The sequence below is a fragment of the Streptomyces albospinus genome (assembly GCF_014648695.1).
Taxonomy (GTDB): domain Bacteria; phylum Actinomycetota; class Actinomycetes; order Streptomycetales; family Streptomycetaceae; genus Streptomyces; species Streptomyces albospinus.
This window is the reverse complement of sequence record NZ_BMRP01000003.1, coordinates 74621-130419: the sequence shown is the minus strand read 5'-3', so window position 1 is coordinate 130419 and position 55799 is coordinate 74621. Positions and strand designations below refer to the sequence as shown.

Annotated in this window: 53 protein-coding genes and 3 pseudogenes (1 of these 56 cut by a window edge); 27 read left to right on the top strand and 29 right to left on the bottom strand. The window is 71.8% G+C overall.

What is annotated here, in order from left to right; all coding sequences use genetic code 11:
* Positions 1–334: the beginning of an ABC transporter ATP-binding protein gene (locus tag IEZ17_RS06150; protein WP_189297222.1), read on the bottom strand. Its footprint begins 1451 nt before the window's first position; 334 of the gene's 1785 nt are visible here — the first part of the coding sequence; its start codon is at positions 332–334; its stop codon lies beyond the left edge, outside the window.
* On the bottom strand, positions 331–2163 hold the full coding sequence (locus IEZ17_RS06145; protein WP_189297221.1) for an ABC transporter transmembrane domain-containing protein: 1833 nt from the start codon (positions 2161–2163) through the stop codon (positions 331–333). Before IEZ17_RS06145 ends, IEZ17_RS06150 begins: the two co-directional genes overlap by 4 nt.
* Before the next feature lie 302 nt (positions 2164–2465).
* Between IEZ17_RS06145 and IEZ17_RS06140 the strand changes: the two genes are divergently transcribed.
* Entirely contained in the window at positions 2466–3236 is a 771-nt protein-coding gene (locus IEZ17_RS06140; RefSeq protein ID WP_229851943.1) for a hypothetical protein, read from the top strand.
* Between the two features lie 184 nt (positions 3237–3420).
* Positions 3421–4782 carry a cation:dicarboxylate symporter family transporter gene (locus IEZ17_RS06135; protein ID WP_189297220.1) on the top strand — a complete coding sequence of 454 codons (1362 nt, stop codon included), beginning with the start codon at positions 3421–3423 and terminating at the stop codon, positions 4780–4782.
* Positions 4783–4869: 87 nt separating this feature from the next.
* Here the strand turns inward: IEZ17_RS06135 and IEZ17_RS06130 are convergent, their stop codons facing one another.
* Complete coding sequence (locus tag IEZ17_RS06130; RefSeq protein WP_189297219.1) at positions 4870–6297, bottom strand: Gfo/Idh/MocA family protein; 1428 nt, start codon at positions 6295–6297, stop codon at positions 4870–4872.
* Between the two features lie 348 nt (positions 6298–6645).
* Here IEZ17_RS06130 and IEZ17_RS06125 point away from each other — a divergent pair, with 348 nt between their 5' ends.
* Positions 6646–8019, top strand: a complete 1374-nt coding sequence (locus IEZ17_RS06125; RefSeq protein WP_189297218.1) for an alpha-amylase — start codon at positions 6646–6648, stop codon at positions 8017–8019.
* A gap of 24 nt (positions 8020–8043) precedes the next feature.
* Here the strand turns inward: IEZ17_RS06125 and IEZ17_RS06120 are convergent, their stop codons facing one another.
* Positions 8044–10980: an FAD-binding and (Fe-S)-binding domain-containing protein gene (locus tag IEZ17_RS06120; RefSeq protein WP_189297217.1), complete on the bottom strand. Its 2937-nt coding sequence runs from the start codon at positions 10978–10980 to the stop codon at positions 8044–8046.
* A 41-nt stretch (positions 10981–11021) separates the two neighbouring features.
* Positions 11022–11486, bottom strand: coding sequence for a MarR family winged helix-turn-helix transcriptional regulator (locus tag IEZ17_RS06115; RefSeq protein ID WP_189297215.1), 465 nt, complete (start codon positions 11484–11486; stop codon positions 11022–11024).
* Positions 11487–11585: 99 nt separating this feature from the next.
* Here IEZ17_RS06115 and IEZ17_RS06110 point away from each other — a divergent pair, with 99 nt between their 5' ends.
* Positions 11586–13430: an ABC transporter ATP-binding protein gene (locus IEZ17_RS06110; RefSeq protein WP_189297214.1), complete on the top strand. Its 1845-nt coding sequence runs from the start codon at positions 11586–11588 to the stop codon at positions 13428–13430.
* Positions 13431–13485: 55 nt separating this feature from the next.
* Here the strand turns inward: IEZ17_RS06110 and IEZ17_RS06105 are convergent, their stop codons facing one another.
* The 4 genes from IEZ17_RS06105 to IEZ17_RS06090 all read right to left on the bottom strand — a co-directional run bounded on the left by IEZ17_RS06105 (position 13486) and on the right by IEZ17_RS06090 (position 17751).
* Positions 13486–14661: a GDSL-type esterase/lipase family protein gene (locus IEZ17_RS06105; protein ID WP_189297212.1), complete on the bottom strand. Its 1176-nt coding sequence runs from the start codon at positions 14659–14661 to the stop codon at positions 13486–13488.
* A gap of 140 nt (positions 14662–14801) precedes the next feature.
* Positions 14802–15449 carry a LutC/YkgG family protein gene (locus tag IEZ17_RS06100; RefSeq protein ID WP_189297210.1) on the bottom strand — a complete coding sequence of 216 codons (648 nt, stop codon included), beginning with the start codon at positions 15447–15449 and terminating at the stop codon, positions 14802–14804.
* Entirely contained in the window at positions 15446–16954 is a 1509-nt protein-coding gene (locus tag IEZ17_RS06095; RefSeq protein ID WP_189297208.1) for a lactate utilization protein B, read from the bottom strand. The genes IEZ17_RS06100 and IEZ17_RS06095 overlap by 4 nt, the downstream gene beginning before the upstream one ends.
* Positions 16951–17751 (bottom strand): (Fe-S)-binding protein, encoded by an 801-nt coding sequence (locus IEZ17_RS06090; RefSeq protein WP_189297207.1) that lies wholly within the window; start codon positions 17749–17751, stop codon positions 16951–16953. Before IEZ17_RS06090 ends, IEZ17_RS06095 begins: the two co-directional genes overlap by 4 nt.
* 166 nt (positions 17752–17917) lie before the next feature.
* Between IEZ17_RS06090 and IEZ17_RS06085 the strand changes: the two genes are divergently transcribed.
* The 3 genes from IEZ17_RS06085 (at position 17918) to IEZ17_RS06075 (ending at position 21626) form a co-directional block, all read left to right on the top strand.
* Positions 17918–19255 (top strand): MFS transporter, encoded by a 1338-nt coding sequence (locus IEZ17_RS06085; RefSeq protein ID WP_229851993.1) that lies wholly within the window; start codon positions 17918–17920, stop codon positions 19253–19255.
* Between the two features lie 386 nt (positions 19256–19641).
* Positions 19642–20388, top strand: coding sequence for a GntR family transcriptional regulator (locus IEZ17_RS06080; RefSeq protein ID WP_268249808.1), 747 nt, complete (start codon positions 19642–19644; stop codon positions 20386–20388).
* A gap of 68 nt (positions 20389–20456) precedes the next feature.
* Positions 20457–21626 (top strand): adenosine deaminase, encoded by a 1170-nt coding sequence (locus IEZ17_RS06075; protein WP_189297203.1) that lies wholly within the window; start codon positions 20457–20459, stop codon positions 21624–21626.
* A gap of 178 nt (positions 21627–21804) precedes the next feature.
* Here the strand turns inward: IEZ17_RS06075 and IEZ17_RS06070 are convergent, their stop codons facing one another.
* Positions 21805–22956, bottom strand: coding sequence for an NAD(P)-binding domain-containing protein (locus IEZ17_RS06070; protein ID WP_189297201.1), 1152 nt, complete (start codon positions 22954–22956; stop codon positions 21805–21807).
* A gap of 126 nt (positions 22957–23082) precedes the next feature.
* Positions 23083–23283: pseudogene (locus IEZ17_RS06065) on the bottom strand (alkanesulfonate monooxygenase); the annotation flags it as partial.
* Between the two features lie 8 nt (positions 23284–23291).
* On the opposite strand from IEZ17_RS06065, the pseudogene IEZ17_RS45215 reads away from it, so the two are divergent.
* From IEZ17_RS45215 to IEZ17_RS06055, 4 genes and pseudogenes are all read left to right on the top strand, one after another.
* Positions 23292–23475 (top strand): annotated as a pseudogene (locus IEZ17_RS45215) (hypothetical protein).
* Between the two features lie 7 nt (positions 23476–23482).
* Positions 23483–23653 (top strand): annotated as a pseudogene (locus tag IEZ17_RS45210) (phage tail tube protein); the annotation flags it as partial.
* Positions 23654–23671: 18 nt separating this feature from the next.
* Positions 23672–23833, top strand: coding sequence for a hypothetical protein (locus tag IEZ17_RS06060; RefSeq protein WP_229851941.1), 162 nt, complete (start codon positions 23672–23674; stop codon positions 23831–23833).
* 80 nt (positions 23834–23913) lie between these two features.
* Positions 23914–24225 (top strand): hypothetical protein, encoded by a 312-nt coding sequence (locus tag IEZ17_RS06055; RefSeq protein ID WP_189297199.1) that lies wholly within the window; start codon positions 23914–23916, stop codon positions 24223–24225.
* A gap of 273 nt (positions 24226–24498) precedes the next feature.
* Here the strand turns inward: IEZ17_RS06055 and IEZ17_RS06050 are convergent, their stop codons facing one another.
* Positions 24499–24774 carry a hypothetical protein gene (locus IEZ17_RS06050; RefSeq protein WP_189297197.1) on the bottom strand — a complete coding sequence of 92 codons (276 nt, stop codon included), beginning with the start codon at positions 24772–24774 and terminating at the stop codon, positions 24499–24501.
* A 102-nt stretch (positions 24775–24876) separates the two neighbouring features.
* Here IEZ17_RS06050 and IEZ17_RS06045 point away from each other — a divergent pair, with 102 nt between their 5' ends.
* The 3 genes from IEZ17_RS06045 to IEZ17_RS06035 all read left to right on the top strand — a co-directional run bounded on the left by IEZ17_RS06045 (position 24877) and on the right by IEZ17_RS06035 (position 26561).
* Positions 24877–25299 carry a secondary thiamine-phosphate synthase enzyme YjbQ gene (locus IEZ17_RS06045; protein WP_189297195.1) on the top strand — a complete coding sequence of 141 codons (423 nt, stop codon included), beginning with the start codon at positions 24877–24879 and terminating at the stop codon, positions 25297–25299.
* 360 nt (positions 25300–25659) lie between these two features.
* The gene (locus IEZ17_RS06040; protein ID WP_189297193.1) at positions 25660–26274 is read left to right on the top strand and encodes a nucleotide-binding protein; all 615 of its coding nucleotides are present in this window, start codon (positions 25660–25662) and stop codon (positions 26272–26274) included.
* Positions 26271–26561 (top strand): hypothetical protein, encoded by a 291-nt coding sequence (locus IEZ17_RS06035; protein WP_189297191.1) that lies wholly within the window; start codon positions 26271–26273, stop codon positions 26559–26561. The genes IEZ17_RS06040 and IEZ17_RS06035 overlap by 4 nt, the downstream gene beginning before the upstream one ends.
* A gap of 702 nt (positions 26562–27263) precedes the next feature.
* Here IEZ17_RS06035 and IEZ17_RS06030 read toward each other — a convergent pair.
* A complete protein-coding gene (locus IEZ17_RS06030) occupies positions 27264–28322 on the bottom strand; it encodes a chitinase (protein WP_189297641.1) in 1059 nt (352 codons plus the stop codon).
* Positions 28323–28627: 305 nt separating this feature from the next.
* Positions 28628–29011, bottom strand: coding sequence for a DUF5997 family protein (locus IEZ17_RS06025; RefSeq protein WP_189297189.1), 384 nt, complete (start codon positions 29009–29011; stop codon positions 28628–28630).
* Between the two features lie 58 nt (positions 29012–29069).
* On the opposite strand from IEZ17_RS06025, the gene IEZ17_RS06020 reads away from it, so the two are divergent.
* Complete coding sequence (locus IEZ17_RS06020; protein WP_189297187.1) at positions 29070–29864, top strand: LysR family substrate-binding domain-containing protein; 795 nt, start codon at positions 29070–29072, stop codon at positions 29862–29864.
* Positions 29865–29999: 135 nt separating this feature from the next.
* On the opposite strand, the gene IEZ17_RS06015 is transcribed toward IEZ17_RS06020, so the two are convergent.
* The 3 genes from IEZ17_RS06015 to IEZ17_RS06005 all read right to left on the bottom strand — a co-directional run bounded on the left by IEZ17_RS06015 (position 30000) and on the right by IEZ17_RS06005 (position 32510).
* Positions 30000–30440, bottom strand: a complete 441-nt coding sequence (locus IEZ17_RS06015) for a thiol-disulfide oxidoreductase DCC family protein (RefSeq protein WP_229851939.1) — start codon at positions 30438–30440, stop codon at positions 30000–30002.
* Between the two features lie 113 nt (positions 30441–30553).
* Positions 30554–31117: a GNAT family N-acetyltransferase gene (locus tag IEZ17_RS06010; RefSeq protein ID WP_189297185.1), complete on the bottom strand. Its 564-nt coding sequence runs from the start codon at positions 31115–31117 to the stop codon at positions 30554–30556.
* A gap of 154 nt (positions 31118–31271) precedes the next feature.
* Positions 31272–32510 (bottom strand): M20 metallopeptidase family protein, encoded by a 1239-nt coding sequence (locus IEZ17_RS06005; RefSeq protein WP_189297183.1) that lies wholly within the window; start codon positions 32508–32510, stop codon positions 31272–31274.
* Between the two features lie 145 nt (positions 32511–32655).
* Here IEZ17_RS06005 and IEZ17_RS06000 point away from each other — a divergent pair, with 145 nt between their 5' ends.
* Positions 32656–33711, top strand: coding sequence for an Lrp/AsnC family transcriptional regulator (locus IEZ17_RS06000; RefSeq protein ID WP_229851937.1), 1056 nt, complete (start codon positions 32656–32658; stop codon positions 33709–33711).
* 26 nt (positions 33712–33737) lie between these two features.
* Here the strand turns inward: IEZ17_RS06000 and IEZ17_RS05995 are convergent, their stop codons facing one another.
* Both IEZ17_RS05995 and IEZ17_RS05990 read right to left on the bottom strand, forming a co-directional pair.
* Entirely contained in the window at positions 33738–35027 is a 1290-nt protein-coding gene (locus tag IEZ17_RS05995) for a cytochrome P450 family protein (RefSeq protein ID WP_189297181.1), read from the bottom strand.
* A gap of 32 nt (positions 35028–35059) precedes the next feature.
* Positions 35060–35755 carry a TetR/AcrR family transcriptional regulator gene (locus tag IEZ17_RS05990; RefSeq protein WP_189297179.1) on the bottom strand — a complete coding sequence of 232 codons (696 nt, stop codon included), beginning with the start codon at positions 35753–35755 and terminating at the stop codon, positions 35060–35062.
* A gap of 259 nt (positions 35756–36014) precedes the next feature.
* Here IEZ17_RS05990 and IEZ17_RS05985 point away from each other — a divergent pair, with 259 nt between their 5' ends.
* The 3 genes from IEZ17_RS05985 to IEZ17_RS05975 all read left to right on the top strand — a co-directional run bounded on the left by IEZ17_RS05985 (position 36015) and on the right by IEZ17_RS05975 (position 38658).
* Positions 36015–36707: an RraA family protein gene (locus IEZ17_RS05985; protein WP_189297177.1), complete on the top strand. Its 693-nt coding sequence runs from the start codon at positions 36015–36017 to the stop codon at positions 36705–36707.
* Positions 36708–36932: 225 nt separating this feature from the next.
* Entirely contained in the window at positions 36933–38084 is a 1152-nt protein-coding gene (locus IEZ17_RS05980; protein WP_229851936.1) for a PP2C family protein-serine/threonine phosphatase, read from the top strand.
* 136 nt (positions 38085–38220) lie between these two features.
* Positions 38221–38658: an SRPBCC family protein gene (locus IEZ17_RS05975; RefSeq protein WP_189297175.1), complete on the top strand. Its 438-nt coding sequence runs from the start codon at positions 38221–38223 to the stop codon at positions 38656–38658.
* Positions 38659–38770: 112 nt separating this feature from the next.
* On the opposite strand, the gene IEZ17_RS05970 is transcribed toward IEZ17_RS05975, so the two are convergent.
* Complete coding sequence (locus tag IEZ17_RS05970) at positions 38771–39058, bottom strand: hypothetical protein (RefSeq protein WP_189297173.1); 288 nt, start codon at positions 39056–39058, stop codon at positions 38771–38773.
* A 251-nt stretch (positions 39059–39309) separates the two neighbouring features.
* Between IEZ17_RS05970 and IEZ17_RS05965 the strand changes: the two genes are divergently transcribed.
* Positions 39310–40446 (top strand): site-2 protease family protein, encoded by a 1137-nt coding sequence (locus tag IEZ17_RS05965; RefSeq protein ID WP_189297171.1) that lies wholly within the window; start codon positions 39310–39312, stop codon positions 40444–40446.
* Between the two features lie 46 nt (positions 40447–40492).
* Positions 40493–41233: a PP2C family protein-serine/threonine phosphatase gene (locus tag IEZ17_RS05960; protein ID WP_189297169.1), complete on the top strand. Its 741-nt coding sequence runs from the start codon at positions 40493–40495 to the stop codon at positions 41231–41233.
* 21 nt (positions 41234–41254) lie between these two features.
* On the opposite strand, the gene IEZ17_RS05955 is transcribed toward IEZ17_RS05960, so the two are convergent.
* Positions 41255–41407 carry a hypothetical protein gene (locus IEZ17_RS05955; protein ID WP_189297168.1) on the bottom strand — a complete coding sequence of 51 codons (153 nt, stop codon included), beginning with the start codon at positions 41405–41407 and terminating at the stop codon, positions 41255–41257.
* Positions 41408–41484: 77 nt separating this feature from the next.
* On the opposite strand from IEZ17_RS05955, the gene IEZ17_RS05950 reads away from it, so the two are divergent.
* Complete coding sequence (locus IEZ17_RS05950; RefSeq protein WP_189297166.1) at positions 41485–41622, top strand: hypothetical protein; 138 nt, start codon at positions 41485–41487, stop codon at positions 41620–41622.
* Positions 41623–41666: 44 nt separating this feature from the next.
* On the opposite strand, the gene IEZ17_RS05945 is transcribed toward IEZ17_RS05950, so the two are convergent.
* On the bottom strand, positions 41667–42554 hold the full coding sequence (locus tag IEZ17_RS05945) for a phenylalanine 4-monooxygenase (protein WP_189297164.1): 888 nt from the start codon (positions 42552–42554) through the stop codon (positions 41667–41669).
* 260 nt (positions 42555–42814) lie between these two features.
* On the opposite strand from IEZ17_RS05945, the gene IEZ17_RS05940 reads away from it, so the two are divergent.
* Entirely contained in the window at positions 42815–43888 is a 1074-nt protein-coding gene (locus IEZ17_RS05940; RefSeq protein WP_189297633.1) for a sugar ABC transporter substrate-binding protein, read from the top strand.
* Positions 43889–43899: 11 nt separating this feature from the next.
* On the opposite strand, the gene IEZ17_RS05935 is transcribed toward IEZ17_RS05940, so the two are convergent.
* Together IEZ17_RS05935 and IEZ17_RS05930 are read right to left on the bottom strand one after the other, a co-directional pair.
* Positions 43900–44583: an HAD family hydrolase gene (locus IEZ17_RS05935; RefSeq protein ID WP_189297631.1), complete on the bottom strand. Its 684-nt coding sequence runs from the start codon at positions 44581–44583 to the stop codon at positions 43900–43902.
* A gap of 120 nt (positions 44584–44703) precedes the next feature.
* Complete coding sequence (locus IEZ17_RS05930; RefSeq protein WP_189297162.1) at positions 44704–45192, bottom strand: Lrp/AsnC family transcriptional regulator; 489 nt, start codon at positions 45190–45192, stop codon at positions 44704–44706.
* Positions 45193–45397: 205 nt separating this feature from the next.
* Here IEZ17_RS05930 and IEZ17_RS05925 point away from each other — a divergent pair, with 205 nt between their 5' ends.
* Positions 45398–45928 carry a DUF6624 domain-containing protein gene (locus tag IEZ17_RS05925; protein ID WP_189297160.1) on the top strand — a complete coding sequence of 177 codons (531 nt, stop codon included), beginning with the start codon at positions 45398–45400 and terminating at the stop codon, positions 45926–45928.
* Positions 45929–45935: 7 nt separating this feature from the next.
* On the opposite strand, the gene IEZ17_RS05920 is transcribed toward IEZ17_RS05925, so the two are convergent.
* Positions 45936–48245 (bottom strand): glycoside hydrolase family 3 N-terminal domain-containing protein, encoded by a 2310-nt coding sequence (locus IEZ17_RS05920; RefSeq protein WP_189297158.1) that lies wholly within the window; start codon positions 48243–48245, stop codon positions 45936–45938.
* Positions 48246–48457: 212 nt separating this feature from the next.
* Here IEZ17_RS05920 and IEZ17_RS05915 point away from each other — a divergent pair, with 212 nt between their 5' ends.
* The 3 genes from IEZ17_RS05915 to IEZ17_RS05905 all read left to right on the top strand — a co-directional run bounded on the left by IEZ17_RS05915 (position 48458) and on the right by IEZ17_RS05905 (position 52064).
* Positions 48458–48991, top strand: coding sequence for a GNAT family N-acetyltransferase (locus tag IEZ17_RS05915; RefSeq protein ID WP_189297156.1), 534 nt, complete (start codon positions 48458–48460; stop codon positions 48989–48991).
* A gap of 280 nt (positions 48992–49271) precedes the next feature.
* Positions 49272–50774, top strand: a complete 1503-nt coding sequence (locus IEZ17_RS05910; RefSeq protein ID WP_189297154.1) for an FUSC family protein — start codon at positions 49272–49274, stop codon at positions 50772–50774.
* A gap of 240 nt (positions 50775–51014) precedes the next feature.
* Positions 51015–52064 (top strand): lactonase family protein, encoded by a 1050-nt coding sequence (locus tag IEZ17_RS05905; protein ID WP_229851991.1) that lies wholly within the window; start codon positions 51015–51017, stop codon positions 52062–52064.
* Between the two features lie 45 nt (positions 52065–52109).
* On the opposite strand, the gene IEZ17_RS05900 is transcribed toward IEZ17_RS05905, so the two are convergent.
* The 4 genes from IEZ17_RS05900 to IEZ17_RS05885 form a co-directional block, all read right to left on the bottom strand.
* The gene (locus IEZ17_RS05900) at positions 52110–52460 is read right to left on the bottom strand and encodes a nuclear transport factor 2 family protein (protein ID WP_189297150.1); all 351 of its coding nucleotides are present in this window, start codon (positions 52458–52460) and stop codon (positions 52110–52112) included.
* Positions 52461–52783: 323 nt separating this feature from the next.
* Positions 52784–53740: a sirohydrochlorin chelatase gene (locus IEZ17_RS05895; RefSeq protein ID WP_373299736.1), complete on the bottom strand. Its 957-nt coding sequence runs from the start codon at positions 53738–53740 to the stop codon at positions 52784–52786.
* Positions 53741–53833: 93 nt separating this feature from the next.
* Positions 53834–54880, bottom strand: a complete 1047-nt coding sequence (locus tag IEZ17_RS05890; protein WP_189297629.1) for an N-acetylglucosamine kinase — start codon at positions 54878–54880, stop codon at positions 53834–53836.
* Between the two features lie 13 nt (positions 54881–54893).
* A partial coding sequence (locus tag IEZ17_RS05885; protein ID WP_189297146.1) for an LURP-one-related family protein occupies positions 54894–55799 on the bottom strand: 906 nt, incomplete at its 5' end.

The following is a 55799-nucleotide window of genomic DNA, read 5'->3' as shown; positions in this document are numbered from 1 at the left end:
GCTCGCCGAGCATCGCGCCGCGCAGCCGCACCATGCGGACGAAGACCGTCTGGGCGATCAGGGCGAGGGTGAACAGGGCGAGGGTGCGGCCCAGTCGGATGTCTGCTCCGTGGCCCGCGGACAGGTCCTCGACCAGTCCGCCGAGGAGGTAGGGGCCGGCCATCGAGGCGATGACCGCCGCGGCGTTGACGGTGACGAGGACCGCGAAGGCGCCGCGGTGGCGGCGGATCAGGATGGCGACGTAGGAGCGTACGGTAGCCGGTGAGCCGACGGGCAGCGTGGCGACGGTCTGCGGGGCGTCGGGATCGTGCTCCGGCGGTGCCAGGCCGATCATGGGGTCTCCTCGGGGTGGTGCGGCCGGTCCGGTTCGCGGGTGACGACCGCGCGGTAGTCGGGGTGGGTGCGCAGGAGTTCGCGGTGGGTGGCCTCGCCGGTGACCTTGCCGTCCTGGAGGAACACCACCTGATCGGCGCGGTCCAGGAGGAGCGGGCTGGAGGTGAGGACGAGGGTGGTCCGGCCCGTCCTGATCTTCCGCAGACCGTCGGCGATGCGCGCCTCGGTGTGCGAGTCGACGGCGCTGGTCGGCTCGTCGAGGACCAGTACCTCGGGATCGGTGACCAGTGACCGGGCCAGGGCCAGGCGCTGACGCTGTCCGCCGGAGAGGGACCGGCCGCGTTCGGTGATGTGGGTGTGCATCGGGTCGCCGGAGTCGTCGGCGGATGCCTGGGCCAGGGAGGCCAGCACATCGCGGCATTGGGCCGCGGCCAGCGCCTCGGCCGCGGTCACCCGGCCGGATGCCGGGACGTCGAGGAGGTCGCCGAGCGTGCCGGAGAGCAGCACCGGGTCCTTGTCCTGGACGAGTACGGCCGTGCGGGCGGTATCGCGCGGGACGTCGTCCAGCGGGGTGCCGCCGAGGACGACGGAGAGCGGGCGGTCGGCGGATTTCCGTTCACCCCCGGCCCCGGCCCCGGCGCCGCCGTCCCTGTCCCTGTCCTTCTCGTCGTCCCGGTGCGGGGGGTGGCCGCCCAGGCGCTCGGCGAGCCGGCCCGCCGCGTCGGGGTCGCCGCAGACCACGGCGGTCAGTCGGCCGGCCGTGGCGGTCAGTCCGCTGACCGGGTCGTGCAGATCGCCGGAGGGCGGTTCCGCTGCGGTGAGCCGGCCGTCGACCGGGCGGCTCAGGGCCAGTACGCGCGCCGTCCGCTCCGCCGACGGCCGGGAGAAGGAGTAGGACATGGCGATCTCTTCGAAGTGTCGGAGGGGGTAGAGCAGGAAGGCCACCGCGCTGTAGATCGTGACCAGTTCGCCGACGGCGATCCGGCCGTCCAGGGCGAGCCCGATGCCGTACCGGACCACCGCGATCAGCAGCAGGCCCGGGAGCAGGACCTGGACGGCCGAGATCAGCGACCACATCCGGGCGCTGCGGACGGCTGCCCTGCGGACCTCCTGGGAGGCGCTGCGGTAGCGGCCGAGGAACAGCTCCTCGCCGCCGATGCCGCGCAGGACGCGCAGTCCGGCGACCGTGTCGGAGGCGAGTTCGGTGGCCCGTCCGGCCTTTTCCCGCTGCTCGTCGGCGCGGCGGGTGGCGGCCGGCAGCAGCGGCAGCGCGGCCAGCGCCAGGGCGGGCATGCCCAGGGCCACCACGATGCCCAGTTCCGGTTGGTAGACGACCAGGGCGACGCAGACGCCGACGGTGGTCACGGCCGCCGCGCAGAAACGGGAGAGGGTCTCGATGAACCAGCCGATCCGCTCCAGGTCGCCGGTGCTGACGGCGGCGACCTCACCGGCCGCCACCCGTCTGGTCATCGCGCCGCCCAATTCCGTGGTCTTACGGGCGAGCAGCTGCTGCATCCGGGCGACCGCGACGATCCAGTTGGTCACCGCGGCCCGGTGCAGCATGATGTCGCCGAGCGCGACCAGTACGCCCAGCAGCGTCAGCAGGCCGCCCGCCAGGGCCAGTCGGGAACCGTCACGGTCCACCGCGGCCTGTACGGCGAGTCCCACCGGGAGCGGGAACGCGGCCACCGCGCTCATGTGCACCAGCCCCCAGAAGAGCCCGTTGGCCTGCCCGCCGAGCTGCCGGCCGCACAGCCACAGCAGGAATCTGCCACCCGTACGGACGTCCGGGACGCCGGGGTCGGGATGCGGAAGATCGCGAATGCGCATGATGTCCAAAGGAGTTGTCGCGGTAGGCGGGGGTGGGCCGAGCGTGCTCGGCGGGCCGGGGCGCAGGGGCGGTGGTCGTGAGCAAGAGGGCGGCGGTGGCCGTCCCGGGCAGGGCGGAATGCCCCTCTCGCGCCTCTCGGCCGTCTCGACGTGGACGGAGGTATGGGAAGGTTCGCCTGTCGCACGGGCCGCTTTCAAACGGTTTTTCCACAGCGGGGCGGTAAAGCCGATGAATCGGCGGTGATGTGCACAACGCGCCCGGTACTGAAGGGCCGTCAGAGCAGCGGTGGCACCATGGGGCCATGCGGACAGCCGAGGGTGTGATGCGGGCGGTGGCGGTGGCGGTGGCGGTCGCGGGAGTGGTCCTTCTGGCGGGCTGCGGGGGCAGCGCCGGCGCGCACGGCAGCGGCGCCAAGGGCGCGGAGGGCGCCAAGGGAGGCGGTGGAGCCCGGGCGGGGGAGCGGCCCGGCGGGACGCCGGCCACCACCCACCTCACGGGCATCGCGGAGGTCGGCCCCGCGCTGCGGTCGCGGATCCCGGCCCGTTCCCGTCAGGTCGTAGCGGTCTACGGCAAGGGGGCCGACTCCCCGGACGCCACCGTCGTGCTGTACGACAAGGGCGCCAAGGGGTGGGATCGCAAAGGGAGTTGGCCTGCGCACAACGGGCGCCGCGGATGGACGGTGGATCACCACGAGGACGACCAGCGCAGTCCCGTCGGGGTGTTCTCGCTGACCGATGCCGGGGGAGTGCTCGCCGATCCCGGCGCCCGGCTGCCCTATACGCGCTCGGCGGCGTTCACCCCGCCGTCGTACTGGTCCGAGAACACCCGCCATGACTTCGACTACGTGGTGGCGATCGACTACAACCGGGTTCCGGGGACGTCCCCGCTGGACCCGACCCGCCCCCTGGGGCAGTCCAAGGGCGGCGGGGTGTGGCTGCACCTGGATCACGGGACCGGGACCTCGGCCTGTGTGAGCGTGGCGAAGTCCGCGATGGCGGCGCTGCTGCGGGCTCTCGACCCGGCCCGGCACCCCGTCGTGGTGATGGGGGACCGGAGTCACCTTTCGTCCTGAAAGGGAGGTGGCCGGGCGCCGGTGGGCGGTCTGCGGGTGGTGTGCGGAGCCAGCTCTTGGATCAAGCTCCAAGATTTTCCCGGAAGTTACATCGGCCTCTTTCGTGGTGAACAACAAGCGGCAATAGTGGCGGACCGCGGAAGTCCGATTCCGCATCACAGAATCCGCCCATGGAGGAGTGCCCGTGCCGCACACCACCGGAACCCTCGTCCGCCGCGCAGGGCGTCTGCTGCGCACCAGCCTGTTCGTGCAGGTCCTGCTCGCCTTGCTGTTCGGTGTCCTGGTCGGACGCCTCTGGCCGCAGGCGGGAGCCTCGCTCCAGCCGCTCGGTGACGGCTTCGTCCGTCTGATCAAGGCGGTCATCGCCCCGCTGGTCTTCTGTGTGGTCGTCGCCGGTATCACCAAGGCGGGCGACATGAAGTCCTTCGGCCGGATCGGCGTCAAGGCGCTGATCTGGTTCGAGGTCGCGACCGGCGTCGCCCTGGTCGTCGGCCTGCTGGCGGGCAATGTCTTCGCTCCCGGCGCCGGGATGCACGTCGACCCGGCGTCCCTGGACAAGAGCGCGGTCGATGCCCGGACGGGTGGCGGGAAACTGCCCTCCGCCGCCCAGTTCATCCTGGAGGCGCTGCCGAACAGCGCGGTCGGTGCGTTCGCCACGAACTCGCTGCTGCAAGTCCTGGTGCTGGCCTGCCTGGTGGGCGCGGCGCTGCTGCACCTCGGTCAGCGGAAGGTGCCGCAGCTGCTGCCGCTGATCGAACAGGCCCAGGACGTCGTGTTCACCATCGTCGGCTACATCATGAAGCTCGCCCCGCTCGCGGTCTTCGGTGCCACCGCGCATCTCGTCGGCCAGTACGGACTGGGCGCGATGTCGACGTACGGCAAGCTGATTGCGGTCTGCTACGGCGTCGCGCTGGCCTTCCTCGTGCTGCTCGGGTGCGCCCTCAAGGCGGTGACCGGGCTCAGCCTGTGGAAGTTCGTCCGCTACACCCGCGAGGAGCTGCTGCTGGCGCTCGGTACGGGTTCCAGCGAGACCGTGATGCCGCGGATGATGCAGAAGCTGCGGGCCGCGGGCTGTCGGGACGACGCGGTGGGGCTGGTCCTGCCGACCGGCTACTCCTTCAACCTGGACGGCGCCTCGATCTATCTCTCTGTCGGGACGCTCTTCATCGCGCAGGCCATCGGCGTGCAGCTGTCGCTCGGCCGGCAGATCACCGTCGTCCTGGTGCTGATGCTGACCAGCAAGGGCATGGCGGGCGTGCCGGGTTCGGCGTTCCTGGCGCTGTCCGCGACCGCCTCCGCGTTGGGGGTCGTCCCGGCCGCCGCGGTGGCCCTGCTGCTCGGCGTCGACCGGATCATGGACTCGATGCGGGTGGCCACCAACCTGCTCGGCAACTGCGTCGCGGTCTTCGCGGTGTCCCGTTGGGAGGGCGCGCTGGACCGGGTGACGGCCAGGAAGGTGCTGAACGGGGAGCCGCCGGCAGTCCGGCCCGGGGAGGAGAAGGCGCCGGAGGCGGACAGTGCGTCCGTCGCCCCTGGCGAGAAGTGACGCCCCGGGCCCGGAGGCGGACGGCCGCCGTCCACCGCCGGGCCCGGACCGGCGACCGGAATCCGGGCCCGGGAGGGGGAACTCCCGCTACTCCGCCGGCTTCTGCGAATCCATTCCCGGCCGGGCCTGCTTCCAGAGTCCCCGGGTGAAGTCCGGAATCTCCTGCGGGGCGCCCTTCGCCTTGATGGAGAGATCGCTCAGCGGCACCGGCGCGGTCCAGGTCGCGGCGTCGTAGACGTCGAAGTCCGGTACCAGGCCGAGCCGGATGCACTGGGTCAGCCGGAAGACCAGCATGTAGTCCATCCCGCCGTGCCCGCCGGGCGGGTTGGCGTGCTCCTTCCAGAGCCAGTGGTCCCACTCCGCGTACTTGCCGAAGTCGCCCCAGTCGTCGTTGCTCTGGTCGGGCTCCAGATAGATCCGCTCCGGATAGTCCTCGAAGAGTCCCTTGGTGCCGCCGAGGCTGTTGATGCGGCTGTAGGGATGCGGGGTGGAGACGTCGTGCTCCAGCCGGATCACCCGCCCCTTGGCGGTCTGCACGAGGCTGACCGTCCGGTCACTCTCGATGTACGACTCCTTCCAGCTGGGGTCGTTGGCCGGCATGTGCTCCTTGCGGTACGCGGCCAGTCCCCGCGAGGGCGTACCGAAGCTGGCGATGCGCACCGCGCGGTCGCCGCGGTTGACGTCCATGTAGTTGGCGACCGGGCCGAAGCCGTGGTTGGGGTAGAGGTCGCCGCGCAGCCTGGTGTGCCAGAGGCGGCGCCAGGGGCCCTCGTAGTACTTCGGGTCGAACATCAGGCCGCGCAGATCGTGGATGTAGGCCCCGGCGCCGTGCAGCAACTCGCCGAAGAGGCCGGCGTGCGCCATCCGCAGCACCCGCAGCTCGTTTCTGCCGTAACAGCAGTTCTCCAGCTGGAGGCAGTGTCTGCGGGTGCGTTCGGAGAGGTCGACCAGTTCCCACAACTGGTCCAGGCGCAGCGCGAGCGGGCATTCCGTGCCGACGTGCTTGCCGTTGAGCATCGCCGTCCTGGCCATCTCGAAGTGCCAGTCCCAGGGCGTGGCCGCGTAGACGAAGTCGATGTCGGTGCGCTTGCAGAGGTTCTCGAAGTCGTGGTCGCCGTTGGTGTAGACGGCGGGGGCGGCCTGTCCGGCGTCGGTGACCTTCTTCGCGGCCTTGGCGACCTTCTCCTTCACCGGGTCGCAGAGCGCCACCACGCGGACGTGGGGCACCGCCAGGAAGAGGTCGATCATGCTGCCGCCGCGGTTGCCGAGGCCGACGATGCCGACGCGCACCGTGCCGCGCGGCTCGAACGGCACCCCGATCATGGTCTTGCCCTTGGCCGCCGGGGCCGCGGCCGTCGCGGACCGGGCCGCCCCGGGGGCGGCTGCCGCCGCCGGGCCCGCGGTGAGTCCGCCGATCCCCAGCCCGGCACCCGCCGCGCCGGCGGTCCACAGGACCGAACGGCGGCTGGGGCCCTGCTCGTTGTGGTCGTGGTTCTGCGGTTGTGCCTCGTTCATCGGTCCTCCAGGGAGAGCGGATGGTACGCGGGACAGGCGTGAACCTCCGTGAGGACCCTGTCGGTTGGGCGGCCTGGGGCACAAGAGGGCCAATTGGACTCCTGATGTGCACACTTGGACTTTTCGGCGCGGCATGTGAGCGCTCCGCGACCGGTTGGGAGCACTCTGCTGCGCAGCCTTGCGGCTCCCGCCGGTATCTTTCGCAAGACACTGAAAACTCTTGCTTGAAACCTTGACGTGTCCACGCGCGGAACGGCAGGCTCCGAAGCAGAACCCCCCATGGCGGCCTGGCGCGTGGCTGCTCTCGTGGGCGCGGTGCGCCGTGCCCCATGACGAAGGAGCCGCAAGATGCAGCAACGTTCCCGTGTGCTGGGCGGGACGCTGGCGGGCGTGCTCGCCGCGGTCGGCCTCGCCACCTTCGCCCCCTGGTCCTCGCAGGCCACCCCACCCGGCGACAAGACCGTCACGGCCACCCTCTTCGAGTGGAAGTACGCGGACGTCGCCCGCGCCTGCACCGACCAGTTGGGCCCGGCCGGCTACGGCTACGTCGAGGTCTCACCCGCCTCCGAGCACATCCAGGGCGACCAGTGGTGGACGTCGTACCAGCCCGTCAGCTACAAGATCGCCGGCCGGCTGGGCGACCGCAACGCCTTCGCCTCCATGGTCGGCGCCTGCCACGGCGCGGGCGTCAAGGTCCTCGCCGACGCGGTCGTCAACCACATGTCGGCGGGGTCCGGCACGGGCACCGGAGGCACCCAGTACACCAAGTACAACTACCCCGGCTACTACCAGGACCAGGACTTCCACAGCTGCCGCAGACCCATCTCCCATTACGGCGACCGCAATGACGTCCAGAACTGCGAACTGGTCGGACTCGCCGATCTCGACACCGGCAGCGACTATGTCCGCACCACCATCGCGAAGTACCTCGACGATCTGCGGTCGCTGGGCGTGGACGGATTCCGGGTGGACGCCGCAAAACACATCTCCGCCACCGATCTCGCCGCCATCAAAGGCAAGATGAAGGACCCCGGCTACTGGGTGCAGGAGGTCATCTACGGCGCCGGCGAGGCCGTCCAGCCCGACGAGTACACCGGAATCGGCGACGTCGACGAATTCCGCTACGGCACCCACCTCAAGAGCGCCTTCCAGGGCGGCAATATCGCGCAGCTCAAATCCGTCGCGGACGGAAAGCTCAGCGGCGAGAAGGCCCGTACCTTCGTCGACAACTGGGACACCGAGCGCAACGGCTCCACGCTGACGTACAAGGACGGCGCGGCCTACACCCTCGCCAACGTCTTCATGCTCGCGTCGCCCTACGGCTCGCCGAACGTCTATTCCGGCTACACGTGGACCGACAAGGACGCGGGCCCGCCGGCCTCCGGCAGCAGCGGCTGGACCGGCGAGCACGCCAAGCAGGAGATCACCGGCATGGTCGGCTTCCGCAATGCGGTGGGAGCGGCGGAGCTGACGGACTGGTGGGACAACGGGGGCAGCGCGATCGCCTTCGGTCGGGGAAAGGCGGGATTCGTCGTCATCAACAACGGTGACGGCGAACTGCACCAGACATTCGCCACGTCGCTGCCGGGCGGCACGTACTGCAATGTCGTCGCCGCGGCGCCCGCCTCGTGCGACGGGCACACGGTCGCCGTGGGCGCTGACGGAAAGGCGCAGCTCACCGTTCCCGCCAAGAGCGCCGTGGCGCTGCACATCACACGCTGAGCCGGGCCGGCCGGGGGAGTTCCCTCAGGACGGGCCGGGGCGCGTCGCTTGTTCCAGCGCCAGGAGGGCCGAGTAATAGCCTCGGCCCTCCGTCGCGTGGTCCATGCCGATCTCGCACATGCGGTTCGCGGAGAGGTGCGCGTCGAAACGGCGTGCGGTCACCTCGGCGGCTTCCTTCGCCGTCGCCGACTCGGTCAATTCCCTGTGCAGCATTCCGCGGTCGCCGGCGAAGGCGCAGCAGCCCGCGTCGTCCGGCACCACGACCTCGCGGGCGCACGCCTCGGCGAGCTGCCGGAGCCGGTCCTCGTCGCCCAAGTGCCGCATGGAGCAGGTGGGGTGGAGGACGGCGGAGCCGAGGGTGCGGTGGATGTCGAGACGGGGGAGGAGTTCGTCGGCGGCCCAGACCAGGGAGTCGACGACCGTCAGCTCGGCGTGCAGGGCGCGGTGGAACGGCGTCAGATACGGCACGACCTCGTGGGCGATGCCGAGGGTGCAGGAGGAGGCGTCGACGATCAGCGGCAGCTCCCCGCCGGCCGTCCAGCCCCAGGCCGCCTCGACGATGCGGTGTGCCATGACACGGTTGCCGCGCTCGTAGCCCTTGGAGTGCCAGATCGTGGCGCAGCAGGTGCCGGTGACGTCCGGCGGGATCCACACCGGGCGGCCGGCCCGCCGGGAGACCGCCACCACCGCCTCGGGCAGCGAAGGCCCGCGGTGGCCGGCCGGCTCGCCGAAGATCCGGTTCACGCATGCCGGGTAGTAGACCGCCGCCGCGCCCGCCCGGTGCGTCGTGGGCAGCGTACGGGCCGCGGCACCCGGGATCTGCGGCAGCCACTCGGGCACCAGATCGGGGCGAACCGCCTTGCGGGCGGCGCCCGTCACGGATGTCAGCAGCCGGTCGCCGATCCGGTCCGCGGCCGCCACCGCGAGCCGCGCCGCCCGCTCCACGGCCGCGAACCGCCGCGCGGTCTGCTCGGCCAGCCACTCCTCGCGCGGCGAGTGCCGCAGATGCCGGAAGTCCTTCATCAGCGCGCCGGTGTCGATGCCCACCGGGCAGGCCAGTTTGCAGGTGGCGTCGCCGGCGCAGGTGTCCACCGCGGCATAGCCGTACGCGTCGAGCAGCGCCTCGCCGACGGCGGAGCCGGGCGGCTGGCGCAGCATCTCGCGGCGCAGCACGATGCGTTGGCGGGGTGTGGTGGTCAGGTCCTTGCTGGGGCAGGTCGGTTCGCAGAAGCCGCACTCGATGCACGGGTCGGCGATGGCCTCGACCCGCGGGATGGTCTTCAGCCCGCGCAGATGCGCGCGGGGATCGCGGTCCAGGAGGATGCGCGGGGCCAGGATGCCGTGCGGGTCCACGGTCTGCTTGATCCGCCACATCAACTCCGTTGCCCGCGGCCCCCATTCGAGCTCCAGGAAGGGCGCGATGTTGCGGCCGGTGGCGTGCTCGGCCTTGAGGGAGCCGTCGAAGCGCCGGACGGTCAGCCGGCAGAACTCGTCCATGAAGGCGGCGTAGCGCGCCACATCGTCCGGGTCGGCCGCGTCGAACGCGAGCAGGAAGTGCAGATTGCCGTGGGCGGCATGACCGGCGACCGCCGCGTCGAAGCCGTGCCGGGCCTGGAGTTCCAGGAGTGCCGTACAGGCGTCGGCGAGCCGGTCCGGCGGCACCGCGAAGTCCTCCGTGATCAGCGTCGTACCGGACGGCCGGGATCCGCCGACCGCGGTGACGAACGCCTTCCGGGCCTTCCAGTAGCCGCCGATGGCCGCCGGGTCCCGGGTGAAGGCGTTGGTGACCGAGGCGACCGGCGCGACCAGCTCCAGCTCGTCCAGCAGCCGTGCCGTGGTCCGCTCGTACGCCTGCTGCGCGGCCTCGTCCGGTGCCCGGAACTCGACCAGCAGCGCCGTGGTCTCCTTCGGCAGCTCCGCCCAGTCGGCGGGCACCCCGGCCACGCTCACCGAGGCCCGCAGCGTGTTGCCGTCCATCAGCTCCACGGCCCGGGCGCCCGCCTCGTTGAAGCGCGGTACGGCGGCGGCAGCGGAGGCGAGGGTCGGGAAGAAGAGGAGCGCGCTCACGGTGTGCCGGTCCAGCGGCAGGGTGTCGAAGACCGTCTCGGCGATGAAGCCGAGCGTCCCCTCGGAGCCGACCATCAGCCCGCGCAGGATCTGCACCGGCGTGGCGCCGTCGAGGAAGGCGTCCAGCCGGTAGCCGTTGGTGTTCTTGATCCGGTACTTGGCGCGGATCCCGGCCACCAGCCCGGGGTCCGCCTCGATCTCCGCCTTGAGGGCGAGCAGCCCCGCGCAGAGCGCCGGTTCGGCGTGCGCCAGCTCGGTGTCGGCGTCCGGGTCGGCGGTGTCGACGAGGGTGCCGGACGGCAGGACGAGGGTGAGCGAGGCCAGCGTCCGGTAGGAGTTGCGGGCGGTGCCCGCGGTCATCCCCGAGGCGTTGTTGGCGACCACCCCGCCGAGGGTGCAGGCGATCGCGCTGGCCGGGTCGGGGCCGAGCAGCCGGCCGTGGCGGGCGAGCGCGGCGTTGGCCCGCAGCACCGTCGTACCGGGCCGGATGCGGGCGCGGGCACCGTCGTCGAGCACCTCGATCCCGGCCCAGTGGCGGCGTACGTCGACGAGGATGTCCTCGCCCTGCGCCTGGCCGTTGAGGGAGGTCCCGGCGGCCCGGAAGACGACGTTGCGGCCTTTGCCGTGGGCGTAGGAGAACACCGCGGAGATGTCGTCGACGTCCGCGGCGATCACCACGACCTGCGGGACGAAGCGGTACGGGCTGGCGTCGGAGGCGTAGCGGACCAGGTCGGAGACCTCGTGCAGCACCTTGTCCGCGCCGAGCAGCGCGACGAGGTCGCCGCGCAGCGGCTCGGGAGTGCCCGCGGCCAGCCGGTCGGGCACCCGGTCGGGCGCGGGTCTGGCGGTGGCAGTGGGCCGCAGGGCCTGGGGGCGGGGCTCCAGCAGGGGCACGGTCACTCCTCGGGTGAGGCGGCGCTGCCGTGGCGCTCGGGTCAGTGATGCCTACCCGGCCCGTCGACCAGAGCCGACAGCAGTTCGCCGAACTCCTCGCGCTGCTCGGCGGTCAGTGGAGCCAGGATCTCCTCCGCCGCGGCCCGCCGGGCGCTGCGCAACGCGCCGAGCGCGACGCGCCCGGTGTCGGTGAGCTCGATCCGCACCACCCGCCGGTTGGCCGGATCCGGCACCCGGCGCACCGCACCGTTCGCCTCCAGCGCGTCCACCAGCGTCGTCACCGCCCGTGGTACGACCTCCAGCCGCTCGGCGAGGTCGGCCATCCGCGGCGGGGTGCCGCGGTAGTGGTCCACGATCCGCAGCAGCCGGGACTGGGCCGGCGTGAACGCGATGTCGAGCCGCGCGAGATGGTGCTGCTGGGCGCGGTGCATCCGGCGGGTCAGCCGGACCAGCTGCTCGGCGAGGTTGCCGCTGCCGGCGGACGGGGCGGGGGAAGGCGAGGGCATGCCCCGAGGATAGCAGGACCTGGTTCATTGTGAGTATAGGTAACAATGAGCTAAGCTCCGCGATGTCCCTGCTTCCCGTATGCATCCTCGAAGGAGCCCATGCGCCGCGACGAACCCCAATGGACCGCACCGCCCAAGGACCCGGACGCCCCGGTCCCCCTGCGGCGGATCCTCGCCCTCTTCCGCCCCTACCGCGCCCGGCTCGCCCTCGTCGGCCTGCTGGTCGCCGCCTCGTCCCTGGTCTCGGTGGCCTCCCCGTTCCTCCTCCGGGAGATCCTGGACGTCGCCATCCCCGGACGGCGCACCGGACTGCTGTCCCTGCTCGCCCTCGGCATGATCGCCACCGCGGTGACCACCAGCGTCTTCGGCGTGCTCCAGACGCTGATATCCACCACCGTCGGCCAGCGCGTGATGCACGATCTGCGCACCGCCGTCTATGCCAAGCTCCAGCGGATGCCGCTGGCCTTCTTCACCCGCACCCGCACCGGCGAGGTCCAGTCTCGGATAGCCAACGACATCGGCGGTATGCAGGCCACCGTCACCTCCACCGCGACGTCCCTGGTCTCCAACCTCACCTCCGTCGTCGCCACCGTCGTCGCCATGGTCGCCCTCGACTGGCGGCTGACCGTCGTCTCACTCCTCCTGCTCCCGGTGTTCGTCTGGATCAGCCGCCGGGTCGGCAACGAGCGCAAGAAGATCACCACCGAGCGGCAGAAGCAGCTGGCGTCGATGTCCGCGATGGTCACCGAATCCCTCTCCGTCAGCGGCATCCTGCTCGGCCGCACCATGGGCCGCGCCGACTCGCTCACCAAGAACTTCGCCGAGGAATCCGAGCGCCTGGTCGGCCTGGAGGTCCGTGCGAACATGGCCGGCCGCTGGCGGATGGCCACCATCGGCATCGTCATGGCCGCCATGCCCGCGCTCATCTACTGGGCGGCCGGGATCGTCCTCCAGTTCGGCGGCCCGGTCTTCTCCATCGGCACCCTGGTCGCCTTCGTCTCGCTCCAGCAGGGTCTGCTCCGCCCCACCATCTCGCTGCTCTCCACCGGCGTCGACATGCAGACCTCGCTGGCGCTGTTCCAGCGCATCTTCGAGTACCTGGACCTGCCGGTCGCCATCACCGAGCCCGCCGCCCCCGTGGAGCTACCGGCCCCGCGCGGTGAAATCCGCTTCGAGAACGTGCGGTTCGGCTACGACCCCGAAGCGGCGCCCACCCTGGACGGCATCGACCTGACGATCCCGGCGGGCGGCAGCCTCGCCGTCGTCGGCCCCACCGGCAGCGGCAAGAGCACCCTGAGCTACCTCGTCCCCCGCCTCTACGACGTGACCGGGGGCCGGGTCACCCTCGACGGCACCGACGTCCGCGACCTCGGATTCGCCACCCTCGCCCGCTCGGTCGGCGTGGTCTCCCAGGAGACCTACCTCTTCCATGCCTCGGTCGCCGACAACCTCCGGTTCGCCAAGCCCGACGCGACCGACGAGGAGATCGAACGCGCGGCCCGGGCCGCCCAGATCCACGACCACATCGCGGCCCTCCCCGACGGCTACGACACCCTCGTCGGCGAGCGCGGCTACCGCTTCTCCGGCGGCGAGAAGCAACGCCTCGCCCTCGCCCGCACCATCCTGCGCGACCCGCCGGTCCTCGTACTGGACGAGGCGACCAGCGCCCTGGACACCCGCACCGAACACGCCGTCCAGCAGGCCGTCGACGCCCTCTCCGAAGGCCGCACCACCCTCACCATCGCGCACCGCCTCTCCACCATCCGCGACGCCGACCAGATCGTCGTCCTGGACGCCGGCCGGATCGCCGAACGCGGCACCCACGACGAGCTGCTGGCGGCAGGCGGGCGCTATGCGGCGCTGGTGCGGCGCGATGCGCACCAGCGGCCGGTGGACGGCGACGGCGCGGTGGACGACGGACGCGCCTCCGGAATGCTGGTCTGACCGCCGGGCGCCGGGCCGGTGGCGGTCCCCGACCCGGCGCCGCTGCACCCGGGCGTCAGAGCGCCGCGAGATCGATCGCCGCCGCCATCGCCCGGTACCCCGCGTCGTTCGGGTGCTTGCGGTCCCCGCTGTCGTAACCGGGCGCCAGCGCGTCCGCGTCGTCCGGATCGGCCAGCACCGCCGCGAAGTCCGCCACCGCGTCGAACGCGCCCGAGGTGCGGATCCACGCATTGACCTCCCGCCGCTTCGCCTCGGCAGCCGGGGTGTGGTACTCCGCCCCCTTGAACGGCATGATCGTCGCCCCGGTGACCCGCACCCCCGCGGCCCGCGCCCGGTCGATCAACTCCTGGTACCCCGCGATGAGCCGACCGGCGGGGAGATCCGGATTGGGCCGGTACGTCGGGAGGTCGACCTCGCTGAACCCGATGTCGTTGAGGCCCACCAGGACGACGACGGACCGCACACCCGGCTGCTCCAGCACATCCCGCCCGAACCGCTCCCCGGCCCGGTCGCCGTACCACGCCGAGTCGTGCAGCAGCAGATTCCCGCCGATGCCGTGGTTGAGCACCGGACGCGGGGTGCCCGCGGCGGCCAGCCGCTCGGCCAGCGCGTCCGGGTAGCGCGCATTCCCGTCGACGGTCGACGCGAAGCCGTCGGTGATCGAGTCGCCGAACGCCACGACGGTGTCCCGCCGCGCCGCCCCGCCGCCGGCCAGCTCCACGGCGGCGAGGTAGTACCACGACACCGTCGTCGCACCGAAGACCGCCGGATCCACGTCCCCCAACTGCTCGCCCGCCGCCCGGTAGGAGGTGGCGAACGCCTGCGCGTGGAACGTCGCCGGGCCGGTCGGCCGGGCGAAGTACAGGGACACGGTGAGCGCGTCGAAGGCCGCCACGCGCACCTCCACTGCATCGCTGCGGACCTCGCCGCCCGCCGGGATCCGCACGGAATCCGCCCCGCCGAAGGTGATCCGGCGGACCGTACCGCCGTGCACCGCCGGCCCCTTGTCCGTACGCGCGATCCGGGCGCCGGACACCTCCAGCGGCGCGGTCCCGTAGCGGTTGGAGAGTGTGATCCGGGCCGAGGTCCCCGCCCCGGTGACCCGTACGACCTGCCGTACGGTCTGGTCCGCGAAGCCCTCCTCGGCCCAGTTCTTGTCGAACCCCGCACTGGGACGCTGCATGGATGCGGCCCAACCTGCCTGCCAGACGGCGGGGTTGTCGCTGCTCATGATGGTGTGCCTGCCTCTCGGTCGGTCGCCCGGTGGCGACTTCCACGAGTCTGGCGACCGGCGCGAGGGCGGCCCAGACACCTCCGATTGGTACGCATCGGATGCCTACCAACGTGAGGGACACCCTGCGCGCCGGGCCGTCAGCCCGCCGCCAGCAGGATCACCTCCAGCGTCCGCGGACCGTGCACTCCCTCCACCCGGTCCAGTTCGATGTCGCTGGTCGCGGACGGCCCGGAGATCCACGTCAGCGGGCGGTCCGGGGACAGCCGCGGCAGCGCCTCGGGGACCGAGCTGACAACCTGGCCGGGGACCCGCACGACACAGATGTGATGGTCGGGTACGAGGGTGATCCGGCGCCGCCCCTGGTCGGGCCCGGCGTCCAGCACGATCGTGCCGGTCTCCGCGATCGCCAGCGCGCACCCCGTCACCACACTGTCCACGGCGTCGAGTTCCCGCGCGGTGGCCGACGGCACGTCGGGAACCCGCGTCACCTCGGCCCCGGCCAGCCATCCCGGCTCCAGCCCCGCCGGCACCACCACCGACCGCGCGCCGCGCTCCGCCAGCAGCCGGGCGATCAGCACCGGCAGCCCGCCGGGGCCGCAGCGGTGCACGATCGCCCGGTACTCCGCCAGATTCTCGGCGAGCAGATCGACGTTCTGCCCGGCCGTACGCGAGCCGTGCACCCGCAGATAGTCGCGGGGCACCGGCGGATCGCTGGGCCCCTCGCCGCGCGGCACATCGGCCAGCGCCCGCCGGATCCGCGCCAACACCACGTCCCTGCCGCTCACTTGACGCCTCCTCGCTGCTCTGTCGACGACCCGTCAGGACGCTGCTCACCACGGGTGCGCCGCCACCAGTCGCGGAACGACTCGGCCGGCACCGCCGGCAGCTCACGGCTGTCGGACCAGGCCCGCCCCGGCCCCGGCAGCCGCCGCGGATGCAGCCGCCGGGTACGGGACGCCAGCCGCATCCCGCCGCGCAACGCGCCGGGGTGGTCGAACGCCCAGGTCGCGGCCCGCATCGCGGCCCGCTCCGCGGCATGCCCCTTGGCCGGTTTGAGCACGGTGCGGGTGCCGCGCCGGGTGACCGGGCCGCCCTCCACCACCCGCTCCCGCAGATGCACCAGGACCTCGGGGATGTCGATGGCGACCGGGCACACCTCGTAACACGCCCCGCACAGCGACGACGCGTACGGCAGCGATGCCTCCAACGAGCCTTCGATTCCCCGTAGTTGAGGCGTGAGGATGGCCCCGATCGGGCCCGGATACGGCGAACCGTACGCATGCCCACCGGCCCGCTCGTACACCGGGCAGACGTTCAGGCACGCCGAGCAGCGGATGCAGCGCAGCGCCTGTCGCCCCACGGTGTCGGCGAGGGTGTCGGTCCGCCCGTTGTCGAGCAGCACGAGATGGAAGGTCCGGGGCCCGTCGCCGTCCGTGGTCCCCGTCCAGGTGGTCGTGTACGGGTTCATCCGCTCGGCCGTCGAGGAGCGGGGCAGCAGTTGGAGGAAGATCTCCAGGTCCTGCCAGGTCGGCACGGTCTTCTCGATGCCGACGACGGAGATCAGGGTCTCCGGCAGCGTCAGGCACATCCGGCCGTTGCCCTCGGACTCGACGACCACCAGGGTGCCGGACTCGGCGACCATGAAGTTGGCGCCGGAGATCCCCACCTTCGCGGTCAGGAACTTCTCCCGCAGATGCAGCCGGGCCGCCTCGGCGAGCTCGGCGGGGGAGTCGGACAGCCCATCCGGCGCGGGGCGACCCCAACTCCCCATCTCCCGGCGGAAGATGTCCCGGATCTCGGAGCGGTTGCGGTGGATCGCCGGGACCAGGATGTGCGACGGCAGATCGTCCCCGAGCTGCACGATCAGCTCGGCCAGATCCGTCTCGTACGCCCGGATGCCGGCCTCGGCCAGCGCCTCGTTCAGCCCGATCTCCTGCGTGGCCATCGACTTGACCTTGACGACCTCGCGCTCACCGGTCTCCCGCACCAGCCGGGTGACGATCCGGTTGGCCTCCTCGGCGTCCGCCGCCCAGTGCACCCGGCCCCCCGCGGCAATAACCGACTCCTCCAATTGCTCCAGGTACGAATCGAGATGACGGAGCGTCCGGTCCTTCACCGCGGCGCCCGCGGCCCGTAGCTGAGCCCAGTCGTCCAGCTCGGCGACGGCCCTGGCCCGCTTGTCGCGGATGGTGTGGGTGGCATGGGCGAGATTGGCCCGCAGCAGGCTGTCGCGGGTGGAGACGGCGGCGGCCCGGGGGAACGCCGGCATCCCGAGATGGCTGCCGCTCATCGCGGGCCCCCTTCCGCGCCGGCGGCCGTACCGGAGACGGCACCGCCCTGCGCACCCTCCTCCGTACCGGCCAGGATCTCCGCGATGTGCACCGGACGGACCGTCGAGCCCTGCCGCGCCAGCGTGCCCCCGATGTGCATCAGACAGGAGTTGTCGACCGTGCAGACCGCCGAGGCGCCGGTCCCGGCCACCGCCCGGACCTTGTCGGCCCCCATCGCGGCCGACACCGCCGGATTCTTCACCGCGAACGTGCCGCCGAACCCGCAGCACTCCTCGGCACCCGGCAGCTCCCGCAACTCCAGCCCCCTCACGTGCTCCAGGAGCCGCCGCGGCCGGTCGCCCAGCCCCAGCATCCGCAGACCGTGACAGGTCGGGTGATAGGTGACGGTGTGCGGGTAGTAGGCGCCCACATCCGTCACCTTCAGCACATCGACCAGGAACTCGGTGAGCTCGTAGGTCTTGGGCACGGCACGCGCCGCCGCGTCGGTCAGCTCCCGGCCGCGCCCCTCGGCAGCCGCCTTCGCCGCGATCCGCGGATAGTTGTCGCGCACCATCGCGGCGCAGGAACCGGACGGGGTGACCACGTACTCGTGGTCCCGGAACGCCCGGTCGAAGCGCCGCACCAGCGGCTCGGTGGCGTGCCGGTAGCCGGTGTTGAACTGCGGCTGCCCGCAGCAGCTCTGCGCGTCGGGGAAGTCCACCTCGACGCCCAGCCGCTCCAGCAGCGTCACCACCGCCCGGCCGGTGCGCGGATAGAGCGTGTCGTTGATGCAGGTGACGAACAGTGCTACCCGCACGTTGCGATCTCCTTGCCGTCATCGTGCCGTCTTCTTGCGGCGGTGTTTCGGCCGCCTTGCGTCCGCCGAATCCCCTGGCGGTCGCCCGCCTCACCGGTACATGATCACCTGTCGGATCATCCTGCCCCAGCAGCAGGCCCAGGAGAAGGACCGGGAGCGGAGGACCATGTCGAGTGCAGAGCCCATAGCCGAGGACCGGGCGCCCCGCGGCGACCGCCCGCCGTCACAGCTGCGGCAGCTGGCCGCCGCCTCCATCGGCAACGCCGTCGAGTGGTACGACTGGTACGCCTACTCCTTCCTGGCGGTCTACTTCGCCGACCAGGTCTTCCCCAAGGGAGCCGGCAACTCCCTGGTGCCGCTGCTGTCGACCTTCGCGGTCTTCGCCGTCGGCTTCTTCATGCGCCCGGTCGGCGGACTGCTGATGGGCGCGGTCGCCGACCGGCGCGGCCGACGGGCCGCGCTGACCCTGACGATCCTGCTGATGGGCGGCGGCAGCCTGCTGGTCGCACTCACTCCCACCTACACGGCCACCGGTGTGCTCGCCCCGGTCGTGCTCGTCGTCGCCCGACTCGTCCAAGGGCTGTCGGTGGGCGGGGAGTTCGCCGCCTCCACCACCTTCCTCGTCGAATCCGCGGGACCTGGCCGGCGCGGGCTGTTCTCCAGCTTCCAGTACGTCTCCACGACCATCGGCCAGCTGCTCGCCTCCGGGACCGGCGCACTGCTCGCCACCCTGCTCACCGAGCGCCAGATGGGGCAGTGGGGCTGGCGGATCGCCTTCCTCATCGGCGCCCTGCTGAGCCTGATCGGACTCTGGATCCGGCGCGGCGCCCGGGAGACCCTTCCCCAGGCTCTCGACTCTGCTCGGGCGAACACCCCGGCCGCCGCACAGCGGGCCGACCGCCCCGGCCTCTTCGAGGGCCTGCGCCGCTACCCCCGCCAGTCGCTCCTGATCTGCGGCATCACCGCCGGCGGCACCATCGCCTACTACACCTGGACCACCTACCTCCCCACCTACGCCCAGGTCAACGCGGGCTTCGACAAGGGCGATTCGCTCACCGTCGGTACCCTCTCGCTGGTCTTCTTCGCCCTGCTCCAGCCCCTCGGCGGCATGCTCTCGGACCGCGTCGGCCGCAAGCCGCTGCTGCTCGCCTTCGCCCTGGGCTTCACCGTGCTGGCCGTTCCGCTGCTGCACCTGGTCACCGACGCCTTCCTCTCCCTCCTGCTGGTGCAGTGCGCGGGCATGGTCCTGCTCACCGGCTACACCGCGGTCGCCGCCGCCGTGAACGCAGAGGTCTTCCCCGCCCGGGTGCGCGCCGCCGGCATCGGCTTCCCGTACTCCTTCACCGTCGCCCTCTTCGGCGGCACCGCCCCGTACGTCGGCACCTGGTTCGAGCAGGCCGGCCACCCGGGCCTCTTCCCGTGGTACGTCGCCGTGCTCTGCCTGATCTCCTTCGGCGTCTACCTGACGCTGCCGGAGACCGCCCACCGCGAACTGGAGCGGTAGCCCGCGAACACGGACGGCGCCGCCCTCCCGGGGCAGGGAGGAGCGGCGCCTTGTTGCTGCTGCGCGTTGCTGCTGCGCGTCCGTCGGACGCGCCACCCCACGGAGCGGACGATGCCGGCAAGGGGCGGTGCCGCGGGTGCCGGGCGGGATGCGATGGCGGGCGGCGGCAGGGGGTGCCGTTCGGCGCCACCGAGAAGTGCGCTGTCAGGTGCTGTCAGACAAGATTTCGACCAGGGCTGTCGAAGAAGGTGCCCGATCGCGCTGGCCCGCCCCGCGCTGTCGGTGGGAAACTGCCCTGCGCACGGGACGAGACCCGGGCGGCAAGGCGGCAGACGGCACCCGGACGGCCCGCGGTCCGGTCTGACCACGGACCCGGGGAGACGGATTTGGCCGGCAGACAAGCTCACGGACGGCGTCCGGTCGTCGCCCTCTACGAGCGGATGGTCGAGGCGGTCCGCGCGGGCACCTACCCCCCGGGCTCCACCCTCCCGACCGAGCCCCGGCTCGCCGCCGAACTGGGCGTGAGCCGCCCCGCCCTGCGCGAGGCGCTGATCCTGCTCCAGGAGGACGGCGTGATCAACGTACGGCGCGGGGTGGGGCGCACGGTCAGCCACCATCTCCCGCCGCGCGGCTTCGAGTTCCTCAAGCCCGTGGAAGAGCTGCTGGGGGAGGGGCGACAGGTCGTGACCGTGCCGCTGGCCCGTACCGGCGAGGAACCGACGGACTTCTCCACGCAGCATCTGGTGCTGCCGTCGAACGGCGAGGTGCGCTTCTGGGAGAGCCTGATCGAGGTCGCCGGGCTGCCCGCCTGCCTGACCCAGGAATGGGCCGCGGACGAGACGGTGGCGGAGCTGCTGCCGGACGCCGTCCCGGCGTTCGACGGGCCCGAGGGGCGCACGTCGTCCATGCTGCGGCTGCTGCTGGCCGCCGGGCGCCGGCTGCCGCTGACCGGCAGCAGCACCATCGTGGCCACCACGCTCGGCCGGCAGCGCGGCCGGCAGCTGGGGCGCCCGGCCGACACCCCCGGCGTCCTCGTCACCCAGGTCGTACGGCTGGACCGCACCCCTCTCCTGGCCGCCAAGCACATGCTGCCCCCGGGTGCGCCCGCCCTGCCGGTGTGGCAGGCGCGGTGAACAGGGCGGATGGGTGCGAACGACCCCTTCGGTGACGGAACGGCGGGGACGTGTCATACTCGCGCCCCATGACGTTGTCTGACAAGCTTCCCCGGCAGTCCACCCACCCCCTCGACGGCGAGCGGATCCGCCGCGCCCCCAAGGTGCTGCTCCACGACCACCTCGACGGCGGCCTCCGCCCGGAGACGATCATCGAGCTGGCCGAGGCCATCGGCTACCGCAACCTGCCGACCACCGACCCTGCCGCACTGGCCGCCTGGTTCCGTGACGCCGCGGACTCCGGCTCTCTGGAGCGCTATCTGGAGACCTTCGCGCACACCTGCGCGGTGATGCAGACCGGCGAGGCGCTGTTCCGTATCGCCGCCGAGTGCGCCGAGGACCTGGCCGCCGACGGCATCGTCTACGCCGAGGTGCGCTACGCCCCCGAGCAGCACCTGGAGGGCGGCCTGACCCTCGACGACGTCGTCGACGCGGTCAACGCGGGGTTCCGCGAGGGCGAACGGCGGGCCGCGGCGGCCGGCCACCGCATCCGCGTCGGCACCCTGCTGTGCGCCATGCGGCACGCCGACCGCGCCCTGGAGATAGCCGAGCTCGCCGTGGCCCACCGCGACCGGGGCGTGGCCGGCTTCGACATCGCGGGTGGCGAGATCGGCAACCCCGCGAGCCGGCACGCCGAAGCCTTCGACTACCTGCGCAGCCAGGGCGCCCGGGTGACGGTGCACGCCGGCGAGGCGGTCGGCATGGAGTCCATCCACGAGGCGGTGCTGCGCTGCGGCGCCCACCGCATCGGCCACGGCGTCCGCATCACCGACGACATCGCGATCGGCACCGACGGCCAGGTCGCGCTGGGGCGCCTGGCCTCCTACGTGCGCGACATGCGGATCGCCCTGGAAGTCTGCCCGACCTCCAACCTCCAGACCGGCGCCGCCACCAGCTACCCGGAGCACCCCATCGACCTGCTCCGCCGGCTCGGCTTCCGCATCTGCCTCAACACCGACAACCGCCTGGTCAGCGGCACGACGATGACGCAGGAGTTCCAGCACCTGCGGGACACCTTCGGCTACGGCGCCGCGGAACTGGAGGAGTTCACCGTCAACGCGGTGAAGTCCGCCTTCCTGCCCTTCGACGAGCGGGCCGCCCTCCTGAACGAGGTCATCCGCCCCGGCTACGCCCGGCTCCGCGCCTGGGAACTCAGCCGCGTCACCGTCCGGGGCACCACCGGCACCGCGGCGGCCTAGACGTACTCGGGCTCTCGCCTGGTGCGGCGAGAGTGCGTGCCAGGCGTCGCGGGGCAGACCGGAACACGACGACCGGCCCCAGCCCGCGCCGATCGGGACCCGGGGCGGTCCGGCCCGTCCGGGCCGTCCGGGAATCGCCGCGCCCCGGATCCCGGCGCCGGCGCCGCCGCTCGCCGCCTCAGGCCGGGCCGCCGGATACGACCGAGGCGCTCACCAGCCCGGAGTCCGGCAGCCCCGGATCACCGGCCGCGGGTGCCGACGGCTCGCCGGCGAGCAGTCGCCTGATGTCCCGTACCGCCGCCCGGCCGGCCCGGTTGGCGCCGACGGTGCTCGCCGAGGGCCCGTAACCGACCAGGTGGATCCGCGGGTCGCGGAGGGCCCGGGTCCCCTCCATGCGGATGCCGCCGCCCGGCTCGCGCAGCTTCAGCGGAGCGAGGTGATCGATGGCCGCCCGGAACCCCGTCGCGTAGAGGATCACCTCTGCGTCGACGGTCCGTCCGTCCGCCCACGCCACCCCGGTCGGGGTGACCCGGGAGAAGAGCGGCAGCCGCGTCAGCACGCCGCTCTCCCGGGCCCGCCGGACCGCCTCGGTCATCGGCAGCCCGGTCACACTCACCACGCTCCGTGGCGGCAGCCCCTGGCGGACCCGTTCCTCGACGAGTGCGACCGCCGCCCGTCCCTCCGTCTCACCGAACGGCCCGGCACGGAAGACGGGCGGTCGCCGGGTCACCCAGGTCGTCCCCGCCGCGACCGGCGCGATCTCCATCAGCTGCTGTACGGCCGAGGTCCCGCCCCCGACGACCACCACCCGCGCACCCCGGAACGCCTCGGGTCCCTCGTACTGCGCACTGTGCAACTGCCGTCCGCGGAAGGCCTCCTGGCCGGGAAACCGGGGCCAGAACGGCCGGTCCCAGGTGCCGGTCGCATTGACCACCGCCCGCGGCGCGTAGTCGCCGTGCGAGGTCTCCACCAGCAGCCGACCGCCGACGCCCTCGCGCACCGCCGTCACGCTCACCGGCCGGTGCACCCGCAGTTCGAAGGCCCGCTCGTACGAGGCGAAGTACCCGCCGATCACCTCGGACGACGGCCGCCGGGGATCGGTGCCGGTCAGCTCCATCCCCGGCAGCGCGTGCATGCCGTGGACCTTGTCGTACGTCAGCGTCGGCCAGCGGAACTGCCAGGCGCCGCCGGGGCGCGGGGAGTGGTCGAGCACGACGAAGTCCCGGTCCGGCCGGTAGCCGACCCGGCGCAGATGAAAGGCGGCGGCCAGTCCCGCCTGCCCGGCGCCGATCACCATGACCTCGATATCGCGCACCCCGGTGTAGTTCATGTTTCTACTAACCGGCGGAGGTGCGGATGTCTTCCCGGGAGGCCGCGACCGGCGCGGACGGCCTCCCGGGGCACCACCGGCGCGTCGGCGCCCCCCCCAGTTCCGGTCAGCGCCCACCAGTTCCGGTCACCGCCCGCCGGCAACCAACAGCGGCGCACCGCCCGGCGCGGACGCCGGCCGCCCGTTCGCGGACGGCACTCCTGCCGGCGAGGACGGCCCGGTATCCAGCAGCCCGCGCGCGGCGAGCTCCGGCCGTACCCCTTCCTCCAACCAGTACGCCTCCTCCAGGTGCGGGTGCCCGGACTGCACGAAATGCTCGATCCCCACGCCAGGGCCTGAGCGGCGCCACGGCGCGCGTGGTGTGGCCCGACCACCGGCCGACCGGCTTCCGCTGGTGGCGGTTCGCCGCGTGCCGGACGGAACGGCCAATCCGCTGGGCATCGGACCGGTGAACCGCAGGCCGGGCCGGACCTGTTCCGGTTCCAGGCCGCGTACCGCGTGACCGCGCGGCCCATCTGACCTACCCCTGGAGAACAGTTGGGCTCTGATCGACGACGCCGCCATCGTCCCGGCCGGCGGCTACACCTTCATCGCTGCCCCCGACACCGACAAGCCGACCGACCTTGCCGCCCCGACCCAGCCGGGCCGAAGCTGGGAGAACGTCGGGCACACCAAGCTTGACTCCCTTGACGAACTGGTGGCGCTGCGGGGCGACGTGCGGAGCCTGACCCAGACCCGCGAAGCGGTCACCCAGACCCTGGCCGACCACGAAAGCCGGCTGCGGGGCCTGGAGCGATGGCGCTACGCCCTGCCGCTTGCCGCGATCACCTCCCTGGGCACGCTGATCGCGGCCCTGGTCAAGGCGGGCGGGGCGTAACGGCCCCCGGCGCATCCGAGCGCACGCTGTCCGAACGCCGCGACAGAGTCCGCGAATTGTTCGACAAGGTGGGAGTCTGAATGTTCCACCTGATCCGCCAGACCATCCGGGACAACCCCGTCCGGGTCCGCACGGCCCTGGGTGCGCTCCTGGTCCTGGTGGGCCACTACATTCCCGCGGTGGCGGACGTGGCCGTCAATGACCAGGCCGTGGACGCGATCACGTTCCTGGTGCTGCTGCTCCTGGGCGAGGGCGCGTCGCGAAAGATGGCGGCGAAGTACAACCCGGCCCCTGTGCCGGAGGACTCCAGGGGTGACGGCAGCGGGCGTGAGAGCGCGTCCGGCAGGTCAGCAGGTACCGCGCCTTGTTCGGGACGTGACTCGCACAGGTGAAGATGTGCCTCGTTGACCATGTTCTGACCAGGCGTTCGCGCCCCTCGCTGAGCCTGGAGAGAGGCGCGACGGCACCAGAAATCAGGTGCGGTTGCCTGCTAGTGGACAAGTTCCCCGTACGGGAGGTTTGCGTAGGTCGCGTGCTTCCTGACCTCGTCGTCGAATGTGACGACGTTGCCTCGTGTGGCATCGATTCCGGTGCTGGCCATCGAGGCAGCGGCTGTCCTCCACGTCCGGCCGGAGGGTGGGAAGCTGGTTCCGGTCCGGCACACGTCAGAGCTGTTCCAGACCTTCCTTCATCTGCGGGCAGCGTTCGACTGGGAGCGTGACGGTAAGCGCGGGGCAGTTCCCGGACGGCTTGGGAAACCCCGCGACGACCAAAGCACGGGTTGCGGTCGGCAGGGTGCGCACGTCTTCGCGGGCACCGTCGGGCCAGGAGAGCAGATGAGCGAGGATGCCGCGCGCCGTGAAGGACAGGCGGCGATCGCGGGTGGTGCTGTTAGCCATCACGGTGAAGTCGTCTGCATGGCAGGTGCGATGAATTCGCACTGGGAGGACTCGGCTCCTGGTGTCAGGCCCCGAGGTGTTGGCGCATCTGCGGGGCCGCTGTGCATATCAGGTTTTGTTGGCCCACTCTGGGAAGATCAACCCATGGCTGAAACCTTCGCGACACGGGAGATCGACGTCAGGACCGGCTCACACGAGACGGTCCACGACCTGACCCGAGAGTGCGAGTCGTTCTTGCGTGACGTCTCCCAGGGGCGGGACGGTCTGCTGAATGTCTTCACGCCTCACGCCACTATGGGCGTGGCGCTCCTGGAGACTGGAGCGGGCAGTGACGAAGACCTGTTGTCCGCCCTCCATGATCTCCTTCCAGCAGATGACCGTTGGCGACACAAGCACGGGAGTACCGGTCACGGTCGTGACCACGTCCTTCCTGCGCTCGTGCCTCCACATGCCACGCTGCCTGTGATCGGCGGAGCAATGGCCCTTGGCACCTGGCAATCGGTCTGCCTCGTCGACACCAACATCGATAATGCCAACCGTCGGGTGCGGTTGAGCTTCCTGGGCTAAACAGGTTTGACCGCCAGGGTGATGGGCGAAGTCGAGGCTGGTTCTGGTGACGAAGACCGGATTCAGACAGTCAGTGCGTCACCCGAGAGTCACGCTGGCGCGACTGCTGCCCGGCATCATCGGCTGAGACCGGTCCAGCGCCCGCACGTGTACGGCCATGCCGAGTTCCGGTATCTGATCGAGGGACGAGTGCGCGTCCGAGGGGGGCGTTGTCCTTCAGGCCTGCGGGTCGCCGTCTCCTGGGTGAGCCGATCGTTTCTCACTGCTTGCGGGTGAACCACGAAGCCACGCCCTCGTGCCGACCGAAACTGGACGATCGCTCCCGTTATTGTCAGTTTTGTGCCTTTGAGCTGTGCGTTTGTGAACCTCAAGCCCGGCGTCGGAAAGACGACGAGTGCTGTGTGGCTGGCCCACGCGTTTCATGAGTCGGGTATGTCGCCGTTGCTGGTCGACGGTGACCCGGCCGCTTCCGCGTTGCGCTGGAGCGAGCTGGCCAGTGGCTTTCCTTTTCCGGTGATCGCCCTGCCAGTGGGGGACGTCCACCGTCGCGTGAACGACTTCCTCGGCAACCGGCAGGCCGTCGTGCTCGATGCGCCCCAGCTGGAGGACCATCCCCGCATCGCCCGCAGCATCATGAGGTACGCCGGCGAGTGGATCGTGCCCGTGACCCCCGCCCCCATCGAACTGGACCGGATGGCACCCATCCGTGGCGAGATGGCGGACGTGCAGTCGCTGCGTGCCGAGCCGGCCCGCACGGCGGTCCTGCTCAATCGCACCAACCGTCCCGATGCCACGCGCACCGGGCCCGATGCGGACGCTCGCGAGGCACTCACCGAGCGGGGTTTCGAGGTGCTGGACACCCAGGTCGCGCGGCTCGACCTCTACGCCCAGTCTTTCGGGAACCCGGTCCAGGCCAAGGGCTCGGCGTACATGGACTTCGCGGAGGAACTGATTAAGCGTCAGGATGAGGCATGAGCCAGCGCAAGGAGAGCTACCGCGCCGCATTGCGGCGCGAGCAGGACGTCTCGGCACCCCGGTCCACCAAAGTCACCACGCTGAAGAGCAGATACATCCGGGTGACCGTCGAGCTCGATCCCGACCTGCAAGGCGACCTGACCCGATGGGTGGGACGGCCGGTCTCCTCGGTCGTGTTCGCCGGCGCGACCGTCCTGCGTACCCTGGCCGCCACCGCCGGCTGGGTATCCCGGTTCGGAGGCCAGGCTGCGTCCGTCCCGCGTGAGGTTCCGGATTCGGGTCGCTGACCAGGTGGCTCGCACGGCAGGGGGCTCTGCCTGAGGTGGCCGTCACGCAGCGAAGGCCCCCGGCCGTGCCAGGACAACGGCGGGGCCCTCGCGCGGAGATGGCGCTACCAGGTGAAGCGTTGGGTCGCCCCGCCATTGCGTGCCTGGATGACGAGCTGTCCCCGAACCACCACCGCTATGCAGGCCGCACACGACGTCACGCGACCCGTATGGACGTCGCCCTGAGGCACCACGCACAGCGCCGTCGGCACCGCGAGGCACTCTGCTCCTGCGGAACCACCCCAGAGCAACCGAGACCAATGCCCTGACGAGCACAACGCCGGCATCGAGAGGTAGGAGGCCTGTCCGCACCTCATTCCGAACGAAGACCGCGTCGGTTTACGGGATGCTCGTCGATATCCTGGCGGTTGTCCCAGCGGAGTTTCGCGGACACCGATATCGATAATCCCCACCGTCGGGTCCGATGGAGCTTCCTCAGGTCAGGTGCCGCGTCGGTCGGCTTTCCCGGGATTCCGGCTGCCGGATCGGTGTTGGCCGCCGCAGCCAAGGCCGGGGCCGGGCGCGGGGTGGCTCGGCGGTCGGGGACGGAATCGGAGCGGGCCCGATGGCCGCAGTTCGCGAGCTTTGCCGTCAGTTGCCCGCGCCGCCAGGTGTGTTGGGTCCGCTGGCGCGTCCTCAGCGCCGCCAGCGTCCTCGGCGCCCTCAACGCCCCTGCAACCCCCTGACGTTGTCGCCGAAGGTCCAGTTCTTGGCGCCGTCCCAGTTCAGGGACCAGGTCATCAGGCCCTTCAAGCCGTTGTTGTAGGTGTTCCATGCCTGCGCCACCAGGTCCGGGGGCAGGTAGCCGCCGCCGGCCCCCGGTTGGGCGGGAAGTCCCGGGACCTGGTGGTCGTAGGGGACCCTGATCGTGGTGCCCTGGACGGTCAGGCCCTTGTCGAGGCAGGTGGTCTGCGCGGTGAAGCCCTCGACCGTGCCGGCGGAGTACGAGTCTCCCGAGCAGCCGTACATGCTGCCGTTGTAGTACTGCATGTTCAGCCACCAGAGGCGGCCGTTGTCCGCGTACTTCTTGATGATGGGCAGGTAGGCGCCCCAGATCGACCCGTAGGTGACGCCGCCGCCGGTGACATAGGCCGTCTCCGGGGCCATCGTCAGGCCGAAGCCCGGGGGCATCTGGGCGAGGACGCCGTCGATGATGCGTAGGAGGTTGGTCTGGGAGGCGGAGAGCTGGTCGATGTTCCCGCTGCCGGTGAGGCCGGTTTCGATGTCGATGTCGATGCCGTCGAAGTTGTACTTCTTCAGGATCGGCACGATGGTTTCGACGAACCGGTCCGCCACGGCAGGGGAGTTGAGGTCGATGCCGGCCGATGCGCCGCCGATGGACATCAGGAGTGTGAGGCCGTCGCTCTTGGCCTGGCACATCTCGGCCGGGGTCGGCACCTTGACCGTGGCGTCCATCCCGTCCTCCCACAGGACCGTGCCGTCCGAGCGGATGACGGGGAACGCCGTGTTGAGGACGTTGTATCCGTGATCGCGGATACGGGTGTCGGTGACCGGCGTCCAGCCGAAGGGCGGGTGGACGCCGTTCGCCGCGCCGTCCCAGTTCTCCCAATACCCTTGAAGGACCTTGCCGGAGGGGCGCGGCTGCGTGGCGCAGGTGTCGCTCCGGGGGTCGGGAGCGCTCGGGCTCGCGGCGCCCAGCAGCGGCAGGACGCAGGCCGTCGCCAGGCCGGCCTTCAGCAGACGAGATATCCGACGACCGATCACGCCGTGCTCCCTTCGCTTCGTGACGAGGTGTCACGAGGGTTTTGGAGTGCGGGAGTTCGACGGGCGGCCGTCCTCGTCCCGGGGCGAGTGGTGATGCGCCACACCGTAAGTTGGTCCATACCTATGGTCAATAGGTGTGGACCAATTCGGAGAGGAAGGGGAGGAGAGGGAAGGGAGCCTCGAAGGATCGTTTGGCGGTGGTGGCGGCGTCGGCGGCGTTGTCAGCGGTTGCGGGGGAGGGAGGGGAGGCCGGCCGGGCGGTCGGTGGAGCTCGGCCGGGCTCGGCGGGGCGCGTCGGTTCGTTACGCGTCGTTCTCCTTGTTCTTCTCCTTGATGCGCGCGGCTTCCTTGCGGACCTCGGCCTGGGTGGCGCGCTCCTTCTGGAGCCACTCGGGGTTCTCCGCCTTCAGGGCGTCGATCTGCTCCGTGGTGAGGGCCTCGGTGATCCCGCCGCGGGCGAGACCGGAGATGGAGACGCCGAGTTTCGCCGCGACCACCGGCCGGGGATGCGGGCCGTTGCGTCGCAGCTCCCGCAGCCACTCGGGCGGATCCGCCTGGAGCGCGTTGAGCTCGGTACGCGAGACGACACCGTCCCGGAACTCGGCGGGGGTGGCTTCGAGGTACACACCCAGCTTCTTCGCCGCGGTGGCGGGCTTCATCGTCTGGGCGGTCTGGTGCGACTTCATGCTGTCCAGGGTATCGAGCGTGTGCGCGACCTCTGACCACGACCGGTAACCTGGCGGGGTGACAGGCTCGGAAGCATCCCCTTCGTTCCGGCTCGCGTATGTCCCGGGAGTGACGCCCGCCAAGTGGGTGCGGATCTGGAACGAGCGCCTGCCCGACGTCCCGCTGCACCTCGTCCAGGTGTCCGCCGCCGAAGCATCCGATGTGCTGCGGGACGGGGGTGCCGACGCGGGTCTGCTGCGGTTGCCGACCGACCGCACGGACCTCAGCGCGATCCCCCTCTACACCGAGACGACGGTGGTCGTGGTCCCCAAGGACCACCTCGTGGCCGCGGCCGACGAGGTCACCGCCGAGGATCTTGCCGACGACATCGTGCTGCACCCCCTCGACGACACGCTCGACTGGGAGCGTCCGCCGGGACAGCCGGCGATCGAGCGGCCCGCCACGACGGCGGACGCCATCGAGCTGGTGGCGGCAGGGGTGGGACTGCTGGTCGTCCCGCAGTCGCTCGCCCGTCTGCACCACCGGAGGGACCTCACCTACCGGCCGGTCACCGGTACCCCGGAATCGCGGGTCGCGCTGTCGTGGCGGGAGGACGGGACCACCGATCTGGTGGAGGACTTCATCGGCATCGTCCGCGGGCGGACCGTGAACAGCACCCGGGGCCGCCGCCCCGCCGCACCGGCAGAGCAGAAGGGCAAGCGCCCGGAGAAGAGCGGTGCGGGGCGCAAGCCCACGGCCGGCCGGGCTACCGGTAGGGCGGCGGGCAAGCCGACCGGTAAGTCGGCCGGGGGGACGCGGCGGGGAGCCGGCGGCTCCAAGGGCGGCGGCAAGCGTGGGAAGCCTCGCCGTTAGCCGTTAGCCGTCGGCCGTTGGCCGTTGGCCGTTAGTCGGTCGTCGCTCCGGCGCAGACGGCGCGGGTGCCACGTGCGCCCTTGGTGGGGCCCGGCCCGCGGTGGGTGCTCGGGCGGGGTCCCTCGCCGTAGGAGATCAACTCGCCGGACCGGGCCTGCTGTTGGCGGGCAGAGCGCAGGCCGCCGTGCCGCCGGGCATGCGATGGCGGTTGCGGGCGATGAGCCGGTAGGCGGCGTGGGCGAGCCAGCGCACCGGAGGCAGGGTGAGTACGGCGCCGGGGACGGCCCATGCACCGCCGGTGCGCAGCAGGAGCCTGGCGACGGCCTGGGCGCCCCCGTACACGGCTCCCGTCGGAGTGACCCAGAGCACTTCGTGCTGCGACTGCTGCTCGGTGATCCCGAGTGCGTCCAGGTCCGCGAACTGCCACGCGGTGATCCGGCAGCGGGGGCGCAGGTGCCGCTCGGCGAAGGTCACCGAGGTGGTGCAGAAGCCGCAGTCGCCGTCGTAGACGAGCACGGGTTCGGGCCGCGCGGGCGGCGGGGCCTTCGGGGTCCTCAGGGTCGTCATCGTCCTCATGCCTCCATGGTGTCGCGTGCCTCCATGGTGTCGCGACGGGGTCTCGCGCACGTATCCGAGATCGGCGCCGTGACGGGGCCGTCGAGGGGACTCATCGGGTTACCCGGCCCGGGTTACCCGGCCTGCCGGCGGGTCGACCACTCCTCGCGGGTCAGTACGTACTCCACGTCCCCGTGCTCGTCGCCCGCGACGGGGTGGGGCCACTCCTCGTAGTAGGTGCGGGTGTAGGAGAGGCCGCACTTCTCCATGACGTGGCGCGAGCCGGTGTTCACGGACATGGTGTTCGCGGTGATCCGGTCGTAGCCCAGCTCGCCGAACCCCTTCGCTATCAGGGCGAGCGCGCCCTCCGTCGCGAATCCCCTGCCCCAGGCGGCCTTGCGCAGCCGGTAGCCGAGGTCGGCCGAGGGCGCCGGGCTCTCCGCGTCCGGCTGGAGGCAGTGCCAGCCGAGGAACTCGCCGGTCGCCCGCAGATGCGTCGCCCAGAAGCCGCCGCGCAGCATCCGCTGGAAGGACTCGGCGCGGATCTCGGCCCGCGTCATCGGCCGGCCTCCGGTGATGTACCGCATCACCTCCGGATCGCTGTCGAGCGCCACGACGAGGTCCAGGTCGGCCTCCGTGTCGGCGAAGGGGCGCAGGGCGAGGCGGGCCGTCGTGAGGTAGGGATCCGTGGGGTGCATGCCGGGATCCTCACCGCGGGAGCCGGTCGGCGCCAGCCGATTAACGGGCCGGCCGGGGCCGCCGGACGGGGCCCGGGTTCCGGCAGGCGGCCGGGCCGGCCCCTGCGCCGCCGCCCGCCGCCCGTGCGCGTTCCGTCCGGCGCCCATGTGACCGCTACGACGCGGCCGGTGCTGCGTGGTCGAGTCGTTCCGCCGCCAACGTCGCCAGCAGTGCGGCCTGCCGAGCCAGTACGGCGTCATCGAACACCGCCTCGGGGGAGTGGTTCATCGGCGCTGTTGCGGGGTCGGCCCCCTCAGGGATGGCGCCCACCAGGAGCATCGCACCGGGCACCTGCGCCAGCACGAGCGAGAAGTCCTCCGACCCGCTGTGCGGTCGCGGGGCGACCCAGACGTGCGCGTCACCGAGCAGCGCCCGCGCCGCATCCAGCGCGAACGCGGTCTCCGTGGGCTCGTTGACGGTGACCGGATACATCACCCGGTAGTCGACCTCGGCAGCCAGCCCGTGCGCGGCGGCGATCCCGTGCACGAGCCGGGGCAGCCCCTCGGCCAGCCGCTCCTGGCTGGCCGCCGAGTAGCTGCGGACGGTCGCCTCGAAGACGGCGGTCTCCGGAATGATGTTGTGCTGCGCCCCGGCGTGCAGGCTGCCGACGGAGACCACCACCGGGTCGAAGATGTCGAAGGTGCGCGAGGTCCAGCCCTGGATGGCCGTGACCATCTCGCAGGCCACCGGCACCGGGTCGAGCGCGGAGTGCGGAGCCGACCCGTGGCCGCCGCGCCCCCGTACCGTCACCGTCAGCACATCCGAAGCGGTCATCACGGTCCCGGGTCGGCTGGCCACCATGCCCTGCGGCACCTGGTTGGCGGCGACATGGAGCGCGTACGCGGCGTCCAGCGGCTTCCCCGCCGCCTCCAGCACGCCCTCCGCGATCATCCCGGCGGCGCCGTCGTGCCCCTCCTCGCCGGGCTGGAACATGAACACCACGTCGCCCCGGAGCTGCGCCCGCCGCTCGCAGAGCAGCTTGGCGGCTCCCACCAGGCCGGCCGTGTGCAGATCATGACCACACGCATGCATCCGCCCGGCCAACTGCGAGGCGTACGCGACGCCGGACGCCTCCTGCACCGGCAGCGCGTCCATGTCCGCCCGCAGCAGCACCGCCCCTCCCGGTTTGCCGCCGCGCAGCACCGCCGTCACGGAGCTGAGCCCCGTGCCGAGGGTGATCTCCAGCGGCAGGCCGTCCAGCGCCGCCAGTACCCGCTGCTGCGTACGCGGCAGCTCCAGCCCCAGCTCGGGCTCCCGGTGCAGGGCCCGCCGCAGCGCGACCAGCTCCCCCTGGAGCTCTTCGGCCGCCGCCAGCAGCGATGACTCCGTTGGCGTTGTTCCCGTTACCGACATCCGTCTCTCCGATCCTGGCCCGCCGGCCCGGCTGGGGTCCGGCCTGCGCACCCGTCCGCGGTCCGCCTGCACATGCCCCCTACGCTGAAGCAGCCGCGCGACCCGCGACCAGAAATCGCCGGAAAAACGCAGAGAGGATGCATCGGTGCAGGATTTCGGCGGACTGGACGACGTGGACTCGTCCCTCGTGCACGCCCTCCAAATCAGCCCCCGGGCCAGCTGGGCCCGGATCGCCAAGGTCCTCGGACTGGACGCGGTCACCCTCGCCCGCCGCTGGAACCGACTCACCGAACAGGGCGCGGCATGGATCAGCTGCTACCCCGGACTGGCCCTGGCCGTATCCGGGCACGGCTGCCTGGCGTTCATCGAGGTCGACTGCGCCAACGGCCGACTGCTGGAAGTGGCCGACCGGTTGACGCGGCAGCCGATGGTCTCGACCGTCGAGCACGTCACCGGCGACCGCGATCTGCTGCTCACCGTCATGGCCACCGACCTGGCCACGCTCTCGCGCTGGTCCACGACCGTGCTGGGCGCCCTCCCCGGCGTCACGGCCCGCCAGATCCACCTGGCCGGCGCCATCTACGCCGAGGGCAGCCGCTGGCGCCTGCGCTCCCTCAGCCCGGCCCAGATCACCCGGCTCGCCGCGGATCAGCCGCCCCGCGGCCACCGCCCCGGTCCCCTCACCCTGACCGATCTGGACCGCCGCATCATCGTGGAACTGTCCGCGGACGGACGGGCCCCGTACACCGCGCTCGCCGAGCGCTGCGGGGCGAGCGTCGACACCGTGCGCAGGCGCACCCGGCGGCTGCTCGACGAGGGCGCGGTGCATGCCCGTTGCGAGATCGCCCGCCCCCTGTCGAAGCGCCCGGTCGCCGCCGTGCTGTGGGCCGGCGTGCCGGCGGACACCGTCGAACAGGCGGCCCACAGCATCGCGGGCATGAGCGACATCCGGCTCTGTGCGGGCATCACCGGCCGGCACAACCTGCTGATCATCGCGTGGGTGCGGTCGGTCGACGACATCCAGCGGCTGGAGACCCGGGTCACCGAACGGGTGCCGGGCATCGTCATCAGCGACCGCGCCGTCGCCCTGTGGCCGATGAAGCTGAGCGGCCATCTGCTGGACGAGCACGGCTACCGGCTCGGTACGGTCCCGATCGACGGCTGGAACATGCAACGGGACAAAGCCCCCGGCAGCGGCTGATCAGGGCGTGGGACGGGACGGCGCTCTCACCCCAGCCGCAACGGCAGCGACGCCAGCCGCCAGTTGCCCGGACTCGGCACCCGTTCCAGTTCCTCCGGCTCCACGGCGAGCGAGACATCCGGATAGTGCGCGAGCAGCTTCCCGAAGGCGACCTCTCCCTCCTGGCGGGCCAGCGTGGCGCCCAGGCAGTAGTGCATGCCGTGGCCGAATCCGACGTGGTTCTCCGCCTGGCCCGCGGGGTGGCGGGTCAGATCGAGCCGCGCGGGCTCGGTGTAGTGACGGGGGTCGTAGTTCGCCGACACCAGGATGAGCTGGACGGCGTCGCCCTTCCGTATCTGCGTACCGGCCAGCTCGATGTCCTCGGTCGCGTACCGCAACTGGGTCATCTGCACCGGACCGCACCAGCGCATCAACTCGTGGACGGCGCGCGGGAGAAGAGCCGGATCGGCGGTGAGCAGGCGCAGCTGATCGGGATGGGTGAGCAGCGCCGCCGTGCCGTTGCCGATGAGATGGGCGGTGGTTTCGTGACCGGCGAGGACGAGGGTCAGGACCAGGGTGACCATTTCGACGTCGCTGAGCCGGCTGCCGTCGTCGTCATGCGTACGGATCAGTTCGCTGAGCAGGTCGTCGGTGAGTGCGTCGCGCCGGGCCCGAACCAGGTCGTGGATATGGTCGATCATCGCGGGGAACGCCTTGGCGAGCTGCTTCGGGTCCCGCGAGACGAGTTCGCCTGCCCATTTCCGCCATTGCGGGCGGTACTCCTCGGGAATTCCGACCAGTTCGCAGATGACCGTGATCGGCAGCGGATAGGCGAAGTGCTGGATGAGGTCGACGACGCCGTCCTCGGCGTGCTCGGGGAGCCGGGTCAGCAGCTCGTCCGCGATCTCCTCGACGCGGGGCCGCAGATCGGTGATCTTCCGTGCCGTGAAGGCTCGCGAGACAAGTCGCCGGAGCCGGGTGTGATCGGGTGCGTCCATGTTGAGGATCGAGCGGGCCAGATAGACGCGCAGGTCCTCGGGCATTCCCAGCATGTCCAGGAGCCGTGTGGTGGGTGTGCCCTCGCGCGAACTGCCCCGCGCAAAAGCCGGGTCGTTGGCGAACCGCTGATCGCGCAGGACCTGCCGGACCTCCGCGAAGCGGGTCACGAACCACACCGGGGTGTCGTCCAGGAACCGGCCACGGATGACCGGGCCCTTCTCCCGCAGCTCGCCGTAGCCGGTGAACGGGTCGTGGAGCAGGGCGGGTTCCATGGAGTTCGGTTCACCGGGGTGTTTGCCGACGTGCTCGGCAAAAGGCGACGTGCTTAATTGCGACATGATCTCTTTCTCCTTCGGTGGGAAACCGGCGCTCAGTTGCGCAGCTGCCGGCGCATCTCCTCCGCGCTGCGCGCCTCGAACTCCTCGTAGAGCGCGATGATTTCGGGTGCGGCAGCCGCCGCCGCGTCATACGAGGGCGTCGTCTCCAACATGCGCCGGAGCGACTCGGCGAAGATCCCGCCGCGTATCTCCGGGGTGTCCGGTGCACGGTCGAAGAGCAGCGCCTCCGCCGTGAAGAAGCCGGTGGCCGTGGCCAGCAGCGCATACTGCTGATGCCGCACATCGGTGTCCTCGTACATCAGGCCGTGCTCACGCAGCGCTTCGAGATGGCGGCACAGGACGCGGTCGCCCAGGGCCACGAGTTCGGCGAATTCCTTCTTCGACGAGTCGTTGAGCCGGCCGAGCACGTCGACGTCGTCGGTGTACAGGGCGCGCAACACGGGTTCGGCCAGAAAGTCGCCGTAGTAGGCGCCCATCATCCGGCTCGGCAACACCTCCAGCGGATCGGCGCGCATCCGCGCCAAATGCCGTTGCAGCGCACGGGTCTTGGCCTTGAGCACGACGGTCAGCAGCAGCGCGTCCTTGGTCTTCCAGTGCAGATAGACCGTCCCCTTGCCGACCTTGGCCCGGCGGGCGATCTCGTCGATCGTCACCCGCCCGTAGCCCCAGGCGACCAGCAACTCCCCGGCCACTTCCAGGATGCGTTCGCCGCGCTCCGACCGTTCCAAGAGCCCTCTCCCTCCGCGTCCGTGACCAGATTTCGAATCTGGTCACGAAGTCAACGCTAGGTCCGCCGGCACCCGGCGATAAGGCGGTTTCCGGCCAGCCGGATCCGGTGACGGGAGACCCGGACCCCCGGTGGGCGACGGGCACGGGGCCCTGCTCCGGTGCTGTACGGGAGGCGAACGGCCGTGGAGCATGGCAGCGTTCGCCGACTCCGCGCCGACCACTCAACGGCGGTGACGGACCCGAGCCAGGGAGCACACCATGCCGAAGACCTTCACCGACCTCTCCACACCACTGGTGGCCGACGCCTGCGTCCGCCTCGGTGTACCGCTGCGCGCCGCCCCACCCGGGATCGCGGCGGTGGTGCCGGGGCACCGCATCGCCGGGCGGGCACTGCCGGTGCGGCACTACGGGAGCGTCGACATCTTCCTGGAGGCGTTCACCGGTGCCGAAGCCGGCGGCATCCTGGTGATCGACAATGGCGGTCGCCTCGACGAGGCATGCGTCGGCGACCTGGCGGTACTCGAAGCGGAGGCCGCCGGACTGGCCGGTCTGGCGGTGTGGGGGCTGCACCGCGACACCCCGGAACTGGCGCAGATCGGCCTTCCGGTGTTCAGCTACGGCCGGTACGCGCCCGGCCCGGTCCGGCTCGACGACCGCGAGCCGCACGCCCTGGTCACCGCCCGTTTCGGACCGCACCTGGTGACGGCCGACGACGTCGTCTTCGGGGACGACGACGGCGTTCTGTTCGTCGCCGCGGCGCACAGCGAGGACGTCCTGGCCATGGCTCACACCATCTGGCGGACCGAGCGCGAACAGGCCCGCAAGATCCGCGCCGGCGAGACCCTGCGCCGCCAGACCGCCTTCGACGACTATCTGGCGCGCCGCACCGCCGACCCGTTGTACACCTTCCGGCAGCATCTGCGGCGGGTGGGCGGCGCGGTGGAGGAATAGGTGGAGGAAGAGAGGAAGGATGAGATGAGGGGAGATGAGGGGATGAGAGAGGGAAGAAGGTAGGGGCGGTGGGGGTGGCTGCCCCACGGGTGTGACATGCCGCCGATGGCGTAATCGTCGGGTTGGCTGTTCAGGGGCGTCAGGCTGTGGGCCTTGAGCACGGTCGTGACAGGAGTCCGTGACAGGAGCCCGTGTGAACAGGTCGCGTGAGGGGATCTTCGAGCGGTGAGCCGGCGGGGACACGGCCGTCAGGCCAACCGGCTCACCGGGCTGGTGGACGGCAACGGCTTCGAGGTTCCGACGGTGCCCACGTGGATGCGCTGGATGCCGCCCGCGTACTTCGTCTTCGTGCTGCTGCTGGAGTTCGTGACGCCGACGCAGTGGGCGGTGAGCTTTCTGCTGATCGCCGTGCCGGTGCTGGCGGCCTTCGCCTTCGGCCCGGTGGGCGTCGGCGTCGTCACGGTGTGCGCCGTCGGACTGGAGGCCGTACTGGCGGGGACCCCGTGCTGTACGGGGCACAACATCCACGAGCTGTGGGGGAACAACTACGTCGCCGCCTATATCTCCACCGGTGTCGTAGGGGTACTGGGTGTGGCGCTGGCCGGGCACCGGCAGCGTCAGCGGCGGCAGCTGGTACGCGCCAACTCGGTGGCCGAGGCGTTGATGCGGACCCTGCTGCGGCCGGTGCCGCATCAGGTCGGCAAGGTGCTGGCCGCCGGGCTCTACCGCTCCGGCGAGGTCGGCACGACGGTCGGCGGCGACCTGTACGACATCCACGACACGCCGGCGGGCGAGCGGGCCATCATCGGCGATGTCCGGGGGAAGGGACTCCAGGCCGTACGCACGGTCGCCGATGTCCTCGGCAGCTTCCGCGAGGCGGTGTACGCGCCGGGGGATCTGCTGGAGGTCGCGTCCCGGATGGAGCGGCGGCTGGTGCGCGAGGCGGCGGAGATCCCGGACGACGAGCTGTTCGTGACCGCGGCCCTGATCGAGTACGACGCCGAGGCCCACCGGGTGACGATCATCAACCACGGGCATGTCGAGCCGGTGCTGATCTCCGGCGGCGAGGTGACCGTCCTCAGCGGGCCGCCGGCGCTTCCGCTGGGGCTGGGCTGGCTGGCCACCGGGCGCCCGACGGCGTACACCCACCGCTTCGCGCCGGGGGACGTGCTGCTGCTCTGCACCGACGGGCTGATCGAGGCCCGTGATCAATCAGGGGACTTCTATCCCCTCCTCGACCGGCTCCGCGACCGGTTCGGGGGGCGGCCCGCTCCCGGTCCTGCCGATGTCATCGGCTTCCTCAACACCGATCTGCCGCGCCATACCCGTGTCCTGCACGACGATGTCGCGATCCTCGCCATCGCGCCGCAGGGGTAGCGGGGGAGCACGGGCGCAGCGCCGTCGCGAGCGGCTCACGGCGTGTCTCCGCGGGCGCTCGGGTCGCCTCCGGCCGTCGTGCGGAGGACCCTGGATACGTAGCGGGGGAGCCGTGAACAGAGCTGTGAGGTGTGCGATGAGCACTCTCGAAGAACACATCGACATCAGTGTTCCGGTCGAAAGGGCCTGGGACGTCCTCCATCGTGCGGAGGTCTATCCGCGGTTCCTGAACGGCGTGCGCGAGGCTCGTGCGGCGGGCGAGCGCCGGACGCACCTGGATGTGGACGCCGGTGGCCGGACGCAGGAGCTGGAGGTCGAGATCGTCGACCGCGAGATGGAGAACGTGATGACGTGGCAGACCAGGATCGGGCCCGATCTGGCGGGCACCTTCTCGCTGCTGCCCATCGACCGGGAGCACACCCGGCTCCAGGCGCGTTTCGAGTACGACCCGGGCACGATCAAGGACAGCTTCGGCGGGCCGCAGGGGTTCGCGCAGGCGGTCGCGATCGAGCGGGGCGTGCGGAGCGATCTCGAACAGTTCAAGGAGCTGGTGGAGGCCGAAGCCACGCGCTAGCAGCGGGCGTGGAGGAGACGTCGAGGAAACGTCGAGGAAGGCGGGAAGGGAGAGCCGAGGCAGGACGCCGGGCGCGGGTGGACAGGGCCCCGGTGGACCGCACCTCGGGGGCTCAGAGGTCGGGGCGCTCCGGCATGGGGTGCTCCACTCCGTCGAGTTCGAGCGTGCAGCGGGGGGCGGTGGGCACGAGACGGGGTTCGCGGATGCGGACGCGGAAGAGGCGGGCGGGGTCGTCGGGCAGTTCGCCGGTGAGCAGGTTCATGCCGGGGCCATGTTCCTTCTGGTAGGCGATGACCTTGCCGTTGACCAGGAGTTCTATCTCGCTGTCCCGTCCGGGTCCGACGTTCACAGTGATCGAGTGGCCACCCTGATCGAGATGGAAGTGGTGGCTTCGCCCCATGACGATGTGCCTCCTGTGATGGCGCGCCCGCCGTACCGGCGTCCGTACCTCCAGGTTAGATCCACACCCCGCAGGCGTCGGATGGTCCGCGTGCCGCGGGGGCCGGGTGCGCCCGACCGACCGCCGTCGCGCCGACGTGTGCGGTATCGCGAGCGACAATTGTGGTGAGTGCCGTGCCGGGCGGTTCGCGGAGTGCGGGGCGTCGAGGCTCCGCCCGTGCGAGCCGGGTGCCGGGCCGGCAGGAGACGGTGATGAACGGCTCGGTCCGTATCGGACGTGTGGTCGGGGTGCCGCTGCGCATGCACTGGAGCGTGCCGCTGCTGGTGGTGCTCTTCGCGTATGGGCTGGGGCGGCAGACCCTGCCGGTGACGACGCCGGGGCGGTCCGCCGTCGTCTACGCCGTTGCCGGTGTCGTCGGTGCGGCGCTGCTCACCGGCAGCCTGCTGCTGCACGAGACGGCCCACGCCGCCATCGCGCGGCGGAAGAAGATCTCGGTCGAGGACGTGACCCTCTGGGCGCTGGGCGGTATGACGCGGATGGGGCGGCCGAAGACCGCGTCGGCGGCCTTCGCGGTGGCGGTGAGCGGGCCGCTGACCAGCCTGATGATCGGGGGCATCGCCCTGGGGGCCGGAATCGGGCTGCACGAGTTGTCGCCGATGTGGGCGGTGCCCGCGGTGGTGCTGGTGTGGCTGGGGTGGGCGAATCTGTTCCTGGGAGTGTTCAACCTGCTGCCGGCCGTGCCGCTCGACGGGGGACGGGTGGTCCAGGCGCTGCTGTGGTGGCGTACCGGAGACCGGGACCGGGCGGACCTGGCGGCGTCGCGGGGCGGGCAGATCATGGGCGGGCTGATGGTGGCGGCCGGCTGGATCGCCCTGCTCCGGGGGGCGGCGGGCGGGCTGTGGCTGGCGTTCATCGGGCTGTTCATCATGGTCGTCGCCGGGGCGGAGCGGCGGACTGCCACGCTCCAGTCGGCGCTGCGGGGGGTGCGCGCCGCGGAGGCCATGTCCAGCCCGGTGGTGACGGGTGCGGAATGGCTGAGCGTGCAGCGGTTCATCGACGAGGTGGCGGTGGCGGCCGGCCACTCCGCCGTACCGCTGCTGGACTTCGAGGGCCGGCCGAGCGGCATCGTGGAGATCCGCCGGCTCGCCGCGATCCCCGTACCGCAGCGGGAGGCGCTGCGGGCGCGGGACGTGGCGACGCCGCTGTCCCAGTGCGCGGTCGCCGCCCCTGACGATCTGCTGACCGAGGCGCTGGAGAAGCTCAACCTGCGGACCGGGATGCGGATTCTGGTCGTCGACGCGGGACATCTGGTGGGCATCGTCACCGGCAAGGACATCTCCCGGCTGATGCAGCGGCACACGCTGCGGGGGCGGCAGACGGCGGAGTGAGCCCGGGCCGCCCCGGGCCCGGAGCCGAGGAGAGGCGGACACGGCGATGCGGTACATCACGGTGACGGCGCTCAGCCATCCCGGGCTGATCCGCGGACACAACGAGGACAGCCTGGTGGTGGGGCCGTGGACGCTGTGCGGCACGGTGACCGAGAATCCGCAGACACTGGTGTTCCCGCTCGGGCAGCCGCTGGTGGTGGCCGTCGCGGACGGCATCGGAGGGCAGCCGGCCGGGGATGTGGCCAGTGCGCTGACCGTCCGGCACCTGGCGACCCTGGGGCCGTCGCTGGACAGCGAGGACGCGGTGCGGGACGCCCTGACCCTGTGCAATCGCGCGGTGTACGCGGCGGCCGACCGGGATCCGGCGCTGACCGCGATGGGCACCACGGTCGCCGGCACCGTCGTCCTGCCCGACGCGCTGCTGGTCTTCAACGTCGGTGACAGCAAGGTGCTGGAAACGGACGGGGACGGCGTGCGTCAGGTGAGCGTGGACGACAGCCCGCCGCTGCGGGAGGGGCAGCGCACCACCTCGCTGGTGACCCAGGCGATCGGCGGCGCGACGCGGTTCTGCGCCATCACCCCGCATGTGACGACGGCGCCGCTCGCCGCGGACAGCCGGTATGTGGTCTGCACGGACGGGCTGACCGACCCCGTCCTGGACGACGAGATCGGCGAGTTGATGCGGGCGCACGACGGCGGCCGGGCCGCCTTCGAGCTGTGGAAGGCGGCCATCGAGGCGGGCGGGCCGGACAACATCACGCTGGCGGTCATCGGTGTGGTGGAGTGAGCGGCGGCCGGGGCGGGCCGCTCAGGGGGCGGAGACCGTAGGGGCGACCGCCAGCCGCTGCCCGCCGGACAGCTCGTGCGGACAGCGGCCGGCGAAGTCCGCTTCCAGGCCGACGTGTTGGAGGAGTTCGGCGACGTGGTCGGCGAGGTCCGGCCGGGCCGCGGTGCGGTGCACACGCAGCGGGCGGGTGAGCGCCGCCCCGTTCGTACGGGCCGGATTGAGGGGGCCGCGGGTTCTGCGGGACGAGCCGGATGCGGCGGCGGTCGTCGCGGCTGCGTCTGCGGACGGCGGTCGGCAGCGCCACCCGCCGCGTGACGGCCGCGGTGCTGCTGCGCCGGTACGGCAGCGGCCTGCGGGCGCGGGCGCTCACCCCGGCACCGGCTGCCTGAATCCCGCGGAAATCCGCCGCACTCCTCCGCGGCGCGTCGGGACCCTACGTCCGGTTGCGGGGGAGCGACGGGATTCCCAGCCGGCTCCCGGTGTCCTCGTCGAATTCCGCGCAGAACGCACCCAGGGTGTCCTCAAGGTGCGCCAGGGACCGCGCGGCGAACAGAACCGGCTGATAGCCGGAAATGCAGTACGGGAGCGAGGCCGCGGCGCGGATGTCCAGTGCGCGGACTTCCCGGACGGTATGTGCGGCGATCTCCCCGAAGGAGGAGAGCAGCGCCGCGCCGAAAGCCTTGGGAGTACCGGATTCGGTGAGCAGACCGTATTCGAGGGTGAACCAGTAGATCCGGCTGAGAATGTCCAGCGCCTCCTCGGAGCGGACCCGGTTCGCGGTCCGCCCGAAGAGCCGGTACAGCTCGGCCAGGCGCGGATCCGACAGATGAATGCCGTGCCCGAACACGTCATGGATGACGTCGGGTTCGGGGGTGTAGAGCGGCACGGCCGGATGGCGTACGAACTGCACCGCATGGAAGTAGCCGTGCTCCATCGACCCCAGGAACCGCTCGTTGGGCACCACACCGCCGGCCAGGGTGAACGCGAAACCGGTCCGGGCCCGCAGGCCCGGCGAGATCTCCGCGTGCTGCGGGATCCGCTCGGCGGGGACGTCCACCGCCTCCGCGGCGTCCTGCGCCTCCCGGCAGGCATGCGCGCGGTGCGCAGGGCCGAGCGCGGTGTGCACCGTACGCCAGGTCCGGTGCTCCGCCTCGGTGTAGTCGACGCCCGCGTACGGCGCACCGACCCGGTGCCCCGCTGCGCGGGCGGCCAGCGCGTCGCGGCGCCGCAGATAGTCCTGGTCGCTGCGGCCGGGGTGCTCGTCGGGGCGGCCCAGCCGCCCCTCGGCCGAGATCGGGGTCTGCTTCCACACCGTGTTCATGGCCGGATATGTGCCACGCGGCGGCACGAAGATCACTTGGCGTAGCGGGCCCGGAACCGCCCGTCGATGCCCGTCCGGCACCGCCTTCAGCCTCTCAACGCGGTACTCGCTTCCATATCGTTATTACTTCGATTCTTGACTATCCGGGCCCGAGTGACGTTCACTCAGCCATTCTGGGCCGAGTCAGGCGGCCCCTTGCGGAGGTACCTTTCATGAAGGCGATGAAGGCGATGAGCGCGGCGAATGTGACGAATGCAACAATGCGTCGCCGGGTCATCATCAGCGCAGTGGCACTTTCCCTCGCCGCGCCGCTGGCGGCGTGCGGAAGTGATCATCCGGCGGCCGACCAGGGCAAGGACACGATCGGTCTCCTGCTCCCGGAGAGCAAATCCACGCGCTACGAGAATTTTGACCGCCGCATCATCACGAGCAGAATCGCTTCGCTGTGCCTTGAATGCAAAGTGGCCTACAGCAACGCCGAATCCAGCCCGGATACCCAAAGAGCCCAGTTCGAGGCGCTGGTGGACAAGGGCGTAAAGGTCATCATTCTCGACCCGGTCGACGCACAGACCGACAAGAGCTGGGTGGACGCAGCCGCGAAGAAGGGTGTGCAGGTCGTCGCCTATGACCGGCTCGCCGAGGGCGACGTCAAGGCATATGTCTCCTACGACAACGAGAAGATCGGCCGCCTCCAGGGCGAGGGAATTCTGACCGCACTCGGTTCCCGGGCCGCCAGCGCGAACGTCGTCATGCTGAACGGTTCACCGACCGACCCGAACGCCCCGTCCTTCAAAAAGGGCGCACATGCCGTCCTGGACGGCAAGGTCCGCAAAATCGCCTTCGAGAAGGACATTCCCGAATGGTCCGAGGAAACGGCCAAGAAGGAGATGACCAACGCGATCAACGCCCTCGGTCCGCGGGGCATCGACGCGGTCTACTCGGCCAATGACGGAATGGCCGGAAGCATCGCCGAGGCGCTCAAGTCGGCCGGCCTCAAGGACATTCCGCTGGGCGGTCAGGACGCCGAACTCCCGGCGTTGCAGAGGCTGTTGGACGGGACCCAGTCGTTCACCATTTACAAGGAGGTCCGGCCGGAGGCACAGACCGCCGCCGAGATCGCCTACCGCCTGCTGCGCGGCCAGAGCATCACCACGCTCACCCCGACCACCGCCAAGAACAGCAGCGCGTCCGCCATACCGGCCAAGCTCTTCAACGCCAAGCTGGTCACCAAGGAGAACCTCAAGGACACCGTCGTCAGCGACGGCGTCGTCCGTACCGACCTGCTCTGCACCCCGGACCTCGCCGCGGAGTGCAAGTCGGCCGGTATCAAGTGACCGGCCCCCGATTAGGCGGCCGTCTCCGTCCGCCCCAGCCACGCGTACGCGGTCCGCGCCGTGAACTCCCCCTGGCCGCCCCTGAAGAGCAGCCCGGCACCGGCGAAGGCCGGATCACCGGCGGTTTCGGCCACGTACGGGACCGCGATACACCGCATCCCCGCCCGGTGCGCCGCCAGCGCACCGGGCGCCGCGTCCTCCAGCACGACACAGGCGCCGGGCGCGACACCCATCCGGCGCGCGGCCTCCAGGAACACATCGGGCTCCGGCTTGCCGCGCGGCACCTCTTCGGCCGACACCAGCGTGGTCAGCAGCGCATCCAGCCCCGTACCGGCCAGCACCGCCTCGATCGCGGCCCGCGACGAACCTGACGCCACCGCCATCGGATGCCCGCCCGCGGCCAGCAGCGCCACGAACTCCCGCATCTCCGGGAACACTTCGGTATGCGCCCGGGCCAGCTCCAGATAGGCGCGGTTCTTCCCGGCCAGCAGCTCCTCGACCGGCGCGTCGATGCCGTACTCGCGCGCCAGGATCTCCAGCGTCTCGCGGGTGCCGATCCCGATGAAGCGGGTGTGCTGCTCCCAGGTGAAATCCGTGACGCCGTAACCGGCGAGCAGTCGGCGCCCCGCCTCGAAGTAGTTCGGCTCGCTGTCCACCAGCGTGCCGTCGAGATCGAAGATCACCGGGGCGGGCATGGCGGCGGTGACGGACGCGGCGGAGGGGTACCGGGGGTCGGCGCAGGCGCTCATGCCCGCCAGCATGCCAAGCCGCCCGCCTGGCCCGCCCGTGCGCCCGGCCCCGTCAGCCGCTCCGCGTCACCCCGTCCCGGGCTTCCCGGCGGCCCCGCCCACCGTTTCCACGAGCGGCAGCATCCGGTGCGCCACCCGCTCGCGCAGCGCCACCTCCGTGCGCGTACGGACCACGCCCGGCAGGCTGATCAGCCGCTGGATGACGTCCTCCAGGTGTGCCGCATCCCGGGCCACCACCCTGGTGAGCAGATCCCCGCCCCCGGTCGTCGAGAACGCCTCGATGATCTGCGGCACCTCGGCCAGCGCATCGGCGACCTCCTCCAGATGCCCCTGCGTCACCTCGATGTGCACAAAGGCCAGCACCGGATGCCCGAGCGCGGTGGGCGAGAGCCGGGGACCGTACGCGGTGATCACACCGTCCCGCTCCATCCGGTCCAGCCGCGCCTGCACCGTCCCGCGGGCGACGCCCAGCACCCGGGCGTACTCCCGCACGCTGGTGCGCGGCTGCTCCAGCAGCAACCGGAGGATCTTCGCGTCCAGCGCGTCCACGGCCATGGCCCCACGGCCTCCTCACGGTCGGCGGGTCGTCGGCGGGCAAGCGGAGCGGTCCGAGAGCGGTCGGATCGTTCCGGGGGATAGATCCATTATCCCCGCGCGCGGCCCCTCCCGTCACCGTCCTCGCGGACGATCTTCGGGCGGTGCGGCGCCTTTAGCGTGAGATGCGACCACCCGATGCGGTCCCCCAATCTCTGGAGCACGTATGACGCACGGCACCCCTGCCCACCACCCCACCGAGGACGAGCTCGCCGCGCTGGCCACGGAACTGGTCGATATGGCCGCGGAGGACAACCGGACCGCGCACCGCGCCAACAGCGAGGACTTCGCCGACCAGTTGGCATGGCGCCGGCTGACCGCCCGGCACGGCGACCGGCTCGACGAGATCATGGACCGGTACGGCTGGCCGACGGCGGAGCTGGTCGGCGCCGAGGCCGCGCGGAGCGCCTGGCTGCTCGCCCAGCACGCCGACCGCCGGCTCGAAGTGCAGCGCCGGGCCCTGCGGCTGATGGAGCGTGCGGTGGCGGCGGGCACGGCCGGCCCCCGCGAGCTCGCGTTCCTGCGCGACCGCACGCTCGTGAACGAGGGGCGCCGGCAGGTCTACGGCACCCAGATCGCCGGCGTACGGGACGGCGCGCCCGTTCCGTGGCCGTGCGAGGACCCGGAGCGGATGGACGAGCGCCGCGCGGAGGTGGGAATTCCGCCCTTCGCCGAGTACGTGGCCCAGTTCTCCTGAAGCACCCTCAGGTGAGGGACAGCGTGCAGGTGCCCTCCGTGGCCGAGTTGTTCCCCACGTAGAGGTCGATGGCGCCGGGTTCCAGCAGGAACTCACCCTGCGGGGCGTGGGTCCAGAACCCCAGATCCTCGGCACCCAGCCGGAACCGCACCGTCCGGCTGCTGCCCGGCGCCAGCGTCACCCGCCGGAAGCCGCGCAGCCGGCGGACCGGCTGGGCGATGGCGGCGGCACGGTCGTGGACGTAGAGCTGGACGACCTCATCGCCCTGCCGGGAACCGGTGTTGACGACGGTCACCGAGACCTCCACGGTGTCGCCCTCCCGGAGGGCGCTCACCGCGATCCGGTCGGTGCTCAGCGAGGGCGCACCCATATGGAACGTCGTATAGCTCAGGCCGTGGCCGAACGGGAACTGCGGGCCGTCGGGGAGGTCGAGATATTTCGAGGTGAATTTGTCGTCGGGGTCGTAAGGGCGGCCGGTGTTCTCGTGGTTGTAGTGGATGGGGATCTGACCGGCCGTGCGCGGGAAGGAAACGGGCAGCTTGCCACCGGGGTCGACCCGGCCGAACAGCACATCGGCGATGGCGTTGCCGGCCTCGATCCCGGGGTGCCACGCCTCCAGTACCGCCGGCGCGCTGCCCAGCCAGCCGCCGATGGTGAGCGGACGGCCGTTGACCAGGACGACCGCGAACGGCTTCCCCGTCCGGGCGATCGCCTCGATCAACTTCTCCTGCGCGCCCGGCAGACCGATGTCGCTCCGCGCGGCGGCCTCACCGCTGAGCGCCGCCGGCTCACCGACCACCACGAAGGTCACCTCGGCGGAACGCGCCGCCGCCACGGCCGCCGGAATGCCGCCGGTGTCGTCCCCCTGCGCCGCGACACCCCGCTCGTAGCGCACCGCGCCACCCGGCACGGCCTTCCTGACGGCATCGAGCACCGTGACGGCGGGGAACTTCTGCGCCGCGGGCGGCATCACCCAGGTCCCCAGCAGATCGCCGGAATCGCCGAACGGCCCCACCACCGCGATCGACCCCACGGACCGGCCGACCGGGAGCACCCCCTTGTCGTTCTTCAGCAGCACCATCGAGCGGGCCGCGGCCGTGCGCGCCGCCGCCCGTGCGTCCGGCGTCGGCGCCCCGATCTCGCCGCCCTCGTCCACATACGGATGCGCGAAGAGCCCGAGCGCGAACTTCAGCCGCAGTATCCGGGAGACCGCGTCGTCCACCCGCTGCTCGCTGATCTTCCCTTCCCGCACCAGCCGCTTCCCGTACGTGACCATGGTGGTGCTGGTCATCTCCATGTCCACACCGGCGTGCAGGGCGCGCCGGGCGGCCTGCGCACCGTCCTCCGCGACGCCGTGCGGGATCAGCTCCTCGACGCCGTTCCAGTCGCTGACCACCATCCCGTCGAAGGACCATTCCCGCTTCAGGATGTCGGTGAGGGTGTGCGTGTTGGCGTGGGCGGGGACACCGCCGACGGTGTTGAACGAGGCCATCACCGTGGCCACCCCGGCGTCGAGTGCGGCCTTGAACGGCGGCAGGTACAGATTCCGCAGCCGGGCCTCGGAGACATCGACCGTGTTGTAGTCGCGTCCGCCCTCCGCGCCCCCGTACGCGACGAAGTGCTTGGCGCAGGCGGCGATCCGGTCCGTGGCGGAGAGGCCCGACCCCTGATACCCGCGGACCTTGGCGGCGGCGAACGCGGCCGTCAGATAGGGGTCTTCGCCGTTCCCCTCGGCGATCCGGCCCCAGCGCGGCTCGTGCGTCACATCCATCATCGGCGCGAACGTCCAGTGCACGCCGTGGGAACGGGCCTCCTTGGCCGAGACCTCGGCGTCCCGCACCGCCACCTGCGGATCGAAACTCGCCGCCTGGGCCAGCGGAATGGGAAACGTCGTCCAGAAACCGTGGATGACATCGAGGCCGAACAGCAGCGGAATGCCGAGCCGGGACTCCTCGACGGCGATCTTCTGCAACGCGTTGCTCGCCCGCGCACCGAAGATGTTCAGGACCGATCCCAACCGCCCCTGGCGCGCCGCCTGTTCGACTTCCTTGGTGCCGGGACCACCCGGCCCGGTGTTGTACTCCCACGGGAGCTGCTGGAGCTGCCCCAACTTCTCTTCGAGAGTCATACGCGCCAGCAGCGCACGGACCGTGCCGTCGTAGGGTCCCGGCGGGCGTCCCGGGACCCCCGCGCCGTCCGTGGAACCGGCGGTCCGGGGAAGCCCTCGCGCCGGGATCGCCCCGGCGCCCAGGAGTCCGGCGGTGGTGGCCGTACCCCCTGCGGCGGCCAGCAGGGAACGACGTTTCAGCCCACTCATACCTTCACCTTTTCCATCCATGGCGGCGTAAAGGTTTCTCAAGGCGCCGAGAGCTGAAGTGAACGTAGGTGGGCGGGAGTTGGAGCGTCAAGATGTCGAACACGCCGCGTCTTTCATGTACAAGAAGTGAAGGGATGGCGCGCGGGCCGTGAGGGAGTCCTCCCGGGCACCCGCGGTTGGCCGCCGTTCGCCGCGCAGCGCATCATGCGGGGATGACCGAGAACCCCCCTTCCGCGCCGCCGCCCGTGGAGCGGCTCGCGCACTACACGCCCGCCGACATCGCCGAGATCCTCGGCGACGGGGACGATGTCTTCGGCGTCGCCGAGCACGGCCTGACCTGGCTGCCCAAGGAGGAGCACTTCGGCATCCGGCTCGACGGCCGCCTGGTGGCGCACGCCGGTCTGCGGCTGCTGCCGATAGCGATCGGCGGGACCGAGACGCGGGTGGTGGGCGTCGGCGGCGTGGCCGTGGCGGCCGGCGTACGCGGGCAGGGGCTCGCCCGGCGGGTGGTGGCGGGCGCGCTGGACCACGCGCGCACCATGGGCCCGCGCTTCGGGCTCCTCTTCTGCCGCGAACCGCTCGTCGCCCTCTACGAACGGCTCGGCTGGCATGCGCTCCACGGGGCGGTGCGGGTCGAGCAGCCCGCCGGCCCGGTGGTCATGCCGCTGCGCACCCTGTGGACGCCGCTGAGCGACGACGTCCACTGGCCCGAGGGCCCGGTCCGACTGCGCTCGCTGCCCATGTGAGCCCCGGCCGTCGGTTCGCCGCCCGCCCCGTCTGGCTGGACCGTTGGCCTGCTATTGGCGCACTGCAAGCACCTCTGGCTGATCCAATGGCGCAGTCCATCCGCCTTCTGTTGAGCCAGCTGGCGCCCGGATGGTGTGATGTCCCCGTCGATGGCGCTGCGGATTCCGCGGCGCCGTTTTTCATGAGCGCCATGGGTGTGCGTCGCAGGAGTCCCGGGTCCGCCCGGGATCCCTGCGCGTCGCGGGAAAGGGCAGAGGGCGGGAGGCCGTGCTGAAGAGGATGTTCGTTGCTCCGGATCCCGGGCGGCTGCGGCTGCGCAGTGCGCTGCGGGCCGTCCTGGGGATCGCGTCGGCGGTGACCGTATCCGGACTGGCCGGCGGGTCCCTCCTCGCGGCCATCGCCGGCGGGCTCGCCGCGCTGCTCGCGCTCTTCACGGTCGGCGACCGCACCGTCCGCGGCCAGGCGGCCACCACCGCCCTGCTCCCCGCCGTGGGCTTCCCGGTGCTCGCGCTGGCGACCGTGCTGCACGACCACCCGCTGGCGCGCGATGCCGCGTTCCTCGCCGTGGTGGGCGCCGGGGTGTACGCGCGCCGCTGGGGGCCGCGCGGGCACGCCCTCGGGATCTTCGCGTTCATGATGTTCTTCATGGTGCAGTTCCTGCACGCCGTACCGGGCCGGCTGCCGGAGCTCTGCACCGCCGTCGCCCTCGGGCTGACCGCCTCCTCGGCCGTCCGGTTCGGCGTCTGGTGCTACGAGCGGCGGCTGCCCCCGCCCGCCGCGGTGGCGCCGGCGGCCGGCCGCGGGCTGGCCCGGGTGACCACCCGCCAGGCCGTCCAGGCGACCGCCGCCTGCGGCTTCGCGCTCGCCGCCGGACAGCTGCTGTCGCAGGACCGCTGGTACTGGGCGGTGGTCTCCGCCTGGTGGATCTTCGTCAACACCGCCTCGCGCGGCGAGACCCTGATCCGCGGATTCCGGCGGGTCCTGGGCACCGTCGCCGGCATCGCGGTGGGCCTGCTGGTCGCCGTCCCGCTGCACGGCGCACCGCTCCCCACCGCCGCACTGGTCGCCGGCTGCGTCTTCGGCATCTTCTACACCGCGGGCCCGTCGTACAGCTGGATGATGTTCTGCGTCACCGTCCTGGCCGGGCTGCTCTACGGGCTGCTGGGGGTGCTGCACCCCGGCCTGCTGGCGCTGCGGTTCGAGCAGACCGTGATCGGCGCGCTGGGGGCCGCGCTCGCGGTCGCGCTGGTGCTGCCGGTGACGACCCATGCCGCGACCGACGCCTGGATACAGCGCGCGGTGCACTGCGTTCGGGACTGCACCGCCGCGGCCACCCGCCGGCTGGCCGGGGACCCGCAGGCCGACCCCTCGCCGCAGGTCGCCGAGCTCGAACTGCTGCTGGCCCGGGTGCGGCAGTCGCTCGTACCGCTGCTGCATCCGCTCAACCCGCTGCGGCACCGCAAGGCGCGCGCCCGGCAGGTCGTGGCCTACCTGGACGAGTGCGCCGCGCAGGTCCGGGGCCTGGCCGAGGTGGCGGCCGATCCGGCGGCCTCGCACGACGCCCGGCTGATCGCCGCCTGCCAGCGCGTGGAGGCCGTGGTGGGCGCGCTGTTCGCGCCCGGCCCCGAGACCGCCGACGCGCCCTACGGATCGGCCGCCGCGCCGGCCCACCACCCGGGCGCCGAGCGGGCGCTGGCGCATCTGCACGGCCTGGAATCCGCACTCACCGCGCTGGCACATCCCGTACGCAGCGCACCGCGGGCACCGTTCGCGGCGTCCTGACGGGCGCGGGACGGCGGCTGTCGGCCAACCGGTGCGACGGCCTGCCGGGCCCTGTTAGCGTCGCCGGGACAACGGGGCACTCCCCGGGCGGGGCCGGGCGCCACCACCGCGTCCCCGGGGCGGGCAGCCTCCAACAGGCAGGCGGACGAAGGGCGGCGACCAGTGGGGACGACCCGGTCAACGGCGAGTGCGGCAGCGGACGGAACGGCGCCGGGCGGACGGCGGACATACCGGGCCTGCATCGGATCGTTCACCACGGCGGGCGGGCGGGGCATCACCACCGCGGACGTCGACCCGGAGTCCGGGGCGCTGACCCCGCTGCACTCCACGGACGCCCTCGCCAACCCCTCCTACCTGGTGCCGGCTCCGGACGGCCGGCACCTCTTCGCGGTCAGCGAGACCCCGCACGGTGCGGCTGCCGCCTTCGCCCTCTCGCCCGAGGGGCCCGTGCTGCGCGCACCCGCCGTCCCCGTGGGCGGCGCCGATCCCACCCACCTCACCCTGGCCGCGGGCCACCTGGTCATCGCCAACTACAGCTCCGGCAGCGTCAGTACGCTCCCCGTCCGGGCCGACGGCACGCTCGGCGGCCCGGCCCGGGTCCTGCAACACCAGGGCAGCGGCCCCCGGACCGACCGCCAGGAGGGCCCGCATGCGCACGCCGTTCTTCCCGACCCCAGTGGCCGCCGGCTGCTCAGCGTCGACCTGGGCACCGACTCGGTCCGCGTGTGCGCCCTCGACGCCGCGAGCGGGGAGCTGACCGTACGGGACGAGACGCGGCTGCGCCCCGGCAGCGGGCCGCGCCATCTCGCCTTCCACCCGCGCGGCGACCTCGCCTGCGTCGTCAACGAACTCGACCCGACGGTGACCCTCTGCCGCTGGGACGCGGACCGCGGCACGCTCACCCCCCTGGGGGAGACCCGTCTCCTTCCCGACGGGCAGGCGGCGGCCGGCGGTGGCGGCGACGGAACGGCGCCACCCCGGCCGACCTTCCCCTCCGCGCTGGTCGTCTCCCCGGACGGCCGGTTCGCCTGGGCCGCCAACCGGGGCGACGACAGCATCGCGGTCCTCTCCCTGGACGTGCGGAGCGCGACCGCGGCCCTGGTCACGACGGTGCCCTGCGGCGGGCACTGGCCGCGCGACCTCGCCCTGCACCCCGATGGACGGCACCTCTACGCCGCCAACGAACGCTCCGGCGATGTCACCTGGTTCACCCTCGACCCGGAGACCGGAGTCCCCGCGCGGGGCGGCTCGATCGCGGCGCCGGCCGCTTCGTGCGTGGTGTTCGCCTGAGCCGGACGAGGCGCTCGGTGCGCCCGGGGCGGTCGCCCGCCCACGTCATGCCTGGGGGAAGCGCCCGCCGAAGTACACCTGGGTCTCGGTGAGCCGGCCGTCCCGGACCGTCATCACCTCGACGTTGCGATGGCGTTCCCCGGTCTTCAGCTCGTACTCGTAGCGGATGAAGACCTGGTCGTCGTCGACGGCCACGGTGTCGAGCAGCTCCTGGGTGCGGACGCGGTCCGCCGTGGGGAAGCAGACTTCCAGGAACGCGGCCTTGCCGATGTGGTCGTCCTGCGGGCTCGTGAAGACGAACTCCTCGGCGAGCAGCCGATCCATGGCCGCGCGGTCCTGGTCCAGGTACGCGGCGAAACAGGCGCGAACGGTCTCGACGTTGCTGCGGTGCGTCATGAGCTGCCTCCTGGCGAGGGAACGGGGACGGCGCCACGACCGTAGCGGAGGCGGTGCGGGCGATCCCGCGCCCAGCAGCGGGAAGGCGCTGAGCCGCCCGCTCGCGCGCCCGCGGCCCCTCCTGCCGCCCACAGGTGCCCGCCGCCCCCGCGGACCGTCTGACGGCCATCTGCGCCGCTCAGGGCCCTGCCCGGCCGGGACGCCGCACCCGGACGCCGGACGAGTCCTGGCACGGCCCCGACCCGGCCCCGGACACACCGAGGGCCGCCCCGCGCGATCGGCGCGGCGGCGGCCCCGGCGAACTGCGGCGCGGGCGACCGGTGCTACCGGACCGGCGCCCCCACACCCTGGCCCGGCAGCGTGATGCCCACCGCCGACGCGTAGTTGGACAGCACCAGCCGGCCCACCGTGCCGTACGCACCCAGGGCCTCGGCCGATGCGCAGCCCGCCTCCGCCGCGGCTGCCCCCAGAAGGCCGTCGGCGAGTTCGGGGCCGATCAGGTACGGGGCCAGCGCGAGCTGCTGCGAACCCGAGGAGCGCAGCTGCTCGGCGGTACGGGCGATGGCGCCCTCCTCGTCCAGGCCGGCGGCCAGTACGGGCACGGCCAGTCGGGCGGAGAGCAGCATGCCGGTGATACCGGCGGCCTGCACCGCCTCCTCGCCGCCGACGGTGGCGAGGATGATGCCGTCCGCCGCGGTGGCGACCGTGAACAGCCGGGCGCGGTCGGCGCGCGCCAGTCCGGCCTCGGACAGGCGGACGTGCAGCGCCTCGGCGAGCAGCGGGTGCGGGCCCAGGACGTCGGTCAGTTCAGCGCCGGAGGCGCTGTTCATGAGGGCCTGGCGTATCCGGCGCAGCAGGGCGCTGTCCGGACCGGCCAGCAGCGGCACGACGACCGCGGCCGGGCCGGGGTCGGGCTGCCCGGCGTCGGCGGCCCGGGCCTTCTGCTCGGCCGCGGCGTGCGCCAGCACGGCCTCCAGGGAGGGGAACTCGTCGTCTCCGCCGTCCACGTAACCGATCCGCGCGTCCAGACCGGGCAGTTCGGAGCGGGCGATGCTGGAGACCTCCTCCGCCAGGCTGCGCGAGGCGGCGGTGGGGGTGCCGGGCACGGCCAGCACGAGGGCGGGTGCGCCCTCGGGCGCCGACGGCGGCTCCGGCTTCCGGTGGCGGCCGGACTGCCGCGCGCGCGGCATTCGTACAGGCAGGCCGGGTGCGGCTCCCGGGCTCGGGGATTCGGCGTCAGAAACGGGCGAGCCAGGTGCGGGCCCAGTGGGGGAACTCATGGCGCCGCATGCTAACGCCTCGAAGTGTCCCGCCGCCGCGGGAGGGTTCGGTCGAGCGGTATCCGTCCCGATTTATCCCGCGCGTCACGGCGGCTACCCCGCCGCAGACCGTGTGATCTGCAACAACTTCGGATCGGCGGGCAGCATCAGGCGGTTCGCGGCCAGTGCGGCGGCGATCGTCAGCGCCCCGTCGAGCGGGGTTCCGGCGGCCGTGGTCCGGCGGGCGCCGGGCAGCCGCTCGGCGAGTGCCGTACGGAGCGGGGAGAGCAGCGGGTCCCCGACGGCGAACAGCCCGCCGGTGCACGCCACCGACGTCCCGGGGCCGGGCGGGCAGGCCGCTGCCGCGGCATCCGCGATATGGCGCGCGGCGCCGGCCAGGATGCCGGCGGCCACGGTATCCGGGGCGGTGGTGGCGTCTCCGGTGGCGCAGTTGGCGACCTCGGGGGCGAACGAGGCCAGTACCGCGGGCCGGTCGGGCCGCGGATAGAGCGCCCCCGGAAGTCCGGCCACCGGCCCGAACACCGCCTCCGCGCGGGCCAGCAGGGCCCGCGAGCCGCCGGGCCGGCCGTCGTACGCGCGCATCGCGGCCTCCAGCCCGGCGCGTCCGATCCACGCACCGCTGCCGCAGTCGCCCAGCAGATGGCCCCAGCCGTCGGCGCGCCGCCAGCCGCCCTCCGAGGTCAGGTCCGTCCCCAGGGCGACCATGCCGGTGCCCGCGGCGACCACGACGCCGGGCCGCTGGCCGAGCGCCCCCGTGTACGCGGTGACGGCGTCCGCGGCGAGGGCGAGCCGCCGTGCCCCGAGGGCGGCGGTCAGCGCGGCGGGCAGCCGGGCGCGCAGATCGTCCCCGAGGGTGCCCATGCCGGACGCGCCGATGCACACCGCGGCGAACCGGTCCGCGCCCACCCGGCGTCCCAACTCCTCGCCCGCGGGCAGCAGTTGTCCGAGCATGTGGTCCGCGTCGATGCCGGCGGGGCCGGTGCGCACGGGCTCCCGCGAGGTATACGTGGCCAGCGGCTGGGCCTGCGGGTCGGCGGCCCGGGCGACGGCGATCCGCAGGCCGGATCCGCCCGAGTCGACACCCAGGACGAAGTCCTCGGGGGTTGCGCCGGTCCCGGACCTCCGGGGGTCCCCGGTCACGGTGCCCCCGGGCTCAGCCAAGGCCGCGGGCGTCCTGCTTGAGCGCCGTGTCGACGGTCAGCGCGGTGGCGACGACCAGGCTCAGCAGCGGGTCGGGCAGCTGGTGGTGGATCTGGAGGACGTAGTTGTCCGCGGTGGTGAACATCGTCTTGGCGAGGCCCTCCCAGGTCTTGGTGATCCGGGCGATCTCGGTGTCGGCGTGGTCGACGATCGCGAAGTTCCAGGCGCGCCAGTTCTCCGCCTTGATGGCGCCGACCTGCCGGCCGTCGACCAGCATCGCGAAATTGATCTTCCCGATGGCGTTCTGCTGGACGATCTCGCCGACCGGCCGGCCGTCCGGACGCGCCACGAGCACCTTGGACTTGAGCAGCTTCGCGGGCCGGGTCAGCACCAGCTGCGGCTGCCCGTAGGCGTCCCGGATCTCCAGCTTGTGGGTCATGTACTGGTCCAGGCTGGAGACCACCCGCAGCACCTTCTTGGCGGCGCTCTGGCCGACCTCGACGACCGCGCCGAGGGTATTGCCGTTCTGGTCGTAGACGGCGTACTCGTTGCTGACCTCGATCAGCTTCGCCTTCTGGTTGACCACCAGCACCGGCTCGGTGAACAGTGTGCCGCCGCCCGGCCCCGTGGGCGCCACACCGGCCTGCTGCTGCACCTGGCGCTGGACACCGGCCTGCTGCTGCAACTGATGGTGCAGATCGGCCGCGTTCATGCCCGGCCGGCCGTACGGGTCCTGGGCCGGGACGGGCTGCTGCTGCGGCGCGTACTGATGGGGAAGCTGCGGCTGGGGGGCCTGCTGGGGCATCTGCTGCTGCGGTGCCGGCTGCTGCTGCGGTGCCGCCTGCTGCGCGGCCTGCTCCTGGGCCGGCGCCTGCTGCCCGGGGTGGGTGTGCGCCGTCCACTGGGAACCGTCCCACCA

Excerpts from the sequence above, each read along its gene's own strand:
- IEZ17_RS05900 (WP_189297150.1), bottom strand. The coding sequence starts at position 52,460 with ATGACGCACCGCAGCAACGTCGAGACCGTTCGCGCCTGTTTCGCCGCG.
- IEZ17_RS06055 (WP_189297199.1), top strand. The coding sequence starts at position 23,914 with ATGTTCCACCTGATCCGCCAGACCATCCGGGACAACCCCGTCCGGGTC.
- IEZ17_RS06105 (WP_189297212.1), bottom strand. The coding sequence starts at position 14,661 with ATGAGCAGCGACAACCCCGCCGTCTGGCAGGCAGGTTGGGCCGCATCC.
- IEZ17_RS06010 (WP_189297185.1), bottom strand. The coding sequence starts at position 31,117 with ATGCACCCCACGGATCCCTACCTCACGACGGCCCGCCTCGCCCTGCGC.
- IEZ17_RS06075 (WP_189297203.1), top strand. The coding sequence starts at position 20,457 with ATGACGTTGTCTGACAAGCTTCCCCGGCAGTCCACCCACCCCCTCGAC.
- IEZ17_RS05895 (WP_373299736.1), bottom strand. The coding sequence starts at position 53,740 with ATGAGTTCCCCCACTGGGCCCGCACCTGGCTCGCCCGTTTCTGACGCC.
- IEZ17_RS05950 (WP_189297166.1), top strand. The coding sequence starts at position 41,485 with ATGCGGCGGCGGTCGTCGCGGCTGCGTCTGCGGACGGCGGTCGGCAGC.
- IEZ17_RS05915 (WP_189297156.1), top strand. The coding sequence starts at position 48,458 with ATGACCGAGAACCCCCCTTCCGCGCCGCCGCCCGTGGAGCGGCTCGCG.
- IEZ17_RS05970 (WP_189297173.1), bottom strand. The coding sequence starts at position 39,058 with ATGGGGCGAAGCCACCACTTCCATCTCGATCAGGGTGGCCACTCGATC.
- IEZ17_RS05930 (WP_189297162.1), bottom strand. The coding sequence starts at position 45,192 with ATGGCCGTGGACGCGCTGGACGCGAAGATCCTCCGGTTGCTGCTGGAG.
- IEZ17_RS06130 (WP_189297219.1), bottom strand. The coding sequence starts at position 6,297 with ATGAACGAGGCACAACCGCAGAACCACGACCACAACGAGCAGGGCCCC.
- IEZ17_RS05995 (WP_189297181.1), bottom strand. The coding sequence starts at position 35,027 with ATGTCGCAATTAAGCACGTCGCCTTTTGCCGAGCACGTCGGCAAACAC.
- IEZ17_RS05940 (WP_189297633.1), top strand. The coding sequence starts at position 42,815 with ATGCGTCGCCGGGTCATCATCAGCGCAGTGGCACTTTCCCTCGCCGCG.
- IEZ17_RS05935 (WP_189297631.1), bottom strand. The coding sequence starts at position 44,583 with ATGCCCGCCCCGGTGATCTTCGATCTCGACGGCACGCTGGTGGACAGC.
- IEZ17_RS06025 (WP_189297189.1), bottom strand. The coding sequence starts at position 29,011 with ATGAAGTCGCACCAGACCGCCCAGACGATGAAGCCCGCCACCGCGGCG.
- IEZ17_RS06015 (WP_229851939.1), bottom strand. The coding sequence starts at position 30,440 with ATGAGGACGATGACGACCCTGAGGACCCCGAAGGCCCCGCCGCCCGCG.
- IEZ17_RS05920 (WP_189297158.1), bottom strand. The coding sequence starts at position 48,245 with ATGAGTGGGCTGAAACGTCGTTCCCTGCTGGCCGCCGCAGGGGGTACG.
- IEZ17_RS06145 (WP_189297221.1), bottom strand. The coding sequence starts at position 2,163 with ATGCGCATTCGCGATCTTCCGCATCCCGACCCCGGCGTCCCGGACGTC.
- IEZ17_RS05945 (WP_189297164.1), bottom strand. The coding sequence starts at position 42,554 with ATGAACACGGTGTGGAAGCAGACCCCGATCTCGGCCGAGGGGCGGCTG.
- IEZ17_RS06070 (WP_189297201.1), bottom strand. The coding sequence starts at position 22,956 with ATGAACTACACCGGGGTGCGCGATATCGAGGTCATGGTGATCGGCGCC.
- IEZ17_RS06085 (WP_229851993.1), top strand. The coding sequence starts at position 17,918 with ATGTCGAGTGCAGAGCCCATAGCCGAGGACCGGGCGCCCCGCGGCGAC.
- IEZ17_RS06125 (WP_189297218.1), top strand. The coding sequence starts at position 6,646 with ATGCAGCAACGTTCCCGTGTGCTGGGCGGGACGCTGGCGGGCGTGCTC.
- IEZ17_RS06110 (WP_189297214.1), top strand. The coding sequence starts at position 11,586 with ATGCGCCGCGACGAACCCCAATGGACCGCACCGCCCAAGGACCCGGAC.
- IEZ17_RS06005 (WP_189297183.1), bottom strand. The coding sequence starts at position 32,510 with ATGTCGGTAACGGGAACAACGCCAACGGAGTCATCGCTGCTGGCGGCG.
- IEZ17_RS05985 (WP_189297177.1), top strand. The coding sequence starts at position 36,015 with ATGCCGAAGACCTTCACCGACCTCTCCACACCACTGGTGGCCGACGCC.
- IEZ17_RS05925 (WP_189297160.1), top strand. The coding sequence starts at position 45,398 with ATGACGCACGGCACCCCTGCCCACCACCCCACCGAGGACGAGCTCGCC.
- IEZ17_RS05965 (WP_189297171.1), top strand. The coding sequence starts at position 39,310 with ATGAACGGCTCGGTCCGTATCGGACGTGTGGTCGGGGTGCCGCTGCGC.
- IEZ17_RS05910 (WP_189297154.1), top strand. The coding sequence starts at position 49,272 with ATGTTCGTTGCTCCGGATCCCGGGCGGCTGCGGCTGCGCAGTGCGCTG.
- IEZ17_RS05975 (WP_189297175.1), top strand. The coding sequence starts at position 38,221 with ATGAGCACTCTCGAAGAACACATCGACATCAGTGTTCCGGTCGAAAGG.
- IEZ17_RS06140 (WP_229851943.1), top strand. The coding sequence starts at position 2,466 with ATGCGGACAGCCGAGGGTGTGATGCGGGCGGTGGCGGTGGCGGTGGCG.
- IEZ17_RS06115 (WP_189297215.1), bottom strand. The coding sequence starts at position 11,486 with ATGCCCTCGCCTTCCCCCGCCCCGTCCGCCGGCAGCGGCAACCTCGCC.
- IEZ17_RS05960 (WP_189297169.1), top strand. The coding sequence starts at position 40,493 with ATGCGGTACATCACGGTGACGGCGCTCAGCCATCCCGGGCTGATCCGC.
- IEZ17_RS06095 (WP_189297208.1), bottom strand. The coding sequence starts at position 16,954 with ATGAGCGGCAGCCATCTCGGGATGCCGGCGTTCCCCCGGGCCGCCGCC.
- IEZ17_RS06035 (WP_189297191.1), top strand. The coding sequence starts at position 26,271 with ATGAGCCAGCGCAAGGAGAGCTACCGCGCCGCATTGCGGCGCGAGCAG.
- IEZ17_RS06045 (WP_189297195.1), top strand. The coding sequence starts at position 24,877 with ATGGCTGAAACCTTCGCGACACGGGAGATCGACGTCAGGACCGGCTCA.